General features: G+C 45.7%; 57 protein-coding genes (2 of these 57 running past the window's edge). 44 read left to right on the top strand and 13 right to left on the bottom strand.

Annotated features, from left to right (window positions below):
• Together AOC07_RS06230 and AOC07_RS06225 are read right to left on the bottom strand one after the other, a co-directional pair.
• Positions 1–810 carry the 5' portion of an NAD(P)/FAD-dependent oxidoreductase gene (locus tag AOC07_RS06230; protein ID WP_215358495.1) on the bottom strand. The gene continues 465 nt to the left of window position 1, outside the view, so only the first 810 of its 1,275 coding nucleotides appear in the window; the start codon lies at positions 808–810; its stop codon lies beyond the left edge, outside the window.
• Positions 811–820: 10 nt separating this feature from the next.
• Positions 821–1,156, bottom strand: coding sequence for a c-type cytochrome (locus AOC07_RS06225; RefSeq protein ID WP_215292327.1), 336 nt, complete (start codon positions 1,154–1,156; stop codon positions 821–823).
• Positions 1,157–1,336: 180 nt separating this feature from the next.
• Here AOC07_RS06225 and AOC07_RS06220 point away from each other — a divergent pair, with 180 nt between their 5' ends.
• From AOC07_RS06220 to AOC07_RS06210, 3 genes are read left to right on the top strand one after another with little or no spacing between them, the layout of a single operon-like run.
• Positions 1,337–3,058, top strand: coding sequence for a glycosyltransferase family 39 protein (locus AOC07_RS06220; protein WP_215357141.1), 1,722 nt, complete (start codon positions 1,337–1,339; stop codon positions 3,056–3,058).
• Positions 3,055–4,302 (top strand): exo-alpha-sialidase, encoded by a 1,248-nt coding sequence (locus AOC07_RS06215; protein ID WP_215357139.1) that lies wholly within the window; start codon positions 3,055–3,057, stop codon positions 4,300–4,302. Before AOC07_RS06220 ends, AOC07_RS06215 begins: the two co-directional genes overlap by 4 nt.
• Positions 4,302–4,922 carry a hypothetical protein gene (locus AOC07_RS06210; protein ID WP_215292321.1) on the top strand — a complete coding sequence of 207 codons (621 nt, stop codon included), beginning with the start codon at positions 4,302–4,304 and terminating at the stop codon, positions 4,920–4,922. Before AOC07_RS06215 ends, AOC07_RS06210 begins: the two co-directional genes overlap by 1 nt.
• A 74-nt stretch (positions 4,923–4,996) precedes the next feature.
• Here the strand turns inward: AOC07_RS06210 and AOC07_RS06205 are convergent, their stop codons facing one another.
• The 6 genes from AOC07_RS06205 to fabI form a co-directional block, all read right to left on the bottom strand.
• Positions 4,997–5,980, bottom strand: a complete 984-nt coding sequence (locus tag AOC07_RS06205; protein WP_251371742.1) for a tripartite tricarboxylate transporter substrate binding protein BugD — start codon at positions 5,978–5,980, stop codon at positions 4,997–4,999.
• A gap of 77 nt (positions 5,981–6,057) precedes the next feature.
• Positions 6,058–6,903 carry a CoA ester lyase gene (locus AOC07_RS06200; protein ID WP_215357137.1) on the bottom strand — a complete coding sequence of 282 codons (846 nt, stop codon included), beginning with the start codon at positions 6,901–6,903 and terminating at the stop codon, positions 6,058–6,060.
• Positions 6,900–8,294, bottom strand: a complete 1,395-nt coding sequence (locus tag AOC07_RS06195; RefSeq protein ID WP_215292315.1) for an MmgE/PrpD family protein — start codon at positions 8,292–8,294, stop codon at positions 6,900–6,902. Before AOC07_RS06195 ends, AOC07_RS06200 begins: the two co-directional genes overlap by 4 nt.
• Before the next feature lie 29 nt (positions 8,295–8,323).
• Positions 8,324–9,208, bottom strand: coding sequence for a MaoC family dehydratase N-terminal domain-containing protein (locus tag AOC07_RS06190; protein ID WP_215357136.1), 885 nt, complete (start codon positions 9,206–9,208; stop codon positions 8,324–8,326).
• A gap of 22 nt (positions 9,209–9,230) precedes the next feature.
• Positions 9,231–10,559 carry a chromate efflux transporter gene (gene chrA / locus AOC07_RS06185; protein ID WP_215357135.1) on the bottom strand — a complete coding sequence of 443 codons (1,329 nt, stop codon included), beginning with the start codon at positions 10,557–10,559 and terminating at the stop codon, positions 9,231–9,233.
• Complete coding sequence (gene fabI / locus AOC07_RS06180; protein ID WP_215292309.1) at positions 10,556–11,341, bottom strand: enoyl-ACP reductase FabI; 786 nt, start codon at positions 11,339–11,341, stop codon at positions 10,556–10,558. Before fabI ends, chrA begins: the two co-directional genes overlap by 4 nt.
• A gap of 50 nt (positions 11,342–11,391) precedes the next feature.
• Here fabI and AOC07_RS06175 point away from each other — a divergent pair, with 50 nt between their 5' ends.
• From AOC07_RS06175 to AOC07_RS06155, 5 genes are all read left to right on the top strand, one after another.
• The gene (locus tag AOC07_RS06175) at positions 11,392–13,260 is read left to right on the top strand and encodes an extracellular solute-binding protein (RefSeq protein ID WP_215357134.1); all 1,869 of its coding nucleotides are present in this window, start codon (positions 11,392–11,394) and stop codon (positions 13,258–13,260) included.
• Positions 13,261–13,271: 11 nt separating this feature from the next.
• Positions 13,272–14,336, top strand: a complete 1,065-nt coding sequence (locus AOC07_RS06170) for a microcin C ABC transporter permease YejB (RefSeq protein ID WP_215358493.1) — start codon at positions 13,272–13,274, stop codon at positions 14,334–14,336.
• Entirely contained in the window at positions 14,333–15,358 is a 1,026-nt protein-coding gene (locus AOC07_RS06165) for an ABC transporter permease (protein ID WP_215357133.1), read from the top strand. Before AOC07_RS06170 ends, AOC07_RS06165 begins: the two co-directional genes overlap by 4 nt.
• Complete coding sequence (locus AOC07_RS06160) at positions 15,355–16,992, top strand: ABC transporter ATP-binding protein (RefSeq protein WP_215357132.1); 1,638 nt, start codon at positions 15,355–15,357, stop codon at positions 16,990–16,992. The genes AOC07_RS06165 and AOC07_RS06160 overlap by 4 nt, the downstream gene beginning before the upstream one ends.
• A 136-nt stretch (positions 16,993–17,128) precedes the next feature.
• Positions 17,129–17,779, top strand: a complete 651-nt coding sequence (locus AOC07_RS06155; protein WP_215357131.1) for a C40 family peptidase — start codon at positions 17,129–17,131, stop codon at positions 17,777–17,779.
• Between the two features lie 12 nt (positions 17,780–17,791).
• Here the strand turns inward: AOC07_RS06155 and AOC07_RS06150 are convergent, their stop codons facing one another.
• Positions 17,792–18,676, bottom strand: coding sequence for a patatin-like phospholipase family protein (locus AOC07_RS06150; protein WP_371816711.1), 885 nt, complete (start codon positions 18,674–18,676; stop codon positions 17,792–17,794).
• A 231-nt stretch (positions 18,677–18,907) separates the two neighbouring features.
• Here AOC07_RS06150 and scpB point away from each other — a divergent pair, with 231 nt between their 5' ends.
• From scpB to AOC07_RS06105, 9 genes are all read left to right on the top strand, one after another.
• Entirely contained in the window at positions 18,908–19,573 is a 666-nt protein-coding gene (gene scpB, locus AOC07_RS06145) for an SMC-Scp complex subunit ScpB (RefSeq protein WP_215292299.1), read from the top strand.
• 6 nt (positions 19,574–19,579) lie between these two features.
• Positions 19,580–21,355: a pseudouridine synthase gene (locus AOC07_RS06140; RefSeq protein WP_215357129.1), complete on the top strand. Its 1,776-nt coding sequence runs from the start codon at positions 19,580–19,582 to the stop codon at positions 21,353–21,355.
• A 184-nt stretch (positions 21,356–21,539) separates the two neighbouring features.
• Positions 21,540–22,031 (top strand): ribosome maturation factor RimP, encoded by a 492-nt coding sequence (rimP, locus tag AOC07_RS06135; protein ID WP_215357127.1) that lies wholly within the window; start codon positions 21,540–21,542, stop codon positions 22,029–22,031.
• A complete protein-coding gene (gene nusA, locus AOC07_RS06130; protein WP_215292293.1) occupies positions 22,028–23,509 on the top strand; it encodes a transcription termination factor NusA in 1,482 nt (493 codons plus the stop codon). Before rimP ends, nusA begins: the two co-directional genes overlap by 4 nt.
• 13 nt (positions 23,510–23,522) lie before the next feature.
• Positions 23,523–26,276, top strand: a complete 2,754-nt coding sequence (gene infB / locus AOC07_RS06125; protein ID WP_215292291.1) for a translation initiation factor IF-2 — start codon at positions 23,523–23,525, stop codon at positions 26,274–26,276.
• A gap of 12 nt (positions 26,277–26,288) precedes the next feature.
• Positions 26,289–26,666, top strand: a complete 378-nt coding sequence (gene rbfA / locus AOC07_RS06120; RefSeq protein ID WP_215292289.1) for a 30S ribosome-binding factor RbfA — start codon at positions 26,289–26,291, stop codon at positions 26,664–26,666.
• Between the two features lie 4 nt (positions 26,667–26,670).
• Entirely contained in the window at positions 26,671–27,582 is a 912-nt protein-coding gene (gene truB, locus AOC07_RS06115; RefSeq protein WP_215294333.1) for a tRNA pseudouridine(55) synthase TruB, read from the top strand.
• Between the two features lie 64 nt (positions 27,583–27,646).
• Entirely contained in the window at positions 27,647–29,464 is a 1,818-nt protein-coding gene (typA, locus tag AOC07_RS06110; protein WP_215292287.1) for a translational GTPase TypA, read from the top strand.
• 149 nt (positions 29,465–29,613) lie between these two features.
• Positions 29,614–30,600: a tripartite tricarboxylate transporter substrate-binding protein gene (locus AOC07_RS06105; RefSeq protein WP_215292285.1), complete on the top strand. Its 987-nt coding sequence runs from the start codon at positions 29,614–29,616 to the stop codon at positions 30,598–30,600.
• A 78-nt stretch (positions 30,601–30,678) separates the two neighbouring features.
• Here AOC07_RS06105 and AOC07_RS06100 read toward each other — a convergent pair whose 3' ends face one another.
• The gene (locus AOC07_RS06100) at positions 30,679–32,298 is read right to left on the bottom strand and encodes an FMN-binding glutamate synthase family protein (protein ID WP_215292283.1); all 1,620 of its coding nucleotides are present in this window, start codon (positions 32,296–32,298) and stop codon (positions 30,679–30,681) included.
• A gap of 142 nt (positions 32,299–32,440) precedes the next feature.
• Here AOC07_RS06100 and AOC07_RS06095 point away from each other — a divergent pair, with 142 nt between their 5' ends.
• From AOC07_RS06095 to AOC07_RS06085, 3 genes are all read left to right on the top strand, one after another.
• Positions 32,441–33,352: a pseudouridine synthase gene (locus tag AOC07_RS06095; RefSeq protein ID WP_215357125.1), complete on the top strand. Its 912-nt coding sequence runs from the start codon at positions 32,441–32,443 to the stop codon at positions 33,350–33,352.
• Between the two features lie 175 nt (positions 33,353–33,527).
• Positions 33,528–34,433 carry an AAA family ATPase gene (locus AOC07_RS06090; protein WP_215357123.1) on the top strand — a complete coding sequence of 302 codons (906 nt, stop codon included), beginning with the start codon at positions 33,528–33,530 and terminating at the stop codon, positions 34,431–34,433.
• A 12-nt stretch (positions 34,434–34,445) separates the two neighbouring features.
• Positions 34,446–34,907: a polymer-forming cytoskeletal protein gene (locus tag AOC07_RS06085; protein WP_215357121.1), complete on the top strand. Its 462-nt coding sequence runs from the start codon at positions 34,446–34,448 to the stop codon at positions 34,905–34,907.
• Positions 34,908–34,913: 6 nt separating this feature from the next.
• Here the strand turns inward: AOC07_RS06085 and AOC07_RS06080 are convergent, their stop codons facing one another.
• Both AOC07_RS06080 and AOC07_RS06075 read right to left on the bottom strand, forming a co-directional pair.
• Positions 34,914–35,879 (bottom strand): M23 family metallopeptidase, encoded by a 966-nt coding sequence (locus AOC07_RS06080; RefSeq protein ID WP_215357119.1) that lies wholly within the window; start codon positions 35,877–35,879, stop codon positions 34,914–34,916.
• 12 nt (positions 35,880–35,891) lie between these two features.
• Positions 35,892–36,716, bottom strand: coding sequence for an SPOR domain-containing protein (locus AOC07_RS06075; RefSeq protein WP_215357117.1), 825 nt, complete (start codon positions 36,714–36,716; stop codon positions 35,892–35,894).
• A 270-nt stretch (positions 36,717–36,986) separates the two neighbouring features.
• Here AOC07_RS06075 and AOC07_RS06070 point away from each other — a divergent pair, with 270 nt between their 5' ends.
• From AOC07_RS06070 to AOC07_RS06005, 14 genes are all read left to right on the top strand, one after another.
• The gene (locus tag AOC07_RS06070) at positions 36,987–38,051 is read left to right on the top strand and encodes a tetratricopeptide repeat protein (RefSeq protein WP_215357115.1); all 1,065 of its coding nucleotides are present in this window, start codon (positions 36,987–36,989) and stop codon (positions 38,049–38,051) included.
• Complete coding sequence (locus AOC07_RS06065; protein ID WP_215357113.1) at positions 38,035–39,105, top strand: murein L,D-transpeptidase family protein; 1,071 nt, start codon at positions 38,035–38,037, stop codon at positions 39,103–39,105. Before AOC07_RS06070 ends, AOC07_RS06065 begins: the two co-directional genes overlap by 17 nt.
• A gap of 337 nt (positions 39,106–39,442) precedes the next feature.
• Positions 39,443–39,898 (top strand): CBS domain-containing protein, encoded by a 456-nt coding sequence (locus AOC07_RS06060; RefSeq protein ID WP_215357111.1) that lies wholly within the window; start codon positions 39,443–39,445, stop codon positions 39,896–39,898.
• 53 nt (positions 39,899–39,951) lie between these two features.
• On the top strand, positions 39,952–41,568 hold the full coding sequence (locus tag AOC07_RS06055; protein ID WP_215357110.1) for an EAL and HDOD domain-containing protein: 1,617 nt from the start codon (positions 39,952–39,954) through the stop codon (positions 41,566–41,568).
• Between the two features lie 44 nt (positions 41,569–41,612).
• Complete coding sequence (locus AOC07_RS06050) at positions 41,613–42,659, top strand: fumarylacetoacetate hydrolase family protein (RefSeq protein WP_251371645.1); 1,047 nt, start codon at positions 41,613–41,615, stop codon at positions 42,657–42,659.
• A gap of 87 nt (positions 42,660–42,746) precedes the next feature.
• Positions 42,747–43,070, top strand: coding sequence for a hypothetical protein (locus AOC07_RS06045; protein ID WP_215357109.1), 324 nt, complete (start codon positions 42,747–42,749; stop codon positions 43,068–43,070).
• Positions 43,071–43,088: 18 nt separating this feature from the next.
• The gene (locus tag AOC07_RS06040) at positions 43,089–43,295 is read left to right on the top strand and encodes a hypothetical protein (protein ID WP_215357108.1); all 207 of its coding nucleotides are present in this window, start codon (positions 43,089–43,091) and stop codon (positions 43,293–43,295) included.
• Between the two features lie 188 nt (positions 43,296–43,483).
• A complete protein-coding gene (locus AOC07_RS06035) occupies positions 43,484–43,870 on the top strand; it encodes a hypothetical protein (RefSeq protein WP_215274134.1) in 387 nt (128 codons plus the stop codon).
• 176 nt (positions 43,871–44,046) lie between these two features.
• Positions 44,047–45,348, top strand: coding sequence for an EAL and HDOD domain-containing protein (locus AOC07_RS06030; protein ID WP_215357107.1), 1,302 nt, complete (start codon positions 44,047–44,049; stop codon positions 45,346–45,348).
• Positions 45,349–45,426: 78 nt separating this feature from the next.
• The gene (locus tag AOC07_RS06025; RefSeq protein WP_215357106.1) at positions 45,427–46,077 is read left to right on the top strand and encodes a response regulator transcription factor; all 651 of its coding nucleotides are present in this window, start codon (positions 45,427–45,429) and stop codon (positions 46,075–46,077) included.
• A gap of 171 nt (positions 46,078–46,248) precedes the next feature.
• A complete protein-coding gene (locus tag AOC07_RS06020) occupies positions 46,249–46,548 on the top strand; it encodes a flagellar protein FliT (RefSeq protein WP_133092081.1) in 300 nt (99 codons plus the stop codon).
• An 11-nt stretch (positions 46,549–46,559) separates the two neighbouring features.
• The gene (locus tag AOC07_RS06015; protein WP_215357105.1) at positions 46,560–47,465 is read left to right on the top strand and encodes a flagellar hook-length control protein FliK; all 906 of its coding nucleotides are present in this window, start codon (positions 46,560–46,562) and stop codon (positions 47,463–47,465) included.
• Positions 47,458–47,724: an EscU/YscU/HrcU family type III secretion system export apparatus switch protein gene (locus AOC07_RS06010; RefSeq protein ID WP_215357102.1), complete on the top strand. Its 267-nt coding sequence runs from the start codon at positions 47,458–47,460 to the stop codon at positions 47,722–47,724. Before AOC07_RS06015 ends, AOC07_RS06010 begins: the two co-directional genes overlap by 8 nt.
• Positions 47,725–47,882: 158 nt before the next feature.
• Positions 47,883–48,134, top strand: a complete 252-nt coding sequence (locus AOC07_RS06005; RefSeq protein ID WP_215357100.1) for a hypothetical protein — start codon at positions 47,883–47,885, stop codon at positions 48,132–48,134.
• A gap of 28 nt (positions 48,135–48,162) precedes the next feature.
• On the opposite strand, the gene fliE is transcribed toward AOC07_RS06005, so the two are convergent.
• A complete protein-coding gene (gene fliE, locus AOC07_RS06000; protein WP_215357098.1) occupies positions 48,163–48,543 on the bottom strand; it encodes a flagellar hook-basal body complex protein FliE in 381 nt (126 codons plus the stop codon).
• 252 nt (positions 48,544–48,795) lie between these two features.
• Between fliE and fliF the strand changes: the two genes are divergently transcribed.
• From fliF to fliM, 10 genes are all read left to right on the top strand, one after another.
• Positions 48,796–50,400, top strand: a complete 1,605-nt coding sequence (gene fliF / locus AOC07_RS05995) for a flagellar basal-body MS-ring/collar protein FliF (protein ID WP_215357096.1) — start codon at positions 48,796–48,798, stop codon at positions 50,398–50,400.
• Complete coding sequence (gene fliG / locus AOC07_RS05990; protein WP_215357095.1) at positions 50,400–51,410, top strand: flagellar motor switch protein FliG; 1,011 nt, start codon at positions 50,400–50,402, stop codon at positions 51,408–51,410. Before fliF ends, fliG begins: the two co-directional genes overlap by 1 nt.
• A gap of 1 nt (position 51,411) precedes the next feature.
• Entirely contained in the window at positions 51,412–52,059 is a 648-nt protein-coding gene (locus AOC07_RS05985; protein ID WP_215357094.1) for a FliH/SctL family protein, read from the top strand.
• Positions 52,056–53,513 (top strand): flagellar protein export ATPase FliI, encoded by a 1,458-nt coding sequence (gene fliI / locus AOC07_RS05980; protein ID WP_215357093.1) that lies wholly within the window; start codon positions 52,056–52,058, stop codon positions 53,511–53,513. Before AOC07_RS05985 ends, fliI begins: the two co-directional genes overlap by 4 nt.
• 2 nt (positions 53,514–53,515) lie before the next feature.
• The gene (gene fliJ / locus AOC07_RS05975; RefSeq protein WP_215307993.1) at positions 53,516–53,977 is read left to right on the top strand and encodes a flagellar export protein FliJ; all 462 of its coding nucleotides are present in this window, start codon (positions 53,516–53,518) and stop codon (positions 53,975–53,977) included.
• A gap of 9 nt (positions 53,978–53,986) precedes the next feature.
• The gene (locus AOC07_RS05970) at positions 53,987–55,150 is read left to right on the top strand and encodes a flagellar hook-length control protein FliK (protein ID WP_215357092.1); all 1,164 of its coding nucleotides are present in this window, start codon (positions 53,987–53,989) and stop codon (positions 55,148–55,150) included.
• A 6-nt stretch (positions 55,151–55,156) separates the two neighbouring features.
• Positions 55,157–55,507 (top strand): BLUF domain-containing protein, encoded by a 351-nt coding sequence (locus AOC07_RS05965; RefSeq protein WP_215298399.1) that lies wholly within the window; start codon positions 55,157–55,159, stop codon positions 55,505–55,507.
• A 116-nt stretch (positions 55,508–55,623) separates the two neighbouring features.
• On the top strand, positions 55,624–56,043 hold the full coding sequence (locus tag AOC07_RS05960) for a hypothetical protein (RefSeq protein ID WP_215357091.1): 420 nt from the start codon (positions 55,624–55,626) through the stop codon (positions 56,041–56,043).
• Positions 56,044–56,221: 178 nt separating this feature from the next.
• Entirely contained in the window at positions 56,222–56,704 is a 483-nt protein-coding gene (gene fliL / locus AOC07_RS05955; RefSeq protein WP_215274837.1) for a flagellar basal body-associated protein FliL, read from the top strand.
• A 13-nt stretch (positions 56,705–56,717) separates the two neighbouring features.
• Positions 56,718–56,913: the 5' end (the start) of a flagellar motor switch protein FliM gene (fliM, locus tag AOC07_RS05950; protein ID WP_215357090.1), read on the top strand. 824 nt of this gene lie beyond the right edge of the window; only the first 196 of its 1,020 coding nucleotides appear in the window; it begins with the start codon at positions 56,718–56,720; the stop codon falls past the right edge of the window.

The raw sequence follows: 56,913 nt of genomic DNA, 5'->3' as shown, positions 1-56,913 counted from the left end.
GATGTCATCTTGAACTTCAAGCTTGATTGTCTTGGTTTTTGCATCAACAGCGGTGACATTGTGCTTTGGTAAATACTCAATGATTCCAGAATACTGCTCAGCCCACACTTTCTTAAACAGCGCACCCTTCGATGTCACATCTTGGTTCGCATCCAAAATTAAAACTTTAGATTTAGGCTTGTTGTGTTTGAGATAGTTTGCTACTTGGCAAGCCCGCTCATAAGGGCCAGGAGGGCAGCGATAAGGAGCTTCTGGGATGCTAATTGCAAAAGTACCGCCATCGCGCATTGCGGCAAGTTGTTTGTGAAGTGCAACTGTTTCAGGGCCAGCTTTCCAGGCTTGCAATGTTACGCCGGCCTTGTTTGCTTGCGCTAATCCTTCAATGCTATTCATCATCAAGGTAACGCCTGGTGAAACAATAGCTTTGTCGTAGCGTAAGGTTTTGCCTGATGCAAGTTTGACGGTCTTTTTATCTGCATCAATGCTGGCAACACTATCTTGCATGATTTTGATGCCATGACGTTTGCTCAGATTATCGTAAGGAGTGGTGATCTCTGCGAGAGTGCGTGAGCCACCGACAACCAAATTCGATAGCGGGCAAGAAACAAAAGAAGCATTTGGTTCAATGAGGGTTACTTTGGCCGTGTTGTTGGAAAATAGGCGCAAGTATTTGGCAGCAGTGGCCCCGCCATAACCTCCGCCAATAACTAAAATTTCTGCTTTTTGTAAATTAGCGCGAGCTTGTCCGGAAAATCCCGCAAGCAAACCAAGCGCTGCTGCGCTTTGACCAATAAAGTGTCGACGATCCATCATGGCTTCCTTATTGTTTCTTGCCAAGTTGATTGGCGATAGTTTCAAGTTGCTCATCAGAATAGCCTTTGGCTAACTGCGGCATGATTGTTCCTTCACGAGCGCCAGATTTAAATGCTTTTAATTGAGTCAGCATTTGTTCGCTAGTGAGGGTATTGATTAATGGCATTCCGCCGTCAACTACACCTTTGCCATCGGTGCCATGACAGTTGGCGCAAGTGGCAGCCAGGCCGCGTTTATATAAATTACTGGCTTCAGCATTTTGCGCAAGGGCAACCCCGCTCCACTGGCTAAAGCCGATATAAAGCACTGCTAGGATTGCGGGTTTGAGAAACTTTGCTCGCATCGGGTCCATCTCCATTTAGTTTATTTCTAGGTAAAGCATTTTATTTTTGCTTGATAGCATCTTAAACAAGAAGTTCTAAAAAGTGAGTTTTTCCTCAGATTCATTTTTCATAAGCTCATTCGAAAAAGTGGATCAATTCATTTTTTTCAAGCCTTCATGCAAGCCCTATAAACTATAGGTATGCGAGGTTCATTTTCTTACCGTTCTGCCCTCTTAATCCTCTTTTTAGGTGTATTTACCTATCTCTACGGCTTAGATAGTCGATTTGCCCCTAAAAACGGGGATGAGTATCCCTACATGCATATAGTGCGTATGACTGCACAGACAGGCAATTGGCTTCCCCTGCAGTCCGAGATGGACGGAATCAAGAATACTAAGCCACCACTTATTTTTTGGCAGGGCATAGCTAGCAGTCATTGGGCTAGCAAATGGTCGCTAATGAATTTGCGTTGGCCTAGCGTGCTCTATACGGGGCTTACTGCATTTTTCTTGTTTTTGGCGGTACGTCGATTTAGCGGTAAAACCCAAACCGGTGTATTGGCAGCTCTGGTATGGCTTTCATTTTTCGCGACCTATCGCTATGGACGCCCTTTTCTAGCCGACCCCCCAGAAGTTTTTTGGATAAGTTTGCCATTCATGGCCCTTTTGTATTGGGGGCGGTGCGCATTTGAATCCAAACTCTTGTTCCCGTTATTGGCTGGCATCTGTTTTGGTCTGGCGCTCTTCGCTAAATCCTTTGCTTATATCGCTCCTGCTACATTCGCTCTAGGCCTTTGCTACTGGCGCTGGCGGCAATGGAGTATTCCAAACACATTGACGCGTGATCTCTATAAGATTTTTATTGCTGGCATATTGGCTTTATCAGTATTTGCTTTATGGTTTGCTTTTGATCCAAATCCTGAGGCGGTTTGGAAAGAATTCGTGCTTGGTGAGAATGCCGGTAAGTTTGCCGCCCGCAACTCTAACTATGTGCTGGATCTTCTGCGTGGCGGCGATAGCATTTGGCTACTCCTTTTAACCACCTTAGCTAATGCAGGCTTATTTACTTTTGTCTTGGCCTCCACCTTGTTGCAATGCTGGCGTGGGCGCCGCTTCTTAGATGTGGAAGAAGTTCTCTTGCTATTGTTGATTGCTGCATTTTTGATCGTGTTTGCCTTACCTAGCCAGCGCTCTGGTCGTTATCTGTTACCAGTGATGCCAGCATTTGCTGTACTCATTGCGCTGCATTGGGAGCGCTTGCCTTTGTGGGGATTTCGGCTCGCCTTATTTCTGCAGATCATGATTCTTTCACTGTTTTTGTGGATAGGCGCCAATCTGCAGCTCTCTGGCCTTACCGGGGAGGTGGGCGCATGGAGCTATTCTTATGGCCATTGGATATTGATCTCTGCCAGCCTCCTGATTGCTTTAATAGGTTTATTCAGGATCAATCAGACAAAGACGCTAGCATTGGCGGGATGTTTTCTGACGTATTGTGTACTGACGAGTAGCCTAGCTCCATTGGAGGGTGACCTAGGGCGTTACTCAGCTGCGACAATTGCTCAAATACAAGGTAAAAATGTCTGGATTCCTTGCGACTATCGCGCTAAGGATGAAGAGTATCGATTGCTGCTGCCTGGCGCCAAGCTGCATGGTTATTTAGCAAAAGATGCTACTGATGTTGCTGGCCTAACAAGTACTTACCCTTTGGTTGCTGTACACACTTCACTCGACTCTCCACCTGAGCTATGTAATTCCTGCCAAATAGTAGGGCGGAGAATGGAAATGCGCGCTCGACACTCTCAAGAAGAAATCATCGAGATGTTGCAAGGTCAAATCGGAAAGCATCTTTTTGTGAATGAGTATTTAGTTGCAACACCAGTGATCGCACCAGATCTTTCTAATGTAAAGGATGTTTGTAGATGAGCCGTGTGATCGCCCTTTGTTTTCTATTTTTAGCTGCAGTGATTGGCTTTTTACATATTGATAGCCGTCCAGTTTGGGCCCCGTTTGCAACCAATACGCCAGCTCCAGCTGAGGTGGAATTGGAGTCCCCTGTAAATTTAAAATCTAAAAACCAAAATACCCCGAATAAGGTGGGCATTGCAAATCCGATCAGCACTTGGTTGCCTGAGACGGGCGCTGCTTCAGTGCATGCGGCATCTTTGATTGCATTAAAAGATGGTGCAATACGGGCATTTTGGTTCGCTGGAAGTCGTGAAGGCGCTGCAGATGTTGTGATTAATAGCGCTGTCTTTGATCCCAAGTCATCAAGCTGGAGTGCGCCTACTGTCGTGATGGATAGAGTGAGCGCTGAAAAAGGTTTATCCCGATATATCGCTAAATTAGGCAATCCGGTTCCAGCCAGAATGTCGGATGGTCGTCTGCAATTATTCTTCGTCACGGTATCGATTGGTGGTTGGGCAGGTAGCTCTATCTCCAGTGTGATTTCTGATGATGAAGGTTTAACGTGGAAAAATCCTCAGCGCTTGATTAGTTCACCCCTAGTGAATCTCAGCACTCTAGTCAAATCGCCAAGTGTTTTGTTTGCAGATGGCCGGCTTGGCTTGCCCGCTTATCACGAGTGGATTGGGCGCTTTGGCGAATTTCTGAGAATCGATGCAGGTCAGGTGATTGATAAGCGCCGTATGAGTTCAGGTCGAAGTGCGATTCAGCCACTGGTTTTTGTAAATGATGCCCAAGATGCAACTGCGTATTTCCGACAGACGAGAGGCGCCAGTCAAGCAAAGCAGGTGCCTGTCAGTCAAACACAAAATGCTGGCCAATCATGGAAGTTAACCACAGACTTAGCAATTGCTAACCCCAATTCTGCGCTTACTGGTTTAGAGTTAAATAATGGCACACGCATTTTGGTTCTCAATAATATTGAAACTGGTCGTTATCGCTTGGTCTTGATGATGAGCAACAGCAAATCCGGAGCATGGCATACGGTAGAAGTATTGGAAGATGATGAGGCGTTGCCGGATGATCAGCGCAAAGAGTTTTCGTATCCATACCTCATGAGTGTTGATGGCAATGATGCCCATTTGGTTTACACCTGGGATCGCAAGAAGATTCGTCACCGGTATTTTTCTGGTGCTTGGTTAAAGTATGCCCAGAACCAACTGCCTATCCTACCAACAGATCCACTCTATCAGGAGGCTAAATAATGAATAACCTTATGCAAACTGTTGCCCTGATAGAAATGTCTCTTACTTGCGCAGCCCTGATTACTTTGCTGCTGCAAAAAACCTTTCCACAAGAATTCTCATTGAGTACTAAAGTACTTTTGGTCTTCTTCATTGGCAATCTCTTCTATTGGCCTTTCGGATTCGGCATGGAGTTGCCGCCTGCTGCTTATGTAAGAGCTGTTATTGGTGATCTTAGTATCGTCACCATGTTATTGCTATGGGCATCATTGCTGCCAGGGGGTAAGCCAGCGCCATTGACTTTCAAGTTTGCTATTGTCTTCATCGCCATTGGGTTTTATCCGTTTGCCTTAGGGTTTAGCATGGTGGATCCCTATGCTTGGGGCTATGGCTCCATCGTATTTTTTATTGCGGTTTTATTTTTCGCCCTAGTATGCGGTTTGGCTAATTGGAATAAAGGTGTATGGATCATAGCCATCGCCATTCTTGCTTGGGCGGCCCAATGGCATGAGTCTGCCAATCTTTGGGACTACTTACTCGATCCTTTATTGGTGATCTGGGCTTTGATTGCGTTGATCGGGGCGTTTTATAGAAAGCGCAGAGATAAAGCCCGCTCAGGTTATTTATTTAGACCGGGTTAGGACTCATTAGCATTATTCCTTTAGCAAGAAAAAAGCCAGCAGATCGCTGGCTTTTGATTTCATAGCCTAAAGGCTTAGTCTGGAATATTCGATTTACGAATAATCGGACCCCATTTATTCACTTCTGCCTCAAGGTGAGACTTTAGGCCATTGGGCGTCATCTTCTCTGGTGAAACGATGTCGATATTGGCGTCTTCTAAACGCTTCTTAACATCTGGGGAATTTAAGGCTTTCTTTAAGGCTGCATTAAGCTTATCTAAGATAGGCTTTGGAACGCCTTTTGGTGTGTACATGCCATGCCAAACTTTGACTTCGAAACCTTTCAGACCTTGTTCATCCAAAGTAGGCACATTTGGAATTGCAGGCAAGCGTTTTAAGGTGGTGGTGCCATAGGCTTTAATGCGACCATCCTTAATGTAAGGAATTGTTTGGGTAGTTTGGTCGCAAAGTAAATCAACTTGTCCGCCCAATAGATCTGTCAGAGCCGGGCCAGTTCCTTTATAGGGGACGTTTGTCAGTTTGACGCCCATACGACTCTGAAAGAGTAAACCGCAAAGCTGTGAAACGGCGCCTGGGCCGGCATTAGCCATCGTGATTTTTGAGCCATTTGCTTTGATATAGGCCTCCAACTCTTTGAAGTTATTTGGCGGCAAATCTTTTTTGCCCAAAAGCACCATTGGCACATCAGCTACTTGGCCAATGTATTCAAAGCTGGTCAGCGGGTCGTATGGGAGCTTATCGTAAAGCGCATTAGCCGTTGCCATTCCCATGTGATGTAAGTAAATGGTGTAACCATCAGGAGCGGCGCGCGCCACTTTAGTTGATGCAATGGTTCCACCTGCGCCATTCACATTCTCGACAACAACAGTTTGCCCTAAAGCCTGTCCCATTGGTACTGCAATTAAGCGCGCAACAGTATCCGTTGGGCCGCCAGCAGCAAACGGCACAATCAGGCTAATGGATTTGTTTGGCCAATCTTTTTGAGCGATGGCATTGCCACTCAGTAGTGCGCTAGCAGTGAGCGCTGCGGTTATTCCGGAAAATAAGAAATTCTTCATTTTCACTTTGGTCTCCATGTTTTAGTTATGTTGACCAATTCTGCCAGTTTTAGAGCTTTTTAGGGATAGGGAGATACCTAGTGTTTACCAGCAATGGCAATGGTTCTTTGGGCCAGCAAAACCACTGGTCGATCAATCATGCGTCCATCGAGCTTTACTGCGCCTCCTTTAGATGCTTTATCGGCCTCAATGACTCGCTTAGCCCAGTCAAGCTCTTCCTCTGAAGGCATGAAGGCTGACTTCACAATACCCACTTGCTTTGGGTGGATACAAAGTTTTCCGCCAAAGCCCATGCGTTTTGCCCGTTCAGCATCATCCTGAATGCGCACTACATCATCAGTAGAAGGCGTAACCCCATCAACAGGAGGGGCAATCTGGGCCACTCGGGATGCCAAGACGATTTGATAGCGCGCAGTTTGTAGTTCAGTTTCTTGTGGGTCACAAACCATACCAAGGTCTGCTTGAAGATCTAGGTTACCTAAGGCAAGGCGAATTACTTGGTTGGCATTAGCAATTTCGCGAAGATGATCTAGTCCAATAGCAGTTTCAATCATGGGGATGAGAGCGGTATTCGGCAAAACGAGCGCAGCACCATTCATCTCATCTGCGGACTCACTCTTTGGTATGAGTAGGCAAGCAATACCGAGCTCTTGTGCCAGAATTAAATCAGCAGCATAAAACTGACTACCTGGCGAGTTGCTGCGAATGACTAAACGTTTCTGTTGTTCAGCAGTAAAGCTAGGCCAAGCGGTTCGAATTGCGTTGCGAGCGATTTCTTTATCTTCCGGAGCAACCGCATCTTCCAAATCAAGGATGACTCCACTGGCACCGCTATCAAGTGCTTTAACAAAACGCTCAGAACGGGTGCCTGGTACAAATAAAAAGTTGCTACAAAAACCTAAAGGCGTATCAAGTGGATTCATAAGGGTGGAGTCGATTCATTACTTGGAAGTAAAGAGCCTATCTTGGCCTGTTTGCGGATATTCCACAAGAGGTCAATCGCTTTAGTCATCTCAGCAGGGCTAGCGCCACCACTAAAGGCAGCAAGGCGCAGAGCTTTATCGGTAATTTCATGGCGGCTTAAAGTATTGCCGGGATCGCCCTTAGGCTCATCTACACGACCATCTAAAATGTCGCCGTTATTTAAGTGCACTTTCACTTTACCAATCCAGCGCTGTGGATAGGCGTCATCCACCTCGGGATCAAGGGTCATCGTGACTCGATCGCGGAATAGACAAATTGCATCATCATGAAAATGCGCATCGAATTCTTGCAGCCCAGCGAATTGATAGTGTGCAACTAAGGCAAGAACAGTGCCCATCGAAAATTTGGATTGATGTACGGTTGCAGGATTGATAACAGGACCCAAGACATCGATCGCGCCTTGGTGCACTAGCGTTTCGACTTTAGCGATATCGCTAGGCTTTAGTTTATTAGTCAGCATCACTTGCAATAGTGCATCAGCAGCAGGGTGGGTGTGGCGGCAGGAGGCGTGGTACTTAAAGCTTGTTTCTGCTAAAGCCCAGCGAGCACCTAATTGATCAACTAATTTGCTAGGATCGGCATCACTTGATGTGCCGGCAGCTAGTCCCTGCTTGCCTTCGAGGATATGCTCGGCGCCCGTAAAACCTGCCTGAGCAATATAGGCTGACATCAAGCCTGTTGCCGCAGCGTGGGCAGTATGTAATTGTTTAGAGTCTGCAGCATCACGCAGAAATTCCCAGAGACCAGCAGATTGTGTGCCAGCAGAACCAAAGGCGTGAAGCATTTGCGCAGGAGAAAGCTTCAGAAGTCTCCCTACTGCAGCAGCAGCAGCAAGGGTGCCTGCAGTACCGGTTGTGTGAAAGACTTTGTAATGTGAGCGACCCAAAAACTCACCAACCCGAATACCAACTTCATAACCAGCTACTGATGCCACTAAAAGATCTTCACCAGAAGCTCCGATTGCTTGGGCACAAGCTAAGGCCGGTGGAAATACCACCGTAGCGGGATGGAAGACTGAACCGTTATGAACATCGTCTTGCTCTGCTACATGTGAAGCGGCTGCATTAGCCATGGCTGCCAAAAAAGGGCTTGAGCGTTTGCGGGTGATCAGAATTTCAGAGGGGCCAGCATGTGCGTCATCAAAGCCACCCATGGTTTGGGCGAACTGGGTAATGGTTTCAACGGGGCGAGAGCCCTTGCCTGCGATTGCTGAACCAAACCAATCAACTAATAAATCCTCGGCGCGACTCATTACATCGTTTGGAATGTCGCTGACTTTTAAATTAGCAGCAAAGCTAGCCAGTTCGCGCGATAAATGTTGATTCTGCATAAAAATATTCTCTCCTCAGGGCTGATGCATTAAGCCAAAATAGCAGTGGCTTGCATGGTGAGCCAGTCTTCGTGATCTTGCGCCCAAATAGCAATTGTTTTGCCGCTCGGATCTTTCTCTAAATCCGGTTTGGCTGATACTTTAAAGTTGTTGATGTCAAAAGTCGGTCGAATTGCGCGGAACTCAAAGCTCTTCAACTTGCAGCCTGGAATGCTTTGCCGAACGAGATCGACCAACAGAGTCGCGATCAATGGGCCATGAACTATTAACCCAGGATAGCCTTCCACCTCGGTAACGTATTTGCGATCGTAATGAATGCGATGGCCATTGAAGGTAAGAGCTGAGTAACGAAAGAGCAGCACATCATCAGGAGCAATAGTCTTTGTCCACTTGGCCTCGCTTGGCGCCGGAGTAGGGGGGACTGGCTTGTCATCGGGCCCTGGCGCATCGCGATAAACGATATCGTGTTCCTCGATAATTGCCAGACCATTTTGATTGGAGATCTCATGTTTGACCAAGACAAAAATTAAATCACCGGTGCGACCTGCCTTATGAGTAACGGATTCAATTTTAGAGACACGCTCGATTTCATCGCCAACAGAAAGTGGCGCTAACCACTGCACGCGACTACCTGCCCACATGCGACGTGGTAGCGGGACCGGAGGAAGAAAGCCACCGCGCTTGGGATGACCATCTGGCCCAATTTCAGATTCGCGAGCATGCGGTAAAAAATAGAGCCAGTGCCAAAGCTCAGGCAGAAAAGTACTTCTGGTTGGAGCCGGATCATCCCGATCCAGCGTTGCCGAAAGGGCGCGCATTGGCGCTGCTGTTACAAGATCTTGAAAAGACTCGGTTTTGCCAAGCCATTCTTGTAAGTGGGTGATGGTTTCTGGTTCGATTCGCATAAGTTCCATTATGCCAATCTTGGAAAAAAGCTTAGCCCATCAAAACGGCAGCGAGGTAAGTAAGAAGTCCAGCTAATGCAGACCCTCCCAATACTGTCATTACCCCTTTTTTGAACTTAAACAGAGCTAATCCAGCTAACAGGCAGATGATCATCGATACCCAGGAAATTGAGCCACTCAGGCCACCTGGTAAAAACACATGGTATGCAAAGAAGAGTCCTAAATTAGCAATAACGCCAACGACTGCTGCGGTAATGGCAGTAAGTGGTGCGGTGAAGCCTAACTTGCCATGAGTCGATTCAATTAAAGGGCCACCAACGAGAATAAAAAAGAAAGATGGTAGGAAGGTAAACCAAGTAGCAACGCAGGCGCCAATGACACCAAACCAAAATGGATTACTGTTGCCAATGAGATGCTGAATATGGCCAGCCAAATAGCCAACAAAAGCAACCACCATGATGAGTGGCCCAGGAGTTGTTTCTCCAAGCGCTAAACCATCAATCATTTGATTGGCGCTTAGCCAATGAAAATGATCGACCGCACCTTGATATACGTAAGGCAGGACTGCATAAGCGCCACCAAAGGTCAGCAGCGCGGCCTTGGTGAAGAACCAGGCGATTTCAGGATAAAGTGTGCTCCATCCAAAGATTGCTATTAAGGCTGCAATCGGGAGCAACCAGCAAGCAAGTGCCACCACACTGTGAAAAATCGTTTTTTGAATATTGAATTGCGCATGCTCAGGGGTGGGGGTGTTGTCATCAATGATGGCGCTACCGTAATTTTTCTCCTGGGAATTTCCGTGAGAGCCCATTTGCTGAAAATATTGTGGGTAGCGCTTACCGCCCCAGTAACCCACTGCAGCAGCGATCATGACAATAATTGGGAAGGCTAAGTTCAGAAGGAAGATAGCCAAAAAAGAAACCAGCGCAATCCATTTCAACGCTGGGTTATGAATCGTACGCTTACCAATGCGAACAGCTGCATGTAAAACAATCGCGACCACTGCCGGCTTAATGCCAAAAAAGATTGCGGCAATCCAGGGCACCTGTCCGAAGGTGAGATAAATCCAGGATAGAGCAATCAAAATAAATAGTGATGGCAAGACAAATAGACTTCCGGCCAGAATGCCACCCCAGCTGCGGTGCATCAGCCAGCCAATATAAGTCACTAGCTGTTGCGCTTCCGGCCCTGGCAACAACATGCAGTAGTTCAGTGCATGTAAAAAGCGCCGCTCAGAAATCCAGCGACGCTTCTCAACCAACTCTTGATGCAAAACAGCGATTTGCCCTGCAGGCCCACCAAAACTAATAAAGCCGAGTTTGGCCCAAAACTTTAAAGCCTCACGCAGTGGAATGCTCAAGCGTCTTCCATTCCGCCAACGACTTGACTAAAGCCGTTATCGACGTAAATGATTTCAGCGGTAATGCCGTTGGCTAAATCGGATAACAAGAAAGCGGCGGTATTACCAACGTCATCAATCGTGACGTTGCGACGCAGTGGAGCCGTTTGCTCAACTGCCTCCAATATTTTGCTAAAGCCCTTAATACCAGAGGCAGCCAGAGTTTTAATTGGGCCAGCAGAAATACCGTTAGCACGAATGCCTTTGGGGCCCACTGATCCAGCAAGGTAGCGAACAGATGCTTCTAGAGAGGCCTTTGCCAAACCCATGGTGTTGTAGTTTGGAACATTCTTCATTGAACCTAAGTAGGTCAATGTGAGTAATGAAGATTTGTCACGCAACATTGGTAAGGCTTCTTTTGCCATCGCTGGAAAGCTGTATGCAGAGATGTCATGGGCAATCTTGAAGCCTTCACGAGAGAGGCCCTCTAAAAAATCACCGGCAATTGCTTCGCGAGGTGCAAAACCAATCGCGTGGACGAAGCCGTCAAATTGCGGCCAAGATTTGGATAAATCCTTAAAGAGTGCTGAAATCTGCTCGTCGCTACCAACGTCACAGTCAAAAATGAGCTCGGTATTGAATTCTTTCGCGAAATCCACAATGCGGTCCTTGAAGCGCTCACCTACGTAGGTAAAGGCCAATTCGGCGCCTTCGCGGTGACATGCTTTGGCGATACCATAGGCAATAGAGCGGTTGGAGAGGAGGCCGGTAATGAGGATTTTTTTGCCGGAGAGAAAGCCCATGTTGTGTCCTTTGCTTCAAATATGATTAGCTATCTACAATTGTTGCATATATGCCTACCCTAAAGCCCATTCACCAAATCGCCCGATTCTTGCTGCTGACCATGCTAGTGGGGCTTGGGGCCAATACGGCAGGTGCGGCTCAAGGGATTTCCCAGTACGGCAAACCAAAATATGCCGATGGATTTGCCCATTTTGATTACGTTAATCCCAATGCGCCCAGGGGGGGCACCCTGACTTTACCCAACCCGGGGCAAAGAACCAGTTTTGATAAGTTCAATCCATATACTTTGCGTGGAGTCACTGCCCCAGGTATCGATTTGATGTTTGAATCTTTAGCTGAGGGGAGTGCAGATGAAGTCTCTAGTATTTATGGTCTGCTTGCTGAGGATATTGAAGTAGCCAAGGATCGTAAGTCCGTGACATTTCGGATTCGTCCAGAGGCAAAATTTTCGGATGGCACACCAGTATTGGCTGCAGACGTGAAACACAGTTTTGATGTTTTGATGAGCGGTAAGGCCCACCCGCGTTACAAAACTACTTTTGCTGATATTAGCGAAGCGGTCGTACTTTCAGATCGATTAGTGCGGTTTGATTTCAAGAATAACAATGCTGAACTACCGATCTTGGCCGGAACGCTCCCTATCTTTTCTCGTAACTGGGGTAAGCGTCCTGACGGCACGATGATTGCGTTTGATAAGCTTGCGTTTGAGACACCTATTGGCAGCGGCCCCTACTTAATTGAATCTTTTAAGGCAGGCAAATCGATTGTCTACAAGCGCAACCCTGAGTATTGGGCCGATCAATTAAGTAAGCCCCTCAATGTGCGTGTGGGTTTTTATAACTTTGATCGCGTGCTTTACAAACTTTACAGTGATGACGCTGTCCGCCTTGAAGCTTTTAAGGCAGGGGAGTTCGATGCCATTGTCGAGTATCGCGCCAAAATCTGGGCCAAGGGTTATGTTGGCTCGAAGTTTGACAAGGGCACTTTGCTAAAGAAGGCATTCCTAAATCACAATGGGGCTGGGATGCAAGGCTTTGCAATGAATTTGCGCCGCCCTATTTTTAAAGATGTGCGAGTACGCGAAGCTTTGGGTTATGCCCTAGATTTTGAATGGCTCAACCGTCAAATTTTTTATGATCAATATAGTCGTATTAACAGCTATTTTCAGAATAGCGATTTGAGTGCAAATTTTGACGGTCCACGCAAACCTACTGAAGCCGAGTTGAAGCTGTTGAGACCATTAAAGGCAAGGTACCCACAATGGGTGCCTGATGCTGTATTCGGTCCAATGCCTCCAGCGCCATCTACTAAGCCACCAGCGACTTTGCGCCAGAACTTAAAGAAAGCCCGCGAGCTCTTGATGCATGCTGGCTGGCAGTATCGTGATGGCGCTCTGCGTAATGAAAAGGGTGAACCATTTCGTTTTGAGATTGTTGAAGACGGAGGATTCTTTTTAAGAGTCATTTCCGCTTACATCCGTAATTTGGAGAAGTTGGGTGTTCAGGTTGATATTCGGACAAGTGATTTCGCGCTTCATCAAAAGCGTATGGATGAGTACGACTTTGATATGACAACTATTCGCTTTCCAGATTCGCAAAATCCTGGCAACGAGCTGTGGGATCGTTTTGGTAGTCAAGCGGCCAAGGAAAAAGGCTCTGATAATGTCATTGGAGTGCAATCACCAGTGGTAGATGCCTTGGTTGAGGAGATTACGAAGGCACAAAATCGTGACGAGTTACGGGCTGCAACAAGAGCCTTAGACCGTGTTCTTTGGAATAGCTATTACGTTATTCCACAGTGGTACAACCCAACTCATCGCGTGGCATATCGCAAAGAGATGCATTACCCCGAGCCTCCTCTGTACTATTCAGCAGAGCCCTGGATTATGCAAAATTGGTGGAAAGAAGAGTCTAAATAATGCAAGGTCAAATGCGCGCCTATATTTTTAAGCGGCTACTCTTGATGATCCCAACCCTATTGGGCGTCTTGACTCTGACCTTTGCAGTAGTGCAATTTGTCCCAGGCGGTCCAGTGGAGCAAATGGTGCTCGAATTAAAGGGGAAGGGTGCTGGTGCAACTGGAGGATCTGAGTCATCTGGTGCTGGAGCAACCTATCGTGGGCGCCAAGGCGTTGATGGGCAACGCCTAGAGGAGGTCAAGGCGCTCTATGGATTTGATAAGCCACCGTTAGAACGTTACTTCATGATGCTCGGACGTTTTGCAAGATTCGATTTAGGCCAAAGCTATTACCAACATGAAAGCGTTTGGGGTTTAGTGGTCTCTAAATTGCCGGTGTCTATCAGTATTGGCTTGTGGACTTTCTTCATCACCTATTTAGTTTCTATTCCTTTGGGCATAGCGAAGGCAGTACGTGATGGCTCTCGCTTTGATGCTGTTAGCAGCAGCATCATTTTGGTTGGTTACGCCATTCCCGGATTTGTCTTAGGTGTCTTATTGCTGGTGGTTTTTGGTGGAGGCAGCTTCCTGCAGATATTCCCTTTGCGAGGTCTTACTTCTGATAATTGGAGCGATCTCAGTTTAATTGCCAAAATAATGGACTATTTGTGGCATTTGGTTCTGCCAATTACAGCCTCTGTGCTCGGTAGTTTTGCTGTTGTCACCATGCTCACTAAAAACTCTTTTTTGGAAGAAATTCGCAAGCAATATGTTTTGACCGCTAGAGCAAAAGGACTCACTGAAAAACAAGTTCTTTGGAAGCATGTATTCCGTAATGCGCTATTACCCCTTGTGACAGGTTTTCCTGCAGCATTCATTGGCGCATTCTTTACTGGCTCACTCCTGATTGAGACGCTTTTTTCATTGGATGGACTTGGCTTACTCTCCTATGAGTCTGTGATGCGCAGAGATTACCCAGTGGTATTTGGTACTTTGTATTTATTTACGCTGATTGGCTTGTTTACTAAGCTCATTTCAGATCTTTGTTACGTTTATATTGATCCTCGCATTCAGTTTGGCGCAGGGGGCGGGTCATGAGTCGTTGGCAGCGCTTTAAACAGAGTCGAATCGGCTATGCGAGCTTGTGGATCTTCACAATCCTATTTGGCTTATCAATGTGTGCAGAGCTCATTGCCAATGACAAGCCCTTGGTGGTGCGTTATGAGGGGCATTTTTATTTTCCGATTGCCAAGGACCAGGCGGAAACTGTATTTGGTGGCGACTTCTCGACCCCAACTGATTTCTTGGATCCCGATATTCGTCAAAACATTACCAGTAATGGCAATTGGGCAATCTATCCGCCAGTGCACTACAGCTACGAGACTCTGAATTACTTCTCAAAAGTTCCCAATCCAGCGCCGCCTTCGTGGGAAAACTGGTTGGGTACGGATGATCGCGGGCGTGACGTACTGGCACGTCTGATTTATGGTTTCCGCTTATCAATCTTATTTGGTCTGGCGCTCACAATTGTGGGTGTGAGTGTGGGCATCATTACTGGATCTCTGATGGGATTCTTTGGCGGTAAATTTGATTTAGTTTCACAACGGTTGATTGAAATTTGGTCAGCAATGCCAGAGCTTTACCTGCTGATTATTTTTGCCTCGATCTTTAATCCTAGCGTTTCCTTATTGATTATTCTGCTCGCTGCATTTGGATGGATGGGCTTATCTGATTACGTGCGTGCAGAGTTTTTTCGTAATCGTGCCTTAGAGTATGTGCGAGCGGCACGAGCGCTAGGTTTAACTAATGTGCAAATCATGTGGCGGCATATTTTGCCAAATAGCTTGACCCCAGTGATTACTTTTCTACCATTTCGTATGAGTGCGGCTATTTTGTCGCTGACAAGTCTAGATTTCTTGGGTTTGGGTGTGCCGCCTGGTACGCCAAGTCTTGGTGAGCTACTCTCTCAGGGTAAGGGTAACTTGGATGCTTGGTGGATTTCACTATCAACATTCGTAGTTTTAGTGGCGACTTTGCTATTGCTCACTTTTATGGGTGAGGCATTACGGGATGCTTTTGATTCTCGTAAATCAGGCGCGATGAGCGGAGGCCGTTCATGAGTTTGCTGCGTTACGAAGATCTTTGCATTTCATTTGGATCGGGGCGCCGTGAAAAGTTTGCCGTGAATCATCTCGATTTAGAGATTGGTATTGGCGAGCGCGTTGCTCTCGTTGGCGAGTCTGGCTCTGGCAAAACCTTAACTGCACTTGCACCATTACGTTTAGAGCCAGAAGGGGCCAAAGTATCTGGGAAGATATTGTGGAATCGAGGGGATGGGCAGGGCACAGTGGATTTACTTGCAATGCCAATACAAGATATCCGTGAAATCCGGGGCCGAGAAATTGCAATGGTGTTTCAGGAGCCAATGACTGCGTTAAATCCATTGTTTACTGTCGGCAATCAAATTATTGAAGCAGTGCAAATTTATCAACCCTTGATTTCTAAATCTGAGTGTATCGATGCGGCGATTGATTTACTCAGAAAGACTGGCATCCCTGAGCCAGAGCGTCGTTTTCATTCCTATCCCCATCAACTCTCAGGCGGCCAAAGACAGCGCGCCATGATTGCGATGGCATTGGCATGTAAGCCCCGCCTTTTAATTGCCGATGAGCCAACTACCGCGCTAGATGTCAGTTTGCGTTTGCAGATTTTGGATTTACTCAAGGAGCTCCAAGAGGAATCTAAAGATCAAGGGGGTATGGGTATTTTATTGATCACGCATGATCTGAATTTAGTAAAATACTTTGCCCAGCGTGTAGCAGTTTTAAACCAAGGCAACTTAATGGAGTCAGGGTCAACTAAACAGGTTTTTACTCAACCAAGCGACCCTTATACAAAGGCACTCGTTAATAGCAAGCCTGTTCGTAACTTAGCTCCTCTCATGCCGCTAGCCCCAGTGCTTCTCAAGACAGAAGATTTATCGGTAGCGTATCCAAGCTCTGAAACCGGCTCATGGTTTAAAAAAGCGCCACCCCATCAAGTATTAAAAAAGGTGAACTTCTCTTTAAAGCAGGGGCAAACGATCGGTGTGATTGGCGAATCAGGTTCTGGCAAGACCACGCTTGGTATGGCAGTGTTGGGTTTGCTAGGTGATTCTGCAGCGCTGGTCTCTGGAGAGGTTGATGTTTTAGGGAGTAATTGGCAACAGCTAAAACCAGTAGAGCGCCGTGCAATGCGCGCAAGCTTGCAAGTCATTTTTCAGGATCCATTTGGGTCGTTATCTCCCCGTATGAATGTGATGCAAATTGTGGCCGAGGGATTGGATATTCACTTTCCCAAACTCTCGGCAACTGAACGAGAAAATCGTGTGGTAGATATTTTGAAAGAGGTTGGCATTGATCGCTCAGCACTCACTCGCTACCCACATGAATTCTCTGGCGGACAAAGACAGCGTATTGCAATTGCGAGAGCGCTCATCTTGCGTCCACAAATTTTGGTACTAGATGAACCCACCTCTGCTTTAGATGTCTCAATACAAAAACAGGTTTTGGCCTTGCTTACTGAATTACAGAAGAAGTACAACTTGGCCTACCTCATGATTAGTCATGATTTGGCGGTGATCAGAGCAATGTCCCATGAGGTCATGGTGCTCAAGGATGGCAAAGTGGTGGAGTTTGGAGATACTGAAACCTTGATTCAGCACCCAAGTCAGACCTACACACGGGAACTTTTTGCTGCAGCTGAGTTGACTTAATTGGGCGGCAAAACCCACCTTAGATGGGCTAATTTGGTGCATTTGCCCTATTTTAAGGATAAATTATGTTTATAAACATGGACTTAAGACTACAGTCTGACTTGGTTGTTTAAGAATTCTTTGTTAAACTGATTCGATGCCTCTAAAAAAAGCGCTACTCATTAAGTTCCTTGGGCTTGCCCTGGGCTTATCTGTTTCCATCTCGACTTATGCAGTCGACGCGCCTAACGACGCCCCTGTTGAAGCGGTGGTGGTGCCTAAGGAAAGCATGTTTCAAGCAGGGCGCTCTTATATCTCACGTGTTTCTGATCGCTTCGTTGATACCGTCTCTGGAAAATCAGAAGAGTTAATTAATCGCGCCATGGAAGTCATTGGCGTACGCTATCGCTGGGATTCTGAGTTACCCCAGTCTGGATTGGATGGCAGTAGTTTTGTTGGCTACGTATTCAAAGACAAACTCGGGTTTTTGCTGCCACGCAAATCAACACAAATGAGCCGTGTTGGTAAACCGATCAATCGTGATGAGTTGCAGCCCGGTGATCTTGTATTTTTCAATACGATGCGCCTAACCTTTTCACACGTTGGTATTTATGTTGGCGACAACAAATTTATTCACTCCCCCTCCAAGGGAACAGCTGTTCGTGTTGATGATCTTGGAAGTCTCTATTGGGATAAGCGTTTTGATGGCGCACGTCGCTTAGATGGCAGTGATAACTTGGGTGATGCAGAGCGTAAAGAGCTGCTGAATGAAGTCAAAAACCTCAAGCGTAAGTCGCGCAGCCTGTAAGACAGGGGCTCTCTAGCCCTTTAGCTTTTCCTTAATTAAAACCATTTGCTCCTGCGCTGCAGCCTCTCCAGCAAGAATGGCTGCATTTCTGGATTTGAAATCACCGCCGCTCATTTGCTTGAGTTGAGGGGTAATCACAATGTCAGCGCTCTTCAATTCATATTGGTTAATACTTCTTTGCATAATGGAAATGGTTTGTTGCAAGACGCCAAAGGTACCGCTGGCATCTTGATGCACTGGCTCAGAAGAAATGTTGACCGCGATGACGATGGTTGCACCCATCTGTCTTGCGAAACTGACCGGTACTGGTGCCACTAATCCACCATCAACATATTCTTTTCCACCAATTACAGTAGGTTGAAAGACGCCAGGTACGCTGCACGATGCCCGAACAGCCTGGCCAGTATTGCCACTTCTAAACATTACCCCTTTGCCTGATTGCAACTCAGTGGCAACAATTCCGAGTGGAATGCGCATTTGCTCAATAGTTTTGTTTTGTACTTCTCGATTGACCATGTTTTGCAAGGCATCCCCTTTGATGAGACCTCCAAAACGCCCAACAAATGGTAAGTCCCAGTCGGCAATCGTGGCCTCATCCAAATTTAAGGCGAGGCGATTGAGTTCGTTGCCGGTAGCGCCTGAAGCCAGAAGGGCGGCAATCACGCTACCAGCACTGCTGCCAACGACGATATCGGGTCGAATACCCTGAGCCTCGAGGGCCTTAATGGCGCCCACATGGGCAAAACCCCTTGCCGCTCCTGCACCCAGTACTAATCCAAGCACTGGCTTTTTGCTTCCAATGAGGCTGCATGAGGAGAGGCCTGTTGTTCCAATCAGAGCGCCAATTCCTATACCCAGACCCATTAGGCGACGGCGCTCTGGGGAGTTTGGCTCCATAAGTGGTCCAATCTGCGGTTTTGATGAAATATTGTGCATATGGCTATTGTATTGAGCCTACCTTATAATGGATCCACGGTGAACGAAAAGGACTTCGTTTCGGCGCGAACCAATCCCCCAACTAGAATTAATGAGATGGATTGTTCGTAGTAGCTAGAGAACACCACAAACCCATTACTGAAATACATTTTTTAAAGCCTCATCAGGAAGATTCCTGATAGCCCGACTTTTATGGACGATCACAACAAGCGCGTTATTGAAACAGCCCTCCTGTGCGCACAGGAACCACTCAGTGTTGCTGATTTGTCTCGCTTGTTTGTTGAGGACATCACCACTGCAGATATCGAGGAGGCATTGCTAGAGTTGCAGCGCGCCTGGGACAACAAAGGAATGGAGTTAGTGCATATTGCGACTGGTTGGCGTTTCCAGAGTCGTTTATCAATGCGCGAGTACTTAGACCGTCTCACTCCTGAGAAGCCGCCTAAGTATTCTCGTGCAGTGATGGAGACTCTAGCGATTATTGCTTACCGCCAGCCGGTTACTCGCGGAGAGATTGAAGAGATTCGTGGTGTTGCTGTGAGTAGCAACGTCATGAAGCAGTTGGAAGATCGTGGTTGGGTAGAAGTCATTGGTCATAAAGAAACTATCGGTCGTCCAGGCCTGTATGCCACCACTAAACAATTTCTAGATGACTTGAGTTTGACAAACTTGCAAAGCCTGCCGATGTTGGAGGATGCCGCACCAATGGCTGCTGCAGAGCAGTTAGGTCAAGCAATCATTCAATTTGATGCAGATGCCACTGTAGAAACCGTAATCATCAACGCAGAAGATTCAATCAATGAAGTAGTAGAAGAAGTTACTCCTGAGTCTGAAGAACCATCAGACGAAACAAAATAATAATTAATGACAAGCTCTAACGAAAACGATTCATCCCCGGTAGTAAATTCATCGGCAACTCCCCCCAATTCAGATGCTGTGCCATCAAATACTGATGGCCCTAAGACTGAAGGTGGCGAGCGTCGCCCCCGTCGTCAAGGCGCAGGCGGCAGTAAACACCCTTTTAATAAGAAGCGCCCTTTCAATAAGGATCGGCCTCGTCGCGAAGGCGGTGAAAGCAATGGTCCGCGTGAGGGTGGCAATAGTCAAGGCAATCAAGCTGCCAAATTAGCCCCAAATCCAGCAGAAAGCGAAGCCTTATTTGCTTCAGTAGTTTCTGGTGAATTTGATGCAGCTTTGGATGCTCCTGAAGCCTTGGAGGTAAAAAATCCTGATGGTGTGAATGAGAGTGATATCACTCATCAAACTGGCGCAGAACGTCGTGCGCAACGCGCACAAGGTTCGCGTGAAGATGAAGATCCTGACGCGCCAACAGAAGAAGAAATGAGTAGCCTGCAGTTTGCGAACGTTGATGATTTACCACTCAGTTTGCGTGATGAAGTTTGGTCTGACCTCGATGGTTTAGATGATGATGCTGATGATGAAGATACCGTTAAGTTGCATAAGGTATTAGCTGACGTTGGCATGGGATCCCGTCGCGATATGGAAGATTTGATTATTCAAGGGCGAGTATCGGTTAACGGATTGCCTGCGCATATTGGTCAACGGATTGGACCAACTGATCAAGTTCGTATTAATGGCAAGCCAGTGCATCGCAAAATTCAGACTAAGCCACCGCGTGTGATCATGTATCACAAGCCTGCTGGCGAAATCGTGAGTCAGTCCGATCCTGAAGGTCGCCCAACTGTATTTGATCGCTTGCCAAAGCCGCGCCAGGGCCGTTGGATTGCAGTAGGTCGCCTAGACTTTAATACTGAAGGCTTGTTGTTATTCACTACTTCTGGCGAGTTAGCAAATCGCTTAATGCATCCCCGCTATGGTGTTGAACGTGAATACGCAGTGCGTATCTTGGGTGAGTTGAGTCAAGAAAACACAGCGCAACTAAAGAGCGGTATTACGCTTGATGATGGCCAAGCTAAATTCTTACGCCTAGCAATGGGTGGTGGTGACGGTGCTAACCGTTGGTATCACGTTGCATTAAGTGAGGGTCGTAATCGCGAGGTGCGTCGGATGTTTGAAGCGGTTGGTCATACAGTATCTCGCTTAATCCGAACTCGTTATGGCATTTTCTTATTACCTCCACGCTTAAGGCGGGGGAAATGGGAGGAGATTGAGGCCGGCGGTATCTATAACTTGATGAAGTCTGCAGGCTTAAAAATGCCGCAGCCGCAAGATAAGGGTCGTGGCCCTAATCCAAATAATCGCGATCGTCGTCCTACGGGAGAAGATTTCCAGCCTGATCCAATGCAAACCTCGGTTTCTTACTGGGGTTCTCGCGATGCCTTAACCCTTGCTAGTGGCCATAACGGCCTAACGCATCAGGGTAGAGGCGGTAAACCGGGCGGTAGCGGTACTTCTGCTGAGGGGCGCGGTCCTTTCCGGGGTCGCACCCAAGGTGGTAGACCTGGTCAGGGTGGCGGTCAGGCCGGACAAGGTGGTCAGGGTGGAAATGGTCAAGGCCAGAACCGCAACAAGGGTAAAAAAGTACATCATGGCCAGTCTGCCTTTGTAACTGGAAGCCCTCAAACTCCTGGGAATGGACCTAAACGGGGCGCGCCAAAAGGGCGAAAACCTTTTAACAAAGGCCCTAGAAAACCCCGTAATCCAGGCGAAAGCTTCTGATTTCTAACAGTTTTCCCTTAAAATCAGCTATAATTTTGGTCTTACAGCAGGTTTCTGCTGTTTTTAGTTTGTTTTAGTTATTACCGACTGATGTTGCGATCAACGTAAGTCGGCCTGTTCTGAATTTCGAGAATATGGGCTTTGAAGCCCATTTTTTTTTGCCATTTTGGTATGAAGGGTAGTCGTGAAGGATCAGCAGGTTATTTCTGCAGAGCTGGAAAACTTAGGTTACACGTTAGTGGATATCGAGCGTGAAGCCGGTGGTCTGCTGCGCGTCACGATTGAGAACCCCGATTATGAGCGTTTGATTACCGTCCTCGATTGCGAGAAGGTGAGTCATCAATTGAGCTACACCTTGCCAGTTGAGAACATTCCTTATGAGCGCTTGGAGATTTCTTCGCCGGGCTTAGACCGCCCTGTGAAGAGTGCAGCAGATTTTGAGCGTTTTGCTGAAATGGAAGTGGATTTGAAATTGCGTGTTGCCGTTGGCGGCCGTAAAAATTTTCGTGGTGTATTGCAAGGTTTGCTGACTGGTGAATTGAATTCACCTGATGCGAAATTTGGTTTGGTGTTTGAGGGTGCTGATGGTCAGCCCTCTCAATTGGAGTTTTCTTTAGCCGAGATCGACAAGACTCGGTTGGTCCCTGTTATTGATTTCAAAGGAAGAAAGTCATGAGCCGAGAAGTTCTCATGTTGGCAGACGCCCTAGCGCGTGAAAAGAACGTTGATCAAGTTATTGTGTTCGAGGCGCTAGAAATGGCGTTGGCCTCAGCCACTAAGAAACGTTATCCCAACGAAGATGTGGATATTCGTGTATCGATTGACCGCGAGTCAGGCGAATACGAAACCTTCCGTCGCTGGTTGGTTGTTCCTAATGAAGCTGGTTTGCAAGAGCCTGATAAAGAGATTCTGCAATTTGAAGCTCAAGAACAACTTGCCGATATGGAAGTTGGCGACTACATCGAAGAGCAGATTGAATCCTTAGCATTTGGACGTATTGGTGCGCAAGCTGCCAAGCAAGTGATCTTGCAACGTATTCGTGATGCTGAGCGTGAGCAAATTTTGAACGACTACCTTGAGCGTGGCGAAAAAGTCATGACCGGTACCGTGAAGCGCGCTGATAAGAATGGATTGATCATTGAGTCAGGTCGTGTTGAAGCTTTATTGCGTCGCGATCAAATGATTCCGAAAGAGAACTTGCGTTCCGGTGACCGTGTTCGTGCCTATATCCTGAAAGTGGATCGTGAAGCACGTGGCCCACAGATTGAACTCTCCCGCACTTGCCCAGACTTCTTGATCAAGTTATTTGAGAACGAAGTTCCAGAGATGGAGCAGGGCTTATTAGAGATTAAGGGCGCAGCCCGTGATCCTGGTATTCGTGCCAAGATTGCCGTTGTGACTTACGACAAACGCATTGATCCAATTGGTACTTGCGTTGGTGTACGCGGAACACGTGTTACTGCAGTGCGTAACGAAGTTGCTGGAGAAGCAGTCGATATCGTATTGTGGTCTGAAGATCCAGCGCAGTTTGTGATTGGTGCATTGGCTCCCGCACAAGTTTCTTCAATCGTGGTTGACGAAGAGCGTCATGCGATGGACGTAGTAGTTGATGAAGAGAATTTGGCAATTGCGATTGGCCGTAGCGGACAGAACGTTCGTTTGGCAAGCGATTTGACTGGTTGGCAGATCAACATCATGACTCCAGAAGAGTCTGCTGAGAAAACAGAAAAAGAAGCTTCTTCTGTACGTCAGTTGTTCATGGACAAATTGGATGTTGACCAAGAAGTGGCTGATATTTTGATTGAAGAAGGTTTCAATACATTGGAAGAAGTGGCATACGTGCCATTGTCTGAGATGTTAGAAATTGATTCATTCGATGAAGATACTGTGAATGAGTTGCGTACTCGCGCTCGTGATTCCTTGTTAACTATGGAGTTAGCAAAAGAAGAGCGTATTGGGGAGGTTTCTCAAGATTTACGTTCTTTAGAAGGAATGACAACTGAGTTGATTGCTAAGCTTGCTGACAATCAAGTTCATACCCGTGACGACCTTGCTGAACTAGCTGTTGATGAGCTAGTTGAGGCGACACAAATTGACGAAGAAACTGCGAAAACGCTCATCATGAAAGCGCGCGAACATTGGTTTACTTCATGAGAGGAAGTAGTGCATGGCAACAACAACAGTAAAAGTACTCGCTAAGGAACTTAAAAGAACCGCGGCTGACCTCTTGGAGCAATTGAAGTCGGCTGGTATCGATAAGAATTCTGAGGATGAGAGCATTACCGAGAAGGACAAGACTGTTCTGCTTGAGCATTTGCAAAAGGCACACGGTAATACCGAGGCTGGAGCTCGTAAAAAGATTACTTTAATCAAGCGCGAGAACTCTGAGATTCGTCAGGCGGATTCTGCTGGACGAACACGTACCGTTCAGGTTGAGGTACGCAAAAAGCGTGTGCTAGTGAAGGCGGGAGAAAAAGTGCCTGCAGCCGAAGAGGCGCCAGCAAAAGCAGCTTCACCTGCTGCACCAGCTAAGTCAATTCTGTCTGAAGAGGAATTAGAAAAACGCGCAGCTGAAGCAGCTCGTCAAGCGGAATTATTGGCTCGTCAAGAGGCAGAGATGCAGGCGGCTGAAGAGGCTCGTCAAAAAGAAGTGGCACAGCCTGTTGCTGAAGCTCAACCTGAGGACAAGGCTCCTGCCGCAGCCGCAGCTGCCGCTGAAAAGAAAGCCCAGAGCGATAAAGCTGCTAAAGAGCTAGCGGCAAGTAAAGAAAAAGAGTTGGCTGAGATTCGTGTTCGTCGCGCTGCTGCTGAAGCGGAAGCTTTGGCTATTCGTGACATGATGAGTGCGCCTGCCCGTGTTCTGAAAGCGCCAAGCGAAGTAGCCGCTGAAGAAGCGAAAAAGGGTACTTTGCATAAACCTGCTAAAGCAGAAGGTGCAGATGACAAGAAAAAATCTCCAGCTAAGGTTGGGGGTAAAACCATTAAGTCTGCAGAGACATCTTCTACTTGGCAAGAAGAAGGCGCCAAGAAACCAGGTGGCCTGAAAACTCGCGGTGATTCATCTGGTGGTGTTGGTGGTTGGCGCTCAGGCGGCGGTCGCAAAAAACAACGCCAAATCGCTGAAGCTAACGTAGATACAAACTTCCAGGTTCCAACGGAACCAGTGGTGCGTGACGTGCATGTTCCTGAAACGATTACGGTTGCTGAGTTGGCTCATGCAATGGCCGTCAAGAGCGCTGAAGTGATTAAGCTGCTGATGGGTATGGGCCAGATGGTCACTATCAACCAGGTACTGGATCAAGATACCGCAATGATCATCGTTGAAGAGATGGGTCATACCGCGCATGCTGCTAAATTGGATGATCCTGATTTAGATCTTGGCACCGATGGTCATGATGCAGAATTGCTACCACGTCCACCAGTCGTAACTGTCATGGGTCACGTTGACCACGGTAAAACTTCTTTGCTCGATAAGATTCGTGCAGCTAAAGTCGCTACGGGTGAAGCGGGTGGTATTACTCAACACATTGGCGCATACCATGTAGAAACTCCGCGTGGAATGATTACTTTCCTAGATACCCCAGGTCACGAAGCTTTTACAGCAATGCGTGCTCGTGGTGCTAAGGCAACGGATATCGTGATCTTGGTTGTAGCTGCAGACGACGGTGTGATGCCACAAACTAAAGAAGCGATTCACCATGCGGTTGCTGGCGGCGTGCCTTTAGTTGTTGCTATTAACAAGATTGATAAGCCAGAAGCTAATGCTGATCGTGTAAAAACTGAGTTGGTAGCAGAGCAGGTAGTTCCTGAGGAATACGGTGGAGATGTGCCATTCATACCAGTATCTGCAAAAACTGGCGAGGGTATTGACGCATTGTTAGAAAACGTACTTTTGCAAGCGGAAATCTTGGAGCTCAAGGCCGCAAAAGATGCTCCAGCTCAAGGCTTAGTGATCGAAGCGCGTTTAGATAAAGGTAAGGGACCGGTCGCAACGATCTTGGTTCAATCTGGAACACTTAAACGTGGCGACATGCTCTTGGCAGGCTCAACCTTCGGTCGTGTGCGTGCGATGATGGATGAAAACGGTAAGCCATGTAATGAGGCTGGCCCTTCTATTCCTGTAGAGATTCAAGGTCTATCTGAAGTGCCCGCTGCTGGTGAGTCTGTTCAGGTAGTTCCTGATGAGCGTAAAGCTCGTGAAATTGCGCTCTTCCGCCAAGGTAAGTTCCGTGACGTGAAGTTGGCGAAGCAGCAAGCATTCAAGCTCGAAACCATGATGGAAAACATGGAAGAGGGTGCAATTGAGGCGAAGCTGTTGCCATTGATCATCAAGGCTGACGTGCAGGGCTCACAAGAAGCTTTGTCACAATCTCTCATGAAGCTTTCTACACCTGAAGTGAAAGTGCAAATCGTTCACGCGGCTGTGGGCGGCATTACGGAAACCGACGTCAATTTGGCGGTTGCCTCTAAAGCAGTCATCATTGGCTTTAACTCACGTGCAGATGCGGCGGCTCGTAAGCTAGCTGAGAATAATGGTGTCGATATTCGTTATCACAACATTATTTATGACGCTGTTGACGAAGTGAAATTAGCTTTGAGCGGCATGTTGACTCCAGATAAGAAAGAAGAAATCACCGGTCTCGTTGAGATCCGTCAAGTCTTCTTGGTATCTAAAGTTGGTGCTATTGCAGGTTGCTTGGTGGTTGATGGCGTTGTTAAACGCTCTTCAAGCGTTCGACTCTTGCGTGACAACGTGGTTGTCTGGTCTGGCGAGTTGGATTCTCTTAAGCGCTTTAAAGATGATGCCAAAGAAGTTCGTGCCGGTGTTGAGTGTGGTCTGTCGTTAAAAGGCTATAACGATATTAAAGAAGGCGATCAGCTTGAAGTGTTCGAAGTTACAGAAGTAGCACGTTCACTCTAAGTTATCAGCCCCATGCACAAGACTAGTCCGCATCGTAACCAGCGTCTCGCCGATCAAATTCAGCGAGACCTTGCTGAGCTGATTCCCCGTGAGTTACGTAGTCCTAGCTTAGGCTTAATTACTTTGCAAAGTATTGAGCTGACGCCAGATTTGGCGCATGCAAAAGTCTTCTTTACGGTGTTAGGTGCAGAGCCTGAGCATGCTTTAAAAGCACTTCAAGAAAAAGCAGGATATCTACACTCTTTATTGTTTAAGCGTTTGCATATTCATACCGTGCCGACATTACATTTCCACTATGACAGCTCAGTGGAGCATGGCATAGAGATGTCTCGTTTGATCGATCAAGCAGTAGATAGTGATCGCAGCGATCATCAAGATGAGACTCAATAATTTCATGGCTACTCGGATCGACGGCGTAGTGTTGCTAGATAAGCCTGCGGGAATGAGCTCTCAGGGTGCGGTTACCGCTGTCAAGCGCGCATTAAATGCTGATAAAGCAGGCCACACGGGTACCTTAGATCCCATGGCGACTGGTCTTTTGCCAATTTGCTTGGGTGAAGCTACTAAGTACTCTCAAGATTTACTGGAAGCTGATAAAACCTATATTGCTCAGGTGAAATTTGGATCACGAACTGATACCGGCGATGCGGAAGGCCTCATCATTGAAGAGCTAGCTTTACCCGTCTTTGCAAGTGAAGTAGAGCTTAAAAAAGGATTAGATGCATTACTCCCAAAATTTACTGGGCCGATTTCTCAAGTTCCGCCAATGTATTCAGCGCTCAAGCGTGACGGTAAACCTTTATACGAATATGCGCGTGCTGGTGTTGAGTTAGAGCGTACTGCTCGTGATATCACCATTCATCACATTCGTTGGACCAATATTCAGTGGCCAGAAGCGACCTTGGAGGTATCTTGCAGCAAAGGCACTTATATCCGCGTCTTGGCTGAGGATATTGGCAATGCTCTAGGCTGTGGCGCTCATTTGGTTGGCTTACGCCGTACTGAAGTAGGGCATTTAAATTTAGAGCAGTCATTTACGATTGAATCGATTCAGAGCGGCTTACAAAATAGCTCCAGTTACATCTTGCCGGTAGATGCTTTACTCCAAACCTTGCCCCACCTGACAGTGGATGAGCAACAAGCAAAGCGTCTAGAGATGGGGCAACGCGTACCGCTTAACTTACCCTCTATTGAGGCTTTGGTACGTATTTACCGTGCCACTGCTGCTCCCCATAACTTTATTGGAACTGCTGACTGGCGCTCTGGGGTTTTGCATCCGAGGCGCCTGATTTCTCAGGTCCATTAAATCAAACTGACTTATTTATTTACTAACCTTATTCCAACCCTATTTTTAACCTCAAAAGCTTCACATGACTAAACGCGCACTTCGTAACATCGCTATCATCGCCCACGTTGACCACGGTAAAACTACTTTGGTTGATCAACTTTTACGCCAATCTGGCACATTCCGCTCTAATGAAAAAATGACCGAACGCGTCATGGACTCAAACGATCTGGAAAAAGAGCGTGGTATTACTATTTTGTCCAAGAACTGTGCGGTTGAATACGACGGCACGCATATCAACATTGTTGATACCCCGGGACACGCGGACTTCGGCGGCGAAGTAGAGCGTGTGCTCTCTATGGTTGACGGTGTATTGCTTTTGGTTGATGCGGTAGAGGGCCCAATGCCACAAACCCGCTTTGTGACCAAGAAAGCATTGGCTCTTGGCTTAAAGCCAATCGTTGTGATTAATAAGGTTGACCGTCCAGGCGCTCGTTGTGATTACGTGATTAACGCAACCTTCGAGCTATTTGACAAACTTGGCGCTACAGAAGAGCAGCTCGACTTCCCAATCATTTATGCATCAGGCTTAAATGGCTATGCGGGTATGAGTGAAGATGTTCGTGAAGGCGATATGCGCCCATTATTCGATGCCGTCTTAGAGCACGTTCCTGTTCGTGACGATGATCCAGATGGTCCCTTACAGTTCCAGATTTCTTCGATTGACTACAACAGTTATGTAGGAAAAATTGGTATTGGCCGTGTAAATCGTGGTCGTGTTAAGTCCGGCATGGAAGTGATTTGCATGAATGGTCCAGATGGTGTGCCATTTAAAGGTCGTGTAAATCAGGTATTGAAGTTCAAGGGATTGGAGCGCGAAGTTGTTGAAGAGGCAATCGCTGGGGATATCGCCTTGATCAATGGTATTGAAGAATTAGCGATTGGTACAACAGTTTGTGCGGTTGACAAACCAGACGCATTACCAATGCTGAAGATTGATGAGCCAACCTTGACCATGAACTTTATGGTGAACACTAGCCCATTGGCTGGTCGTGAAGGTAAGTTTGTAACCAGTCGTCAGATCCGCGAACGTTTAGATCGCGAACTCAAATCTAATATGGCTTTGCGTGTCAGAGAAACAGATGACGATACCGTTTTTGAAGTATCGGGTCGCGGTGAACTGCACCTTACTATTTTGGTTGAGACCATGCGTCGTGAAGGTTATGAAATGGCTGTCTCACGTCCGCGCGTAGTTTTCCATGAAGAGAATGGCGTCAAGATGGAGCCGTACGAAAACTTAACAGTTGACGTAGAGGACTCTACTCAAGGCGCAGTGATGGAAGACTTAGGTAAGCGTAAGGGTGAGTTGCAGGATATGGTGAGTGATGGCAAAGGCCGCACTCGTCTTGAGTACCGCATTCCGGCACGTGGCTTGATCGGCTTTCAGGGTGATTTTATGACCATGACTCGTGGTAATGGTTTGATGAGCCATACCTTTGATGCCTACGCACCTGCTAAGGATGGTGTCTTAGGTGAGCGTCATAACGGTGTATTGATTAGCCAGGATGACGGTGAAGCGGTTGCTTATGCTATCTGGAAATTGCAAGATCGAGGCCGTATGTTTGTCAAGCATGGGGACCCTGTATATGAGGGTATGGTGATTGGTATTCATAGTCGTGATAACGACTTAGTTGTTAACCCCATTAAAGGTAAGCAACTCACCAACGTGCGTTCTTCTGGCACCGATGAAGCAGTTCGCTTAGTAACTCCTATTGATTTGACTTTGGAATACGCTGTTGAATTTATCAGCGATGATGAGTTGGTTGAAGTTACCCCTAAGAGCGTGCGTGTTCGTAAGCGCCACTTGAAGGAGCATGATCGTAAGAAGGCTTCACGCGAGTAGGGGCTGAAGCCGCACCATAAGGCCATCTTCGGGTGGCCTTTTTTATATCTAAATAGGTTCTTTCCAGCAAAAAGCTCCCATCAATTAAAAAATTTCTTTAAACTCTAAGTTTGTATTTTTAACCACGAATAGTAAGGATTCCCGTGAAAATGTCTCTTTCAATTTCTCGCATTGCTGCGATATCGCTTTGTATTTTAGGTATTGGTGCTACTACAGCAAATGCCGCTGATTTTCCTGGAGATCGACCAATTACTTTGGTGGTTCCATTCTCAGCAGGTGGCCCAACCGATAAAGTGGCGCGTGAGTTAGCTCTTGCAATGGGCAAGCAACTGAAGGGCCAGGTAATCGTTGATAACAGTCCTGGTGCGGGCGGCACGATTGCAGCGAAGCGCGTAATTAATTCTAAGAATGACGGCTACACTTTACTCATTCATCACATCGGCATGTCCACTGCGCCAGCCTTATATAAGAACCTTGGGTTTGACCCAATGACTGATTATGAGTATGTTGGCCAAGTTGCTGACGTGCCAATGATTTTGGTTGGCAACAAAGATCTGCCTCCGAAGAACTTCCAAGAACTGCTTCCTTACATGAAAGCAAACGTGGGCAAGATTGCTTATGCAAATGCCGGAGTGGGTTCTGCAAGCCATTTGTGTGGCCTACTCTTTATGAGCCGTATTCAGTTGGACTTAACGACTGTGCCATATAAGGGCACAGCACCTGCATTGACAGATCTGATTGGTGGTCAAGTGCAACTCATGTGTGATCAGACTACCAACCTTTCTGGTCAGCTGGCAACTAACGCTGTGAAGCCATATGGCTCAACCACCTTGCAGCGTATCAAAGCGTTTGACAAGATTCCAACTTTGAATGAGCAGGGCTTAAAGAACTTTGAGGTCAAAGTGTGGCATGGCGTGTATGCACCTAAAGGCACCCCAAAAGCAGAAATGGATAAGCTTGCTAAGGCATTGCAAGGCGCTATTCAAGATCCGCTCTATAAGCAGCATATGGCTGAATTGGGTGTAGAGATTCCATCTCAAGCCAATGCAACACCTGAAGGCTTGAAAAAACATCTCAAGGCACAGATTGATTTATGGTCACCAATTATTAAAGCAGCTGGTATCTACGCAGACTAAGCAGTTGGTGTGCGTCAGCACTACACCGCCTTCGGGCGGTTTTTCTTTTCATGAATTTAAATAATGGCCAATCAGTGCTTAGTGGGGTTTGGCAGCAAAGCTCTCCGCTTGAGCGACATCCCAATACAACTCATATACTTTCGGTAAAGTGCTGCCTTCTTCCTCTGACAGTAGGCTGCCCGCAGGAATATCTGGCAAGAGGTCTTCTAGGAGGCGCACCTCATTGGCGCTAACGCGCCGCATAATATGGCGAGTGTTAATTTCAACGGGGTGTTGAAGGCCTGCTGCTTCAACGATTTCCTTGAGAGCTTTGAGTGTTTCTTTATGAAATTGATACACCCGCTCTGATTTATCGGTAACTACCAATGCCTTTTGTCGATCAGGATCTTGTGTGGTGACGCCGGTAGGGCAGAAGCCCGTATCACAGACTTGTGCCTGTATGCAGCCAACTGAGAACATGAATCCGCGAGCGCTATTGCACCAGTCAGCTCCTAAAGCAAAAGCAACCGCCATATCAAAGGCGCTGATAATTTTTCCAGAGCAACCAATTTTAATTTGCTCACGTAGATTAACCCCAACCAAAGAGTTATGCACCAGACGCAAACCTTCTTGTAATGGTGTGCCTACATGGTTACTAAATTCAACGGGAGATGCTCCAGTCCCACCTTCTGTCCCATCTACCACAATGAAGTCGGGATAAATTTTCGTCTTCAACATGGCCTTCACAATCGCAAACCATTCCCAAGGATGGCCAATGCACAATTTAAAGCCTACTGGCTTTCCGCCAGACAGTTCGCGTAATTGCTGAATAAACGCCATCATTTCTAATGGGGTAGAGAAGGCGCTATGGGAAGATGGCGAGACGCAGGCTTCGCCTACTTTCACCCCTCGTGCTTCAGCTATTTCTATGGTTACTTTTGGTCCCGGTAAGATGCCGCCATGACCAGGCTTTGCGCCCTGACTGAGTTTGATTTCAATCATTTTGACTTGGGGTTTAAGAGCATTCTCCGCAAACTTTTTGGGGTCGAACTGGCCATCTTCGGTACGGCAACCAAAGTACCCAGAGCCAATTTCCCAAATCAGGTCGCCACCATGTAAGCGGTGATAGCGAGAAATTGAGCCCTCACCAGTGTCGTGTGCAAAGTTTCCCTTCTTCGCGCCTAAGTTAAGCGCCATGACTGCATTGGCACTTAAGGCTCCAAAACTCATAGCTGAGATGTTAAAAATACTGGCTGAGTACTTTTGAGTGCAATCCTTGCTGCCAATCTCGATTCGAAAGTCATAGTTAGATAGATGGGTTGGGGCTAATGACTGGTTAATCCATTGGTAACCAGGTGCCATCACATCAAGCGTTGTACCAAATGGACGTTTATCTGAAACTGCTTTAGAGCGTGAGTACACCAGAGTCCGCTGACTTCTGGAGAAAGGCGTTTTGTCGTTATCGCCCTCAATAAAGTATTGACGAATCTCGGGTCGAATAAATTCCAATAAGAAACGCATGTGACCCAAAATGGGGTAGTTGCGCAAAACAGCATGTCTTGTTTGCAGGCGATCATGAATTCCAAGAATCGTCAGGAGACCAAAAATAGCCAAGGGATACCATGCAACGGGATTTATAAAAAGGCCAACCGCGCTAATTATTGTTCCAGCAACGCAAATTGCAAAAGTGCTAAGACGTATTGGTAGGATGGGACTCATTTTACGGATTCACTTATCTTTGGATGAGGGTTAAGTATAAGCATGCAATAGAATCATTGGGTGACAGTCTCTCCTGATATATCTACGACCTAAAATACCCCTAGTTTCCCCTTATGGCAATTACCCGTTCTCTATCTGATTTATGAAAGTCAATGCTGAGGGGGTCTCGTCGTCGCGAGTCTTTTTACCGGGCGATCAACAATTCCAAGGTTTACTGGAATTCTTTATCCATACATTTCCGCACATTCAGTCAAGTGAGTGGGAAGCACGTTTTGCTGAAGGTTTAGTCATGACCATGGATGGCGAACCAGTGCGAGCTGGCGATCCTTATCAAGCAAACACCCATTTAATGTATTTCAGGCGTTTAGCCCGTGAACCTGAAATTTCTTTCACAGAAGAAATTCTCTATCAAGACGAGCATATTGTTGTTGCCGATAAACCCCATTTTTTACCAGTGACACCCAGCGGCCTTTACCTGCACCAAACTTTACTCAATCGACTCAAAAGGCGAACTGGCATTCAAACCTTAAGCCCAATTCATCGCATTGATCGAGACACTGCCGGCCTGGTAATCTTTTCCGTGCAAGCACAAGAAAGAGCGCAATATCAAAATCTGTTTAGAGATCGAGCTGTTAAGAAGGTATACGAAGCCATTGCACCCTATAGCGAGGAACAAGCCCTCAAATTGCCAATGACTTACCGCAGTAGATTGGTAGAGTCTGAGCATTTTTTACAGATGCAAGAAGTGCCGGGTGAACCCAATACAGATACCTATATCGAGTTACTTGAAGTCGACAAGCCTTGGGCCCGGTATCGCTTAATTCCGGGTAGTGGCAAGAAACATCAATTGCGCAGTCATTTAAATGCATTAGGCATTCCCATTCGAAATGATCAAATCTATCCGCTTCTTACCCCTTATCAAGAGTACGACTTAGACTTCTCCAAGCCTTTGCAGCTTTTAGCCAAAGCGCTGTGTTTTGTAGATCCCATTAGTAAACAAGAAATGTTTTTTGTAAGTCATCAAGAGCTAGATTCTTTACCATCCACAAAGTAATAGAGCGCTGATTTTTATCGAGCAAATATCCTGATCATTGGATTCATGTAAGGATAATGCTGACATTTACATGGTTGAACTCTTCAATGCTGGTTTTTATATTGAAGTTTGATCTGCAATTGCTTAATTTTTATGAGAAATTTGTTGCAAATTGTGATGCATAGCAATAGGATAAATGTCCTATTTCAGCAAAGCAGAGCGGGTGATTGTCATGGAAACAATAAAAGTCTTGGTAACAAATCGCAAGGGTGGGGTTGGCAAAAGTACGATTGCCGCCAATCTTGCTGCGTACCTCGCACTCCAAAAAGGTTTGAAGGTTTCATTGATTGATTACGATGAACAAAGCTCATCCTCTGCTTGGATTAAGAAGGCCCCCAATATTGGTATAGAGACTTATCGCGCTGAAATGTCTTATCAAAGTGCTGGCATGACTTTATTGAGTGCTAGATCTTCCTTGCGTAAATTTTCAACCGGTTTTGATGTCAGCATTTCTGACCTCACTTGGACGCCAAATATGGCGGAAAATTTTATGCATGATTTTGATGTCATCCTGGTGCCAACTTCAACCTCAAAATTTGAATTAGCCAGCACTGAAATTTTTATCTTGGAATATGTATTGCGCAACAGCCCCTTGATTAGTAAAAACAAACAAGCCATCATGGCAGTGCCAAGTAGGGTTGAGACTAATTTTGCAGAAACAAGCATCTCCACCAATTTGGCTTCCTTGGGAATGTGTTACATCACTCCACCTGTATTGCGTGCCAGTGAAATTGATCATTTCGTTTACGAAGATTTTTTCTGTGTCTCTAGCAATGCCACTATCTCGAATTACTTCTGCCGCTTCGGAGAATTTGTAGCTCAGAAGATTCTGGAGAAAAAGCGCGAACGTGAAGTGCCTGCTTCTAAATTAGGTGCTATTTATTCAGGTCTAGGTAAGGGTATTTTGATACTGGACCGATATCGTCAGAATAAAAAACTATCTGGTATGCAAGCTCGCTCTCAAATGCAGGCTTTTAAAGCAAACGAGCAGATAGTCGCTGATGCTTCGACTATTCCCGCTTTTCTCAGCAAGCAAAATTAAAGAGGTCTGACGATGTTTGGTAAAAAAAATAATGAGCACAAGTTTTCTGAGCCTCAGATTGAATCCTTTGGAACCATTATTGGAAGCGCCACTGAATTTCATGGTGCCTTGATGGTGTCAGAAAGCGTCAGAGTTGACGGTAAAATTTTTGGGAATATCGAAGAACGTGCAGGCCAAAGAATTACGGTAGCAATCGGTAAGGGTGGTGAAGTGCACGGGGATATCTATGCTTTTCGCATTCTCATAGCTGGAATGGTGAACGGCAACACCTATGCTCATGAGAGAGTTGAGCTGCATACGACTGCTAACGTCCATGGCGACGTTACCTATGACACCATCGGAATTGAGCCTGGCGCTACCCTCAATGGGCAGATGATTTCAAAGAGGGCGGAGCCAAACACTACGCCTGATTCAGCTACTCAGCTGCAAGATACTATCAATAAGATTAAACAAGACGCAGGAATTTCGTCTTAGTTTTCCCTAGTTTTCTTTAGTTGCTGCTGGCTTAGTAAAAGCCAAAACATCCATCGGATTGAGTAGTGAACCATTCTTATAAACACTGAAATGCAAGTGTGGTCCGGTGGAGCGGCCAGTATTGCCAACCTCTCCAATCAGTTGACCGCGCGTCACTGTGTCACCCTGGTTTACTAAAAGTTTCTGACAATGTGCATACAAGCTAGTAAAGCCTTCAGTATGTTTAATCTCAATGACATTACCCAATTCTGGATCATGCTTTGCCCGAATGACGGTGCCATTGCCGGCTGCCAATACCTGGGTGCCAGGTTTGGCATTGAAATCAATACCAGGATGAAAGGCGGGACTGTTGGTAATGGGGTCTAAGCGTGCGCCAAAGTTACTACTTAAGCCATAGCCAGCCGCTAAGGGTGGTTTTGTAGGCAAGGGAATCAAGCGCTCATATTTTTCTAGCCAGGCTTCTTTAAGCGACTGTATTTTTTTATCAAGACTCTCTGTAGACTCTAGAGTTTTAATAATGCTGTGTCTTAGGCTGGTGTTTTCTTCAAAATGAACCTGATAGGGAAAGAGGGGCAAATATGGACCACCTTTGCCCGCACCTGTCTCGCTCTCTTTATCTTTGCGCTTGTCTTTTAGTGGCAGCGGTGTTGCGAGCGCAGCATACTGTTCGTTAATCTTGCTGAGGGCATCAATTTTCTGATCCATTGCCTTTAAGTTGCCCTGGAGTTTGCTCAGCTTTTCACGGTATTCATCCTCAACGTGATACAGCTCTTCTGAGGTAATCACACCACCCATATCGCGTGCCATACCAGGGTCAAATTTAATGGCAACCCTAAAGCCCATGAAATAGATGGCACTTCCAATCATGATGAACAAGAGGCCGAGTGCAGCAGCAAACCGAGTTAGCTGGGTCTTGGTGATGTTAAATTTTCTGTAGTGGGAGGTTGCCCCTGAAATCCAAATGATTTGCATGATGTAACTCGATTAGTTCTTAGATGTTGTCTGAGATGCTTCAATGATCGAGTTGGTAATTCCTTGACTAGCCAGTTTTTTGGATAGTGCTTCAGCACTTTGTTGATTTGCTAGGGGTCCAATACGAACACGAAAAATATTGCTGCCGTTAATTTTTGCGGGATCAACAAAGCTGGTGTAGCCTTTTTGATTGAAGGCTGCCACCTGATCATTGGCAATTTCTTTAGTAAAAAAAGCACCAGTTTGAATAAAGTATTTGGAGTCGCTCGAAGCGCTTGCAGCTGCTTTCTCTGGGTTAGCGCTGGAGGGCGCAGGCGTGACTGCTGCCGCAGATGGGGCTGAAGGCGCTGGAGTTTTTTCAATTGCCTTGATATTGATTTTAGGGGGCGCTACCTGAGGGGGTGCTCCCTTAGGGGCTAGTTCAGCTTTATCGGCAGTTTTGATATCCCCTGGAGGGTTATTTTTTGCAGACTCTTTTGGGGCATCACTCATCCCAAAATGGACAACTTTACGAACTACGCTAACGTAGTATTCGTTCTTGGTTTGAGGATTTTCTAACTTGATCTCGGCGGTACTGCCGACTTTGCCACGAAGCATGTTCTTAATATTGGCTGGATCCATGCCTTTGAGGGTTGACCCATCGACGCTAATCATGATGTCGTTGACCTGAATTCCGGCCTGGGCTGCCGGGGACTTGTCCTCGACGTACTTAATCACAATCATTCCTTCGGCGTTTTTGGTGTAACGGATCCCAATAACACCTTGCTTCTCGCCCTCTGTATTTTGAGCAAAAACCAGTTGCGTGGATAAAAGGAGGATGGCGATGAGGTATTTCACGTATTTGCGGGCCTTAAAACTGAGTCTGATTGCGAGATTGCCAATTCAGGCTATTTTAGTGTAGTTGTCGGTCCATGATGCTCGACTTAGTGCCTTTTGAAAAGACAGATAAATGCTCACAATCCAGGGGCAAAAAGGTCTCTTTCTGGGCCCATTCTTTGGGGGTTTTGAAGGTGGGTGGATTGGGTTAATGCGCTGTAAAAGACTATCGGCATTGATAATTTTCGCGAAAATGCTAAAATCGACGGGTTTAAATGCCCCTTTCCCCTAATGCCATCCATTTTGACTGAAGTTCGTTCATCTATAGCTAGAAAATTGTGCTTATTGCAGAACTCCCTGCAATTCTTTTATGGCGCCTTAATACTCTTTTTTATCAGTATTGCTCCTGCATCTGCTTATGTATCAACACAGGCAATTGACAATCTTTTATTAAAAGGGGACTCAAAAGCAGCGCTTGCCCAAGTCGAGGTGCTGAAGAAGGATTTATCCCCAATTGACTATGCAAACACTAAAGCTTCTGCTTTATTAATGCTGGGGCGCTGGCAAGAGGCCGCCAATCTTTTGGAGCCCTATTATGAAAAAGATCATGCCAATCTCTTAGTTGCCAATAACTATGCAGTTGCCTTATGGGGAATGGATAAGAAAGAGCAGGCACGGAAGGTCTTAGAAACAGCCCTAAATACCGCGACGCCAGCCTACAGAAGTTTGCGCAAAATTTATTCAGCACAGGCAGCAGAGGCCTATGCAAAAGCATTGAATGAAAAAAATTCGGCACCCGCCCCGATTCTATTGGCAGCCTCTAATGGAGGGGCTGATTTAGTAGATAAGCCGATAGTCGTTGCACAGGCTCCAAAAGCGCCTGCCCCAGCAGCGCCAGTAGCACCAGTCGCTGCTCCAAGTTCTCAGGCGCCCAAGACCAGTCCTGTAGCGACTCCAGTGGTGGAGTCTCCACCAGCCCAGGTTGCAGCGGCGGAGAAGGACACATCACCAACTCCTCAAGAGCTTGAGCTCATTACTGCCAATATGGGAAATTGGGTCAAGGCGTGGTCGAGCAAGAACGTCAAATCATATTTGGCTTTTTACTCACCTAGTTTCTCGCCTGATAAGGGCTTGTCTTATGCAGATTGGTTGGAGCAAAGGAAACAGAGGGTTGCCAAACCAGGCGCTATTAATGTTGAAATCAGCATCATGAAAGTAGTCAAGTCAAAGAACAAGATTCTGGTTACGTTTAGACAGAAGTACAACTCTGCAAACGTCAACACAAACTCTGTGAAGTGTTTGGAGTGGGTAAATGACAAGGGAACTTGGTTGATTACTCGTGAATTCAATAAATAACTCACACCTCAATAGCGGAGCTCTGAAATTGCGTTTGAAGCACTTATTGATTGCTAGCTTTTGTATGACGCCAATTTTGTGTCTGGCTAATGGCGATGCTACCGTTCGTCAGGCTACTCAAGAGTTGGTTCGCAATGGCAACCTTGATAAGGCTATGGAGATATTAAATAAGTCCGAAGTGGAGCATCCCAATTTCCGTTTGGCAACCTTTATGCGCGCCGAATTGCTAACAGCCCTCACAGGTGGAGCAATTGCGAATAAGTCTAAGAGCGAAGTGCGCGATGGCGAAGCGCCGCAGAATCTATTGTCTGAGCTGCAGTTAAGAAATTCCGTCATCCCTAATTTGGCTGAGTTACGTCCAGCTCAGGTCTTAAAGATGCCGAAAAATGCAGATGTTATTTTGGTCGATGCATCCATTTCCCGCGCTTATCTCTTGCGCAATAAAGACGGAGACCCAGTTTGGGAGAAGGATTATTACGTCACCATTGGTAAATTGGGCGTTGGTAAGCAAAAAGAGGGTGATCTCAAGTCTCCCTTAGGCGTCTACTCTGTCACGATGCAGATTCCGAAGCAGCAATTGAGATCTATTTTTGGTGCAGGTGCTTTGGAATTAAGTTTCCCGAATGCGCTCGATAAGAAGTTAGATATCAGTGGCTCAGGAATTTGGCTGCATGGCGTTCCCAAAGACACCTACAGCAGAGCTCCCAAAGCCTCTGATGGTTGTCTTGCTTTTGCTAATGACGATGTCCGCGAAATTATTGAGTTGGCTAGTAAACGTCAAATCAATGTGACTGTAGTTCCATCGGTTCAGTGGCTGAAGAAGGCTGATTGGAGCGCCCGCTCAACCAAGGTCAGTAATGAAATTGCTGCCTATAGATCTCAAGGCCTCAAAAGCAAAACTGTGCGACCACCTGAGGCTATTTATGCTCCTGAGTCAACATCTACCCTGGTGATTGACCAGCCGATAGGTCAGGGCGATGGTTCCGCAATCTACCGAGAGTATTGGGATAAAAACGGCAATAGCTGGAACCTGAAGTTCAAAAGCCGCACCTAAATTTTTAAAAATACAATCCGTAAATAAGCATAAGCATTAAAAACGGAAGTTTTTGCAATATTCAAACACTTTGTTGGGTTTAAGGGTCGAGAAGTTTAGATTTCATCACTCTGCCGCTTGGCCGCGATGCGTCTTTTAAACCCCTCAATTTAGGATTTTCCCTAAGATTAGTCATAAAAGCAGGCTAATAGCACTAGGATGGGTGTATTAGTGGGTAGGATTTTTTTGTTTGAATAAGTCCACAGCTTAGATAGAATCTACAAATGACCAATGTATTTAGCTGGTTGGATTTTCCAACGCTGATGTTGCTCTGTAGATATAAAAGGATAAGCATAGTATGCCATTGGTAAAAAACTGTTTAGCCAACAAATCAAATACGCTCATTTCAGTTAGATCCTCTGATTATGTTTTTAAAGTATTGGAGCTCATGCGCGATAATCTAGTGCGCTCAGTATTGGTGATTGATTCTGAAAAATTAGTGGGAATTATTTCCCAAGGGGATTGCGCTATTAAAGTGCTGTTACCAGGCTTAAGTGCAAAAGCAGTATTGGTTAAAGATGCAATGACGCCCAATCCCATCTCGGTTGGGTATGAGGATGATCTGCGTGATTGCATGCAAATCATGATTTCTAAAAGAATTCGTCACCTGCCCGTAGTAGATGAAGGCAAAGTAAAAGGGGTGATTTCTGTTGGAGATGTAGTGAAAGATACTTTAGAGCACAGAACTGGACAGATTAAATTTTTGGAACGCTATATTAAGGAGTGGGATGGCTCTCAAAATGCTGATACATAAACCCACTCAAAACACAATTCATTATAAGGGAATTCTTTTTAGTAAGAAAATAAATGGCACTATTTGGTAAAAAAACGCAGTCCGCTCCCATACAGGCTTCCAAGGGGCCTGAAAAAGTTGCGCCTGAAAATTCCTATTTAGGACGTGAACCCATCATCGATCGTGATCAAGCGATCATTGGGTATGAGCTCTTTTTTCGCCCAGGAACTACTCTGAAGGCAAAGCGGGTCAATGAACGTAATGAGGTGTTGGCGCAAATTGCCAAACGCTTAGAAGCAGATCCCAAGGCAGAAGTCACTTATCCCGATGAAATTACAGATGATTATTTGCGTGATGACGATGGCAATGAGGTTAAAGAGGTTACCCTGAGTGAAATACTCTATTCACTCAAGACAAAGGGGGTGGCTCAGTCACTTGGCCAGCATCTCGGCTTTATAAAAATTCATGCCCATCAATTAGGGGATGAGCTGCGCGGCATTCCTGCGATTAAGTTCCCCCTGCAAATTGATTTGGCGGAGATCCTTGATGCAATTAAAAATGAAGTCCCCAAGGATGAAAAGGTAGAGCAAGCAAAGAAGGATACAAAAAATTCCGATGCTGTAGATGAGCCTAAAGTGCCTGAGATTCTCGAAAAACTTGAGAAGTTATCGAATACTGGTTTTAAATTTGTGCTTACTGGCCTGACAGAAGTATTTGATGGTCTAGAAGATATCTTACCGAAGTTTCGTTATGTCAAGCTCAACCTTCATGAAGTGGCAAACGCGGCTAGCCTAATTGATTTTTGTAAGGCTACCCCTTTGCCAAAAGATACTAAGTCTCCTGCAAAAAAGGGAGCAAAAGGTGCTAGCGATGGTGCTGTGATGCAAATCATCGCCACTCATGTAGAGACCCCAGAAGATTTTCATCAGGCCCGCGACTTAGGTTGTGATGCCTATGAGGGCTTTTATTTTATTAAGCCTGATCCAGAGCTTTCACTACATCGAGGTGATGATTACCGCAAAATTCTGAAGCTCCTGACTTTGCTGCTTTCATCTCCCGAGCTGCATGAGCTCGTTGATGAAATTGAATTGAACCCAGTAGTGGCAAAGCATTTAATGGTGATTGCAGAAGTCGACGCTGGCAGAAAACGCGCCAAGCCAGAGAATATTAGAGATGCTGCAGTAATTTCTGGGGTTAAGCGCATTACTCGTTGGACTCAATTACTTTTATATGCAGATAGCAAAGCGAAGGTATCGCTTGAATCTACCCCCTTACTTCAGTTGGTTTGCGTCAGAGCATTTTTTATGGAATTGGCATCGGTTAAGTTACCAGCTGGCGCGGGATTGGGCTCTAGCGATTTGGCCTTCTTGGTCGGCGGTTTATCTCTAATCGATAATCTCTTTGATGAATCTAGCCGAGAGATCTTGTCTAAATTCAATTTGCCCGGTGTAGTTGTGGATGCAATCGCTGATCGTAGTGGCGTTCTGGGGAGACTGCTCTCTCTGGCTGAAGCCGCTGAGCTTGGTGACTTAGAAAAATGCCAGCATCTTTGTGCTGGTGAATTAGGATCTCTGACTTTGGATGACGTTGCTCAAGACTCTCTTGCTGCCATTAAAACCTTCGTTCAACAAACCCAGCTGGCACCCGATGAAGACGTTTGGGAGCAAGCGGCAGCTACAGATGATGATTAACTAGCCGTTAAACTACATAACTTATCAATTAATTCGGAGTAAGCATGAGCGCACGTCGTCGCTTTATCAAGTCATTTTCCTTGTCTGGAATTGGTATTGTGGCCGCCTCAACTCTAGGATTTTCCTCTGATGCCGCTGCACGCAGATTTAAGTTTGTCAAAGAGCAAGAAGCTTATAGCGGCCCTCACATGATGGTCAAAAACGCCAAGATTCTATCGATGAAGAATAACGATGGCTCAGAGACAATGGGCGTCATGAGCGCAAAAGGGGTCATTGATGTTCGTGCTGTCGCCAAGAAACTCAATATTGCTGCGCCTTACACTTTGGATCAATTGCTGCAAGAGGGTAATGCCACCGCATTTTATAAGGTGCTAGCTGGTGCAGAAAAGTCGGGAGTGCCTTACTTATCTGAAGCGAAAATTCGGTATGGCAGGCTTTTTAAGAATCCAGGAAAAATTATTTGCGTTGGTATTAATTATCGACAGTATGCAGAAGAGGTGGGGGTGGCCAAGTCAGCCGTTCCAGCGCTTTTTAACAAGTATGACAACAGCTTGACTGCCCATAATTCTGTAATAGAAATTCCTCCGCCTGATGTTTCCTATAAGCTTGACTACGAAACCGAGCTATTAGTAGTGGTCGGAAAAAAAGGCCGCAATATCCCTGAATCAGAAGCCCTCAATTATGTTGCTGGCTACTGCACTGCAAATGATTTCACCTCACGTGATTTACAGCTCGACCTTCCTGGCGGTCAATGGATGATTGGCAAAACCCTGGATCAGTACGCGCCTATTGGCCCCAATTTTGTGACAGCTGATTTAGTGGGAGACCCTAATAACTTGCAAATCCAAACTTTTGTGAACGGTGAAATGAGGCAGAACTCCAATACCTCTGACTTTATTCATAATGTCCAGAAGCTGCTCGCCTACATCAGCACTTACTGGGTGCTCGAACCTGGCGATATTATTTTCACCGGCACCCCACAGGGCGTCATCGCCAATATGCCCAAGGATCAGCAAGTTTGGTTGAAAAAAGGTGATGTAGTGACCAGCGTTGTAGAAAAGCTTGGGGAGCTTAGATTTACTTTGGGGTAAAGACCAAAGCCAAATTCGGTAGTAGGATAGAGGTTTAGATGTATCAACAGCTATAAAGGAATAAAGTTGATGAAGCACAAGCCATTTATGATCCTCGTTGCTCTGATGATTTCTACGCATGCCTACGCCCAAAGAGATGGTGGACGAGATGCGGGGCGTGGTGGGAATAATGGCTACGGCAATAACAACAACTACGTCGTTGTTCCCTACGACGCGGGTAATCTTGCCGGTAACCCCAATAGCAATCAACCAGTTACCGTGATGAATGGTCCAAACGGCTCGACTCAAACCCAGGTTGGCACCACAACCTACTATTCCCCTGGGGGTAGTTCGGTGACGAACGGGAATCGCACCATTTACTCCAATGGTACAAATTGCGTAGTCCAGGGTAATAAAAAGACCTGTAACTAGCTAAAAACCCTAATCCTTATGGATCAAAAAACTCAGATGGAGACCCTCTTGCACGATTTGGGTCAGCCACTACTGGCTATACGCTTAAATGCTGAATTATTAATGCACGCCCTTGCGGAATCAGGCTCCGATCCGATTCAGAAGAAAATCGAGGCTATCTTGCAAGCAAGCCAAGAATCCATGGATATTGCAGCCCAAATGAGCGCCTTAGAAAATAAAAAATAGCTAATTAAATCAATGCTTTAACTTGCATTTGAGTAGATTAATTAGAAATTTTCCCCCTTGGAGCTTAAGTTTTGAGTCTGTGGACCGTAAAAGATGGTGAGGGCTTGTAAGTTTGGTTGGCCCGGATAGAAGCCTCAGGGTTTCGTAACGTAATTGATTAGAGAGGATAACAAGTTTAAGGAGGTTATATGGATATGCAAATAACACCTTCAGCTCCTGTTTCTGGTTTTGCTACAGTCAGCGAGTCACAATCGCGCCAAGGATACTTGGGTGCTTTGGCCGCTGCTTTGCGAAATGGTGACGTTACTGCTGCGCAGCAGGCTTTAATTGAATTACGTGGCGTTGGCGGTGGCGTTAGTCCTGATAGTCTTTTTGAGAAGATTGATAATTCAATCAAATCCACGAGGTCTGATGATTTAAAGTCAGCTTCCCAGGCTTTGGATGAATATAGAAAGTCTGGTTTGACTGAGGTTAATAACCCTCAAGAGCATATTCCTGGCGCGCAAAAAGCACCAATGCCAATTCAGCTGATGGCTGCCTCCGGTACGGGTACTTTGATTAACATCAAGGTCTAATGGCAACAAAAGCCATCTGAAATTTCAGTTTAAGTCTGAAATTTTGAAATAAGCCATAAAAACGGCCTTATTCTTTGAATTAAAAATCCCCACATTGTTTTAAATTGGTAGCTTACTTATCAGGATAGCCAAAGTCCGTCCATTTGCAGGCTGGGGCATCTTTAAACAAGGATCATATGATTGCGACTACCGAGTCTTCTGTGGATTTAAGCACCTCTGAAATCTTTCTTGCGCGCAATTCCGTGTTTGATCGTTCGGGCAGGGTAATGGCCTATGAAATGCTCTTTCGTTCTCGTGAAAGCGTGGACGAAGGGCGGCCCGATGATTTAGCAACCAGTACCCAGGTCATTGTCAATTCAATGAGTCACTTTGGCTTAGAGGGAGTGCTGGGCTCTGCCGATGGCTTTATTCATGTCACTGAAAAGCTGCTCATGAGTAACACCTTGGAAATTCTGCCGGCTCAGCGCATCATTCTCGAAATCATGCCGGACGTTTCCCTCAATACGGAAATGCTCAAGCGCTTACAAGAGCTTAAGACAGCTGGTTTTCGTATTGCGCTAGTAGATACTAGCTTGGGCAATGCCGCGCAAGTAAATGGCGTGGGTGAAAGTATCGACACTATTTTGCCTTTGATTGATATTGTCAAAATCAGCTTGCAAACTACTTCTCTTGAAAATGCCGCTGTTTTGATCAATCGCATTCGTCAAATTGCAAGCCCGATTTTCTGGGCAACCCAGGTCAAGACTGGTGAAGATCTGGCCGCTTGCAAAACAACAGGTTTTGGCTTGTTCAGTGGACCCTACTTTTCTCAGCCTTTGGTAATGCGTAGTAAAAAACCACAAGCTTTACAAGTGAGCCTCATGAAAATTGTAGGGCTCCTATTTAAGGACGAAGGAATTACAACCTTAGAGCCACTTTTTAAGGCTAACCCTGATCTGACATTGGGCCTGTTTCGTTTAGTCAATTCTGTTGGCGTGGCAGGGCATTTGCAAATTAGCTCTGTACGCCAGGCTTTGGTCACTTTGGGTCAAAAGCAACTATTGCAATGGATGTTGCTCTTAATCTATACAGAGGCTGGAAATGCCGCCACTTCAGAATTGCAGCGTCGAGTAGTGAATCGTGCCCGCTTAATCGAGCTGCTCTCTCAACATGAAGATATTACCCAGCCCGGATTAAGTGATCAGGCTTTTGTGGTGGGCCTACTTTCTTTGGCGCACAAGGTGACGGGTCAAACTTTAGAAGAGGTGCTTAAGCATATTCACCTGGCAGAGCATTTACAAAATGCCCTCTTGCACCATGAAGGTATTTTGGGTCAATTACTCGTCTTAACCGATGCGATCGAGGCAGCTGACTTTAGTCGCATGGAAGCTTCTAGGAGTCATCTAGGAATTTCTGCACAATCGCTCACGGATTTGCAGCTGCAGGCAATTCACTGGACCAATGAGCTCGATCGTCAAATGACTGCAATGAAGGGCTGATTTACAGGTAAATTTGTCATTTTCGGCAATTCTGAAGATTTCGTTAGAATGTCATAGAACTAAATTGAGACGGCTTTTATGACATTAATGAAGCACCTACGTATTGCACTTGCAGATGATCACGCGATCATTCGCGAGGGTCTAGTCCAGGTGCTCAATACGCATCCCGGTATTGTGGTCGTCGCGGAGGCTAAGTCAGGTAAAGAGGCTATGAAGTTAGCCGACAATCCTGACTTGGATTGTTTGGTTCTCGATATTGATTTGCAGGACCGCAATGGCATTGAGGTGATTAAAGCTATTCGTCGTAATAATCAAAAGTTACCTATTCTGGTTCTATCAATGCATCCCCCTTCGCAGTATGCTGCCCGAGTTTTATCTGCGGGTGCCTTGGGATATATTACTAAAAGTGAACCCACTCAGGAGTTGGTCGTGGCGATTCGCCGTGTTGCCACTGGCGCGAAATATATCAGCCCAGTTGTCGCGGAAATTTTGGCGGATCGATTTGGGGATGCCCAAACTGCAGGGGATCCACATCAGTGTCTATCTGATCGTGAGCATCAATTTATGATGATGGTTGCTACTGGATTGACCGTCAATGCGATTGCTGAAAAGCTGAGTCTTTCGCCTAAAACTGTCAGCATGTATCGCGCTCGGACACTGAAAAAAATGGGCATGAAAACGAATGCGGAGTTAGTGCATTACGCAATTAAAAACAATTTATTAGCTTAATTCGGGTCTTTGCAGTATAAAAGTTCCTGTTGACCCCTTAATTAATCTAGTTAAACCGCTTTTACGGGTCTTATATTGGAATTGTTTGGACTCAAAGTTTTGTAGTATCTATATTGGATAAACAAGGTTTTCATACGATCACAGCAATCGCTTTTACAAGTCAAAATTTTAATGCCCAATAGCGATATGCTCTCTCTCTATGAAGCTGTGACTGAAATCAGTCAACAGATGCTTCAAGCTGCTCGTCAAAAAGATTGGGATGGCTACGGTAAATTAGAAATTCTGTGTCAGGGATATATTCATCAAATTCCGGTGCATGGTGAGCAAGCTCCCCTTACTCCTGAAGCACTTGAACGAAAAATTGCCTGCCTCAAAACAATCCTATCAAACGATAAAGAAATTATGGATTTAATGCAGCCTTGGATGTTGCGCTTGTCAGACATCATGAGTGGTCAGTCTTTCAAGAAATAAGTAGATAGAGTATGCCCACGAATCCGATTGGTGGTATCAATCCAACGGTCGCTCCAGCGGGAATAGGGCAGTCTAGTCAGGCTTCCTTAAGGGTTGGCTTGGAGTATGTCGGAAAAATTATCTCCTTTGATCCTGCTGGAATAGCGGAAGTGCAAATTGGTGACCAAGTGTTTGGTATGAAGCTGGGCAATAATTTTGCAGTCGGAGATGTGCTGCATTTTCGCTTTCTTGGCAGCGATCCAAACCCTACCTTTCTATTATTAAGTGCGGGTGCCAATCAATCCGCGTTTGAAAATGTCATTTTGAGCGGTACGAGTTTGTTGATTGCCCAATTGCAAGATGAAGCGCAGTTACAAGGACAGCTCTCAAAGGTCGAGAGTTTGCTGCCTCCTATGCTACAAAACCCCCAAAACTCTCAGCTTACTGCGGCTCAATTACAAAACGCTATCGTGATGAGCGGGCTCTTCTATGAATCGCATTTGGCTAACTTTGCTAAAGGCAAATGGCCTTTAAATGCTTTGATGAAAGAGCCTCAAAATCGCCCTAATTTCAATGCTTCGCAAATCGTTAATAAACAGTTAGATGCCTTAGAAAATCAAACCATCCGCTGGAATGGAAACGTCTGGCCAGGCCAGCAGATGGATTGGCGGTTGACATACGAAGAAGATCAGTCTTCCCCCTTATCCTCTGGTGATAATCAAGATCAAACGATTGTGAGTGTGATTGAGTTAGATTTACCTAAACTAGGTAAAGTGCAAGCTCGCTTAAGCATACGCGCCAATGTCTTGAGTGTGCAATTAAAGGCCGATAAGTCTCAGACGGAAAACTTGTTTAGAAATGAAATATCAGAACTAAAAAATACCTTTAACGCTAATGGTCAAGAGTTTAAGGCGATGGAGGTATTGACTAATGGATAAAGCCAAGATCTTAGAGCAGGCTGTAGCCTTGACTTATGAGCATGGTGAATTTGCGCCCAGAGTCTTAGCAAGCGGCAAAGGCTTGGTAGCAGAGCAAATTATTGCCAAAGCCAAAGAACATGATATTTATATTCATGAATCTAAGGACCTGGTGGGTTTGCTCATGCAGGTCGATCTTGATGAGAATATTCCCCCTGCTTTATACCAAGCCGTTGCTGAAATATTAGCCTGGCTTTATCAGCTAGAAAAGCAGGCTTAGGGAATGACCTGATACAGTAATGCAATGGATTGCTAAAATATCAGTAGCCAGGTAAGTAATTGAGTGTCAAACCTATATTGGATGAGTTGAAAAATATGTCTGTATCTATTGAAAGTACTCTCATTCTAGAAATGAGCGCTGTTTATAATGCGCATTTTATGAAAAATGCTAATGCGGGCGAAGCCCTAGTGCATATGATGGAGATGTGCAATACGCTACACCCGAAGCTCAGATCAGTGAACCCTAAGGAGGTATTGGCTTTATTATCCTTTGGCAAAACCTTTACCAGCAGAGCGCAGTTACGAAACTTTGCAGTAGATGTGATTGTCTATCTAGTGGGCGAGGTCGTGGGTTCCAAATACTCGCACTCTGAGTTGATTGAAGTAACCCAACAAAAAATTACTAGCTAATTATCACTATTGCAGTTGTAACAGGGTGTTAGATCTGCATATTCATAATGTCGTGATAAGCAGATACGAGCTTATTACGAACCTGTACAGTGGCTTGAAATGACAGGCTGGCTTTTTGTGTTGCTACCATGACATCGGAGAGGTTGACGCTGTCATCGCCTAAGGCAAAGTTTTTGCCTAGATCTACTGCTTTAGCCTGGTGTTGGTTTACTTGGTCAAGTGATGACTTGAGGGCAGTTGCAAAATCAATCGAAGGGGTAGTTTTAGGACCATCCCCGTTGGTGATGCCTTTAATACCATCTAGACCCTGAATTGGTGCAGCAAGGTTTGCAGGGGCGGCAGAAGACGCAGCCTTTAATTGGGCCAACATTGCTTGAATACGCCCTGAATCTATAGCGCCGACACTCATGATGGAACTCCTCACTGAAACTGAACAATGGAAGTAATGTATCAGCAAAGAACGGCAGCAGTTTTGGCAATAAGAAGGAAAAAAAGGCCTTATTCCTTCAATTGAAATGAAATTTCCCTATTCATAATGACGTCTAAACATCATATTTATTTAGGGCGTATTGGAGAAATCATGCAAAAAACCGATCTTATCAGTTTCCAGAGTGTTCTTCAATCTGCCTTTTCATATCACTAATTGGCTGGGAAAATTGCTATGGAAAGCTTGTTAGCGCGCTTAAATTTGCAGGGCACTAGTAAAAAAGTGCTTCTATCAGCAGGGATCGCTGCGGTTGTTGCCGTGATGGCGGTCTTTTGGATCTGGAGTCAAGGACCTAAATACAAAGTGGTGTTCTCCAATTTCAATGACAAGGATGGCGGCTCCATTGTTGCTGTTTTAGAACAGCAAAATATTCCTTATAAATTAGCCGATGGCGGTTCTTCCATTCTGGTACCAGCAGATTTGGTGTATCAGACCCGACTCAAATTAGCGGCTATGGGCTTGCCTAGGGGCGGTAATGTGGGTTTTGAACTTCTTGAAAATCAAAAATTTGGGGTTTCTCAATTTGTAGAGCAGGTGAACTTTCAGCGCGCCTTAGAGGGTGAGCTAGAGCGTAGTATTCAATCGATCTCTGGAGTAGAGGGCGCTCGAGTGCATCTGGCAATACCTAAGTCATCAGTATTTGTTCGTGATGCGCAAAAACCAACAGCTTCAGTTTTAGTGAAATTAATGCAAGGCCGCACACTAGACCAACATCAAGTAAGTGCAATAGCCCATTTGATTTCTAGTAGCGTGCCAAATTTAGGTCTTAGCAATGTTGATATCCTTGATCAAAATGGTAGCTTGCTTTCGGATGTAAAGAAGGGTGGCTCCAAAACTTTGGACACAAATCAACTGAAATATGTTGAAGATTTGCAAAAAAATATCGTGTCGCGAGTTCAGGCAATTATTACTCCTATCGTAGGCGAGAAGAATGTGCGCGCCGAAGCTAATGTAGAAATCGATTTTTCAAACACTGAAGAGGCTAATGAAATTTACAAGCCAAATCAAAAGCCTGAAGTTGCCGTCATTCGTAGTTTGCAGACTAATGAGTCTATTGTGCCCTCAGGCTCAAACAATGGTGGCGTACCAGGTGCCTTAAGCAATCAACCCCCTGCAAATGCAACTGCACCTTTGAATACAACTAACAATGCTCCTGGCGGTGCTGCTGCTGGCGCAGGTGCTGCTGCTCAAAATCCGATGAGCACGCAAAGAAATTCGATTACGAATTATGAAATTGACAAAACAATTTCGTTTACCCAAAAATCGATGGGCGGAGTGAAGCGTCTCTCAGTAGCAATCGTAGTCAACAATAAAGCTGACGTTGACGCTGAAGGTAAGCCAACGACACGTCCGTTAAATGATGCTGAAAAACAGCAGATTATGGATTTAGCTAAACAAGCTATGGGCTTCAATGAGGCTAGAGGCGATAGCTTAAGCGTGGTGAATACATCGTTTACCCCAGCAAAAGAGGCTGACATATCTGAATTACCAATCTGGAAGGACCCCGTTTATATCGAAATGGCCAAAAATATTGGTCAAATTGTTCTAGGCTTGATCGTGCTATTTGTGATGTATCGCAAGGCAATCAAGCCGATGTTGGCCAATTTACTGGCGCCAGATGAGGCTCCCGTTGAATTTGACGACAATCTTGACGAAAATGGCAGACCAATACCAAAATTAACTCCGTATCAAAAAGACCTCAAGGCTGTGCAGGCTTTGGCTAAGGAAAATCCAAAAGTAGTAGCTGACGTGGTTGCGGGTTGGGTAGGAAATAGCTAATGGCAACAAATCCAAACGAGAGCAGTGTTCTTAAAGCTGCTATTTTGATGTTGGCCCTCGGTGAAGAGGGCGCATCTCAAGTGATGAAACACGTCTCGCCGCGAGACGTGCAAAAGCTAAGTGCTGTCATGACAACTCTGCGCAGAGTTGAGCAGGCTACAGTAGCTGATACCTTACGTGATTTCTTTAGTTATGCCGGTGAGGGCGCATCTCTTAATATTGATACTGATTCATTTACTCGGAATGTTCTAACCCAGGCCTTAGGCCAAGAAACTGCTTCCGGCTTATTTGAGCGTATCTTAGAGAATAAAGATTCTGAAGGTATTGATAACTTGAAGTGGATGGATGCCACAGCTGTCGCCGATATAATTCGTTATGAGCATCCACAAATTATTGCCACGATTTTGGTGCATCTTGAGCCAGAGCAGGCCTCACAAATTTTGACCTTGTTTAATGAAGACTTGCGCAAAGATACGATGTTGCGGATTGCTACCCTAGAGGAAGTAAAGCCTCAAGCACTTAAAGAATTAAATGTGGTACTTGCCCGATTATTGAGTGGGGCGCAGACTTCTACCAAAAAACAAATTGGTGGTATTCGTGCTGCTGCAGACATCATGAACTATATAGGCCAAGCCCCACAACAAGTTTTAATGGATCGTATTAAAGAATACGACATTGAAATTGCAGAAAAGATTAACGATGAAATGTTCACATTTGACGACATTATCAATATTGATGACCGCGGAATCCAGACCATCTTGCGCGATGTTCAATCAGATGCATTAGTTACAGCCCTCAAAGGTGCAAGTGCTGAATTGCGTGAAAAAATCTTCAAGAATATGTCTTCTCGTGCAGCCGATATGATGCGCGATGACTTAGAAAACAAAGGCCCTGTAAAACTCTCCGAAGTTGAAGCGCAACAAAAAGAAATCCTAATCGTGGTCAGGGGCTTAATTGAGGATGGCTCGGTGATGTTGCCGGGTGCCGGAGGTGGTGAGGATTACCTCTAATATGGAAACATCTCGTGCTTGGCCTAAAGCAATAGGCGAATCTTTTTTTACTGATCTCATTCCGACTAAGCCCGCAGTGAGGCCTGAGCCTAGTGCTTCACAGTCTATTAGCTTCTCTCCTGAGAAAATTAAGGAGATCTTAGATAAAGCCTATTTGGATGGCTATGACCGTGGCATGAAAAGCGGTCACGAAGCCGGCATGAATATGGCAAATGAAAAATTGGCAGTTGAACAAGCCGATTTGAAAAATCTCATGAATGGCTTTTCCAATACTGCTAAGGAAAAAAGTAAGGTCTTGTGTGAAGACGTATTAGCGCTATCTCTCGACATCGCCAAAGCAATGCTTAAAGAGCATCTCAAGGTTAATCAAGAGGCAATTCTCCCTATCTTGCGACAGGCCACTAATAGCCTCATTGACAGCGAAGGGCCACTGCATCTCAAGTTAAATCCTGAAGATGTACAGATTGTGCAGAAATATCTCCAAGCCGAATTAAATCATTGGCAGATAGAGGAAGATATTTGCATTGAACGTGGCTCTTGCATTATCGAAACGTCTGGTAATACTGTAGACGCTACACATGAGAATCGCTGGCGTCTGATTTGTGATTCTTTGGGTCAAAATCATGATTGGCTGGCAGAAAAATCATGACTGTTGCCAACCAATTAGATTCGTTCGGTATTGATCAATCCCACCTGAATCTAGATGGACTTCTCGATAACTACTTACGCCATTGCTCTAGTGCAGTTTCCACTGTAAATAATGTTGAAGTTGCTGGACGTGTTACAAAGGTAACGGGTTTAGTAATTGAAGCCGGTGGAATATATTTACCCATTGGGAGTGTGTGTGTGATTCCAATGGGTGACGGACAGCAGGTTGAGGCTGAGGTAGTTGGCTTTGATCATGGGCGCCTATTTTTGATGCCCCAAAGTAGCATTGAAGGGATTGCTCCTTCTGCTAAAGTTATTTTGAAGTCAATGCCTATTCGCACTTCACAATTTCATAAGCCGTTTGATCACAACGATGATTCCCCGCAGAATGAAAGTCGGGTTACTCGTTTACCCGTTGGCGATCATCTGCTGGGGCGTGTACTCGATGCTGCTGGAGTGCCCTTAGATGATTTAGGTCCCCTGCAAGCAGACCATTTTGCTCCTTTGCAATCTGAACCAATCAATCCTTTAAAGCGTGCACCCATTGATACGATTTTGGATGTTGGTGTGAAGGCCATTAACAGTTTGCTCACAGTAGGGCGTGGTCAAAGGATGGGCCTATTTGCGGGCTCTGGTGTGGGTAAAAGTGTCCTACTTGGAATGATGGCTCGCTATACCGATGCTGATGTCATCGTGGTCGGTTTGATTGGTGAGCGTGGTCGCGAGGTCAAGGAATTTATTGAACACATTTTGGGAGAGGTTGGTCTAGCGCGTTCAGTAGTGGTTGCAGCCCCTGCAGATGCATCGCCTTTGATGCGTTTACAAGGCGCCAATTATTCAGCTACGATTGCGGAACACTTCCGCAGTCAAGGTAAGCATGTCTTACTCATTATGGATTCATTAACCCGTTTTGCTATGGCCCAGCGTGAAATTGCTTTAGCTCTAGGTGAGCCACCAGCAACCAAGGGTTATCCACCTTCAGTTTTTGCAAAACTACCCAAGTTGGTAGAGCGCGCAGGTAATAGTGATGTCGGTGGTGGATCGATTACCGCCTTTTATACTGTTTTGACCGAGGGCGATGATCAGCAAGATCCGATTGCCGATTCAGCGCGAGCCATTTTGGATGGTCATATTGTGCTGGATAGAACTCTAGCGGAAGCAGGCCATTATCCAGCGATTGATATTGAGCAGTCGATTAGCCGGGTGATGCATAGTATTGTGGATACTCAGCACCAGCAATCGGCTCGCAAGCTCAAACAGCTCAGCTCTAAATACAGTCGCAACCAAGATCTGATTAATGTAGGTGCTTATGTCCCTGGAGCAGATGCTGTTTTGGATGAAGCGATTCAGAAACGTATAAGTATTGAAAGCTTCTTGCAACAAGATTTTGCGACACAGTGCAACACCCAAGAAAGTATCGAGCAGCTTAATCAGATTATTACGCAGCAAGGTTAATCATGGCGAATATCCTCAATGGCATGAATACCCTCTTAGAACTTGCTAAACGTAATCTAGATAATGCTGCCGAAAGATTGGCTAAAGCAAATCGGGATGCTGCACAGGCACGTGATCAAGAAAAGCATTTGCAAAACTATCGTGGCGAATATATTGATCAGCGAAATGCGTTATCGCTGGAGGGTGTTACTGCTACCGATTTGCAAAATTATATGCTGTTTTTGAAGAATTTAGACCAAGCGATTGTTAGTCAGGGTAGTGCCATTCATCAATATGATGAAATCGTTAAGCATCACTTAGCCTATTGGCAAAAATGTCAGGCTAAAAAAAGATCATACGAAGTTATTATTGAAAGAAATCAATTACAAATGCAAAAGCTGGCAGCTAGACGCGAGCAAAAGCAAATGGATGAGTTCAGCAGTAATCAACGCCGCTTTTTATCTGCCAATAATTCTAGCGCTTAAAACACTGCTATGAATATCGATCTCAAAGCTCAAGCACAATCTTTACTCAACACCAGTGTTGGGCAGGAGCCTGGAATGCAGTCTAACTCCAATGCTGCCAACGCTTCAGCTTTACCCATTTTTAGTCAGTTACTTTCTTCCCAAGTAAAGGTATTTCAAGAGCTAGACGCTAAAAATACAGTGAACACTGCACAGCTTCTATCGCCTAATATTGTCCAGGCCAGTAAATTACAGGCGAAAGATAACCCTCATCAAGAAGAGGTAAGGGCTTCGGTTGCGAGGCAGGCAGATGCCTTTGTGAATATCTCTAAATTAGGCGAAGTTAATTCATTTCAAGCGTCAGCAACGCAAAGCACAAACATGAAGCAGGCTCATACAGAGTTTGCTTTTGCCAAACTGGCGGAAATGCAAGCGCAAGCCAAAAATATGCGCGTTATTTCAAAGGGGTCAGGTTTCAGTTCTGATGCTGAGATTCTGCAAGCTCAGGCTAGACGCTTAGGCTCTTCTCAAGCATTATCCAAGAACGCGACAATGGAGATGCCAGGCAAAGATCCGCTAGCGCCCAAGAAGAATGCAAATCTTGAAAGCGAAGCAATTACCGCTATGGGAATTTCTGCATCAGAAAATCGGGGTCAGGGCAGTCAAGCTGGCGGTAGTGGCGAATCAGAGTTTGGTAATGCACCAATTCAAGCCAATATGATGCATGGCCAAGTCCATGCCCAGTTTGGTTCTTTACAGTGGAGTGAAGAGATCTCCCAGAGAATGATTTTGATGGTTGGTGCTAATATGCATTTAGCCGTTTTAAATCTCAATCCTGATAATCTTGGACTTTTAAAAATTGTGATTACCGTTAAAGATCATCAGGTCAATGCGACTTTTGTGTCGAATAATGCGGACGTGCGCCAAGCTTTGCAAGATGGCATAGAACAATTACGGGTCTCAATGAGCCAAGCTGATCTCATTTTGGAGCAGGCGAATGTCTGTTCTGGTGCTAGCTTTGAAGAAAGTCAGGCTAGCGTTCTCGCTGCCCAAAATCAGCCTGGTTCAATTCTTTCATCTGAGCACCACAGTGCGCTAAGCCAGCTACTCAATGAGCAAGCAGCGAAGGGTGGGAAAGTTCAGGATCAAGGTCTGCCAATGCAGTACGATGGCATTGTCAGCGTCTTTGTGTAATTCATTATGGCCACTTATCAACTCATCTACGTCAGCTCTGCAACAGAGACTTTTACTCGAGAAAAGTTTCTGGATATGGCTTTTCTGATGAGTAGTGAAAATACCAAGGTCGGCATAACCGGCATGTTGGTATTTAAAGATGGTAATTTCATGGAGGTTCTGGAAGGTGAAGAATCTGCTATTAAAGCGCTGTTTAGCAAAATAGAGCAAGATTCTCGTCATACCCTAGTAAGCGTGATTCAGGAGGGTGAAATCAGTGCCCGTGAGTATCCCAGCTGGGCAATGACCTTTTATAACCCTAAAACTGAGGAATACGAGCATGTTGGCTCGCCGATTCAGTGGCAGGATAAACTGTGAAAGCAGTCATGAATAAACATCTCATCTGCCTTGGGATTGTCCAAAATCTAGAACTAAGGGCAAAAACCCCCTTTATTCTCCGAATTGAATCTCTAGACCCCCTATAAAATCGAACGATGACTGATTTAGGCTTACCTAGCTCTTTTGGCAATTCTCTGAACCCCGGCTTTTTAGCTAAAGGGGTTTCTGCTGAATTCCACGGCCCTACAGGGGGACAAGCATCCGCTGTAGAGGGTTCTTCGGCTAGCTTTGTTGATAGTTTGGGTAGTGTTTTGGGTAAAACGCTATCCGGCGGATTAGCCCTTGCATCTCTGGGTAGTTCAATTGCTTTGCCTGGAGCCTCCTTGGGCCTTTCTAAACTGGGCGATGCGGCTGCAAGCACGCTTTTACATGGCTTACTCAGCGCCAGTAAACCCAGTGCTGACCAGAGTACATTGGCTGGCATGACCGCTGCCGCAAGTCAAATATTGCCACGCCATCCTTATCAACCTCAGCCCGCTGCCTTGCCAGGCACCAGTTTTATTACTTCAGCATAAGCTTTTTCTAAATAAATCCCTACCTTGGGATTGGTATTTCCAAAGCAAACCCCCTCCGAATCAACCCTAAAAGCACTATCTAAATGCCTTTATAAGGGGTGTTTCTACCTCTTTTCTGAGTATCTAGTGTCATGATTTCCCTCGATAATGAGGAATCATTTTCACAATGGAGCGGTAAATGGCAGAGAACGAACAGGCAGTTAAGCCTAAATCCAAAAAGATGTTATTCATCATCCTAGGCGTTGTGCTTGCATTGGCTATTGGTGGTGGAGCAGCCTACTATTTCTTGGTCATGAAGGCCGACTCTAATACAGCAGAGTCCAAACCAAAGACTCCTGAACTCCAAATTTTCGTTCCTTTGGAAGCATTTACCGTGAATTTACGACCAGAGAGCACTGAGCCTCAACAGTATTTGCAAACGACTTTAAATCTTCAAGTTCCTTCTGAAGAGATGAGCGCCAATTTAAAATCGCATATGCCAGAGTTGAGAAGCCGTATTTTGTTTATTCTCACCAATAAAAAAGCCTCTGAAATTACCTCAGTCGAAGGTAAAAATACCTTGATCACTGAAATTACTGAGGAACTTCAAAAACCTTTTAGCGGTAGTCAGTCAGAACAAAAAATTACTGGCGTCTATTTAACTTCTTTCATTATTCAGTAAGCACGAGCCCATCATGGCAGATGAAAATCTCACCGAAGGTGAACTTGACGAGCTGTTAAAAGACGTTGAGTTAACTGAAGAGCAAAAAAATGTCCAAGTGCAGGAGCAAAGCCTGCAGGGCGTACAAGTTAAGGCATTTAATTTAGGCACCCAAGAGCGCCTGGTTCGTGGCCGTATGCCCACGATCGAAACAGTACATGAGCGTTTTA

Origin of the sequence: Polynucleobacter sp. UB-Raua-W9, from assembly GCF_018687435.1 — a bacterium.
Taxonomy (GTDB): Bacteria; Pseudomonadota; Gammaproteobacteria; order Burkholderiales; family Burkholderiaceae; genus Polynucleobacter.
Note: the sequence above shows the minus strand (reverse complement) of the source record. Positions and strands in the feature narration are given on the sequence as shown.

Bases quoted from the DNA above. Each gene is read 5' to 3' on its own strand.
- scpB (WP_215292299.1), top strand. From the start codon at position 18,908: ATGGACGATCACAACAAGCGCGTTATTGAAACAGCCCTCCTGTGCGCA.
- AOC07_RS06070 (WP_215357115.1), top strand. From the start codon at position 36,987: ATGCCATCCATTTTGACTGAAGTTCGTTCATCTATAGCTAGAAAATTG.
- AOC07_RS06165 (WP_215357133.1), top strand. From the start codon at position 14,333: ATGAGTCGTTGGCAGCGCTTTAAACAGAGTCGAATCGGCTATGCGAGC.
- AOC07_RS06040 (WP_215357108.1), top strand. From the start codon at position 43,089: ATGGATCAAAAAACTCAGATGGAGACCCTCTTGCACGATTTGGGTCAG.
- AOC07_RS06210 (WP_215292321.1), top strand. From the start codon at position 4,302: ATGAATAACCTTATGCAAACTGTTGCCCTGATAGAAATGTCTCTTACT.
- AOC07_RS06030 (WP_215357107.1), top strand. From the start codon at position 44,047: ATGATTGCGACTACCGAGTCTTCTGTGGATTTAAGCACCTCTGAAATC.
- AOC07_RS06200 (WP_215357137.1), bottom strand. From the start codon at position 6,903: ATGAATCCACTTGATACGCCTTTAGGTTTTTGTAGCAACTTTTTATTT.
- AOC07_RS06160 (WP_215357132.1), top strand. From the start codon at position 15,355: ATGAGTTTGCTGCGTTACGAAGATCTTTGCATTTCATTTGGATCGGGG.
- AOC07_RS06175 (WP_215357134.1), top strand. From the start codon at position 11,392: ATGCCTACCCTAAAGCCCATTCACCAAATCGCCCGATTCTTGCTGCTG.
- AOC07_RS06005 (WP_215357100.1), top strand. From the start codon at position 47,883: ATGAAAAATGCTAATGCGGGCGAAGCCCTAGTGCATATGATGGAGATG.
- fliL (WP_215274837.1), top strand. From the start codon at position 56,222: ATGGCAGAGAACGAACAGGCAGTTAAGCCTAAATCCAAAAAGATGTTA.
- AOC07_RS06205 (WP_251371742.1), bottom strand. From the start codon at position 5,980: ATGAAGAATTTCTTATTTTCCGGAATAACCGCAGCGCTCACTGCTAGC.
- AOC07_RS06150 (WP_371816711.1), bottom strand. From the start codon at position 18,676: ATGGAGCCAAACTCCCCAGAGCGCCGTCGCCTAATGGGTCTGGGTATA.
- fabI (WP_215292309.1), bottom strand. From the start codon at position 11,341: ATGGGCTTTCTCTCCGGCAAAAAAATCCTCATTACCGGCCTCCTCTCC.
- AOC07_RS06050 (WP_251371645.1), top strand. From the start codon at position 41,613: ATGAGCGCACGTCGTCGCTTTATCAAGTCATTTTCCTTGTCTGGAATT.
- typA (WP_215292287.1), top strand. From the start codon at position 27,647: ATGACTAAACGCGCACTTCGTAACATCGCTATCATCGCCCACGTTGAC.
- AOC07_RS06010 (WP_215357102.1), top strand. From the start codon at position 47,458: ATGGATAAAGCCAAGATCTTAGAGCAGGCTGTAGCCTTGACTTATGAG.
- fliF (WP_215357096.1), top strand. From the start codon at position 48,796: ATGGAAAGCTTGTTAGCGCGCTTAAATTTGCAGGGCACTAGTAAAAAA.
- AOC07_RS06105 (WP_215292285.1), top strand. From the start codon at position 29,614: ATGTCTCTTTCAATTTCTCGCATTGCTGCGATATCGCTTTGTATTTTA.
- fliE (WP_215357098.1), bottom strand. From the start codon at position 48,543: ATGAGTGTCGGCGCTATAGATTCAGGGCGTATTCAAGCAATGTTGGCC.
- fliI (WP_215357093.1), top strand. From the start codon at position 52,056: ATGACTGTTGCCAACCAATTAGATTCGTTCGGTATTGATCAATCCCAC.
- infB (WP_215292291.1), top strand. From the start codon at position 23,523: ATGGCAACAACAACAGTAAAAGTACTCGCTAAGGAACTTAAAAGAACC.
- AOC07_RS06015 (WP_215357105.1), top strand. From the start codon at position 46,560: ATGCCCACGAATCCGATTGGTGGTATCAATCCAACGGTCGCTCCAGCG.
- AOC07_RS05965 (WP_215298399.1), top strand. From the start codon at position 55,157: ATGGCCACTTATCAACTCATCTACGTCAGCTCTGCAACAGAGACTTTT.
- AOC07_RS06035 (WP_215274134.1), top strand. From the start codon at position 43,484: ATGGATATGCAAATAACACCTTCAGCTCCTGTTTCTGGTTTTGCTACA.
- fliJ (WP_215307993.1), top strand. From the start codon at position 53,516: ATGGCGAATATCCTCAATGGCATGAATACCCTCTTAGAACTTGCTAAA.
- AOC07_RS06140 (WP_215357129.1), top strand. From the start codon at position 19,580: ATGACAAGCTCTAACGAAAACGATTCATCCCCGGTAGTAAATTCATCG.
- AOC07_RS06045 (WP_215357109.1), top strand. From the start codon at position 42,747: ATGATCCTCGTTGCTCTGATGATTTCTACGCATGCCTACGCCCAAAGA.
- AOC07_RS05970 (WP_215357092.1), top strand. From the start codon at position 53,987: ATGAATATCGATCTCAAAGCTCAAGCACAATCTTTACTCAACACCAGT.
- AOC07_RS06055 (WP_215357110.1), top strand. From the start codon at position 39,952: ATGGCACTATTTGGTAAAAAAACGCAGTCCGCTCCCATACAGGCTTCC.
- AOC07_RS06100 (WP_215292283.1), bottom strand. From the start codon at position 32,298: ATGAGTCCCATCCTACCAATACGTCTTAGCACTTTTGCAATTTGCGTT.
- AOC07_RS06085 (WP_215357121.1), top strand. From the start codon at position 34,446: ATGTTTGGTAAAAAAAATAATGAGCACAAGTTTTCTGAGCCTCAGATT.
- AOC07_RS06020 (WP_133092081.1), top strand. From the start codon at position 46,249: ATGCCCAATAGCGATATGCTCTCTCTCTATGAAGCTGTGACTGAAATC.
- AOC07_RS06155 (WP_215357131.1), top strand. From the start codon at position 17,129: ATGCCTCTAAAAAAAGCGCTACTCATTAAGTTCCTTGGGCTTGCCCTG.
- AOC07_RS06225 (WP_215292327.1), bottom strand. From the start codon at position 1,156: ATGCGAGCAAAGTTTCTCAAACCCGCAATCCTAGCAGTGCTTTATATC.
- AOC07_RS06095 (WP_215357125.1), top strand. From the start codon at position 32,441: ATGAAAGTCAATGCTGAGGGGGTCTCGTCGTCGCGAGTCTTTTTACCG.
- AOC07_RS06190 (WP_215357136.1), bottom strand. From the start codon at position 9,208: ATGGAACTTATGCGAATCGAACCAGAAACCATCACCCACTTACAAGAA.
- AOC07_RS06195 (WP_215292315.1), bottom strand. From the start codon at position 8,294: ATGCAGAATCAACATTTATCGCGCGAACTGGCTAGCTTTGCTGCTAAT.
- AOC07_RS06080 (WP_215357119.1), bottom strand. From the start codon at position 35,879: ATGCAAATCATTTGGATTTCAGGGGCAACCTCCCACTACAGAAAATTT.
- AOC07_RS06170 (WP_215358493.1), top strand. From the start codon at position 13,272: ATGCGCGCCTATATTTTTAAGCGGCTACTCTTGATGATCCCAACCCTA.
- AOC07_RS06025 (WP_215357106.1), top strand. From the start codon at position 45,427: ATGACATTAATGAAGCACCTACGTATTGCACTTGCAGATGATCACGCG.
- AOC07_RS05960 (WP_215357091.1), top strand. From the start codon at position 55,624: ATGACTGATTTAGGCTTACCTAGCTCTTTTGGCAATTCTCTGAACCCC.
- AOC07_RS06060 (WP_215357111.1), top strand. From the start codon at position 39,443: ATGCCATTGGTAAAAAACTGTTTAGCCAACAAATCAAATACGCTCATT.
- fliG (WP_215357095.1), top strand. From the start codon at position 50,400: ATGGCAACAAATCCAAACGAGAGCAGTGTTCTTAAAGCTGCTATTTTG.
- rbfA (WP_215292289.1), top strand. From the start codon at position 26,289: ATGCACAAGACTAGTCCGCATCGTAACCAGCGTCTCGCCGATCAAATT.
- AOC07_RS05985 (WP_215357094.1), top strand. From the start codon at position 51,412: ATGGAAACATCTCGTGCTTGGCCTAAAGCAATAGGCGAATCTTTTTTT.
- nusA (WP_215292293.1), top strand. From the start codon at position 22,028: ATGAGCCGAGAAGTTCTCATGTTGGCAGACGCCCTAGCGCGTGAAAAG.
- AOC07_RS06090 (WP_215357123.1), top strand. From the start codon at position 33,528: ATGTCCTATTTCAGCAAAGCAGAGCGGGTGATTGTCATGGAAACAATA.
- AOC07_RS06215 (WP_215357139.1), top strand. From the start codon at position 3,055: ATGAGCCGTGTGATCGCCCTTTGTTTTCTATTTTTAGCTGCAGTGATT.
- truB (WP_215294333.1), top strand. From the start codon at position 26,671: ATGGCTACTCGGATCGACGGCGTAGTGTTGCTAGATAAGCCTGCGGGA.
- AOC07_RS06220 (WP_215357141.1), top strand. From the start codon at position 1,337: ATGCGAGGTTCATTTTCTTACCGTTCTGCCCTCTTAATCCTCTTTTTA.